We start from the raw sequence: 57,671 nt of genomic DNA on the forward strand, positions 1-57,671 counted from the left end.
ATCCCCACTTCATATTAGGATGTGCGCAGCGCCGGAGCGGCTGCCGCCGCCGCTGCGGCCATGGCCGAGCGCGCTGCGCTCTCGGCGAAGCTGGCTCTTCTCGCCGTAGAAGCGCTCCTCGTCGTCATCGTTCGCGTACTTGCGCGTCGTGAACGGGAGGCCCCACATGTCGAGCTTCGGACCGCGCTTGCTCTTTGGCGTCGGCGCTGGAACGTAGTCCGGCGAATCGCGGTTCACGTCGACCGGCTCGCGATCGCGCTCGTGGCGCGGCGGCATTCCTGCATCGCTGCCAAAGCCGATCAGCTCCTCGCTTGCCAGCCCCGCGCCGCGTCGTTGCGGCTGCGGCAGTTGCACAGCCGATTGCTCGAACTCGCCCAGCTCATTCAGCATCGGCGAATCGTCGCGCTCGTCGCTGGCCACGCCGGCATCGGCATCGCCTGCACCGACGCCCACGCGCCCGCCTCGACCGCGCTTGCCGCCGCCCGGCTTCGCGCCTGCGGCCACAAACGGCGGCGCCACTTGCCCAGCACCGGCGCCGCGATCCCCACGCGCGCCGCTCCGGCGTTCGCCGCCCTCACCGCGCGCCGCGCCGCCGCGGCCGCCTTCCGCCGCCGGCGCTTCCCCGCCGCCGCGGCGTTTCTTGCCCTTGCGCGCGCCCGCGAATCCACCGGCGCCGCCTTGTCCCCCATTGCCTCGCTGGCCCGCTCCGCCGCTTCTGTTCTCGCTGCGCGGCTTCATGCCGACCACTTCGAAGTCGATGTTATAATCGTCCATGTTCACCCGTCCCACTCTGATCCGCACTTCGTCTCCCAATCGGTACACCTTGCTCGTGCGCTCGCCGAGCAGCGCCATCTGACGCTCGTCGAAGTGGTAGTAGTCGTCGCTCATCTCGCCGAGACGGACCAGACCCTCCACCGTATTGTCGAGCACGATAAACATGCCGAAGCCGGTCACGCCGCTGATGATGCCGTCGTATTCCTCGCCGATCTTGTCCAGCATGAATTCGGCCTTCTTCAGCTTGTTCGTGTCGCGCTCCGCATCGACGGCCACGCGCTCCCTCTCGGACGACTGCTGTGCGATGTCCGGCATGCGCACGGCCCATTGCTCGAGGCGTTCCTCCGGCAGCGTCCCTCCGTTTTCCAGCACCTCGCGCATGACGCGATGAATGACCAGGTCCGGATAACGCCGAATCGGGGAGGTGAAGTGCGTGTAAAATTCGGCCGCGAGCCCGAAGTGTCCAAGGCTCTGCGAATCGTATTTGGCTTGCTTCATCGAACGCAGCATCATCGTGCTGATGACGTTCTCTTCCTTCGTGTCGCGAATCTGCTCCAGCAGATCCTGCAGCGCGCGCGGATGCACGGAGTTGCCCTTGCCGCGCACCGTATAGCCGAGGTTCGAAGCGAACTGCACGAACGTCAGCAGCTTCTCGCTGTCCGGATCCTCGTGAATCCGGTACACGAACGGCACCTTCAGCCAGTGGAAATGCTCCGCCACCGTCTCGTTCGCCGCCAGCATGAACTCCTCGATAATCTGCTCGGCAATCGAACGCTCGCGCTTGACGATGTCCACCGGCTTGCCTTCCTCGTCTACGATCACCTTCGACTCCTCGAAGTCGAAATCGATCGCGCCGCGGCGCATCCGGCTGTCCCGCAGTGCCAGCGCCAACTCGCGCATCGTGCGGAACGTCTCGACGAGCGGCGCGTACCGCTCCATCTGCTCCGGATCCTCGTCGACGAGAATCTTGCGGACGTTGGTGTAGGTCATGCGCTCCGTCGTCTTGATGACGCTGGTGAAAACGTCGTGGCGGACCCGCTTCATCGTGCCGGCCTCGAACTCCATCTCGCAGGACATCGTCAGGCGGTCCACCTTCGGATTCAGCGAGCAGATGCCGTTCGACAGCCGGTGCGGCAGCATCGGAATGACACGGTCGACGAGGTATACGCTGCAGCCGCGGTTGTAGGCTTCCTCGTCGAGCCGGGACTTGTCCTTCACGTAGTAGCTGACGTCCGCGATATGTACGCCGAGCACATAGTTGCCGTTCGGCAACCGCTCTACGTTTACCGCGTCGTCCAGATCCTTGGCGTCTTCGCCGTCGATCGTCACGATCGTCTTGCCCCGCAGATCGCGCCGGCCCTGGGCGACGATCTCTTCCTCGGAGATGGCGTCCGGCGCGGCTTCCGCCTCGGCGTTCACTTCGTCAGGGAACTTCTCCGGCAGCCCGTGCTTGCGGATAATGCTGAGGATGTCGACTCCGGGATCGTCCTTGTGGCCGAGCACCTCGATAATCTCGCCTTCGGCAGCCGCTTTGCCTTCCGGATAGTGCACGATGTCGGCCACGACCTTCTGCCCGGTTACCGCACCTTTGAAATTCGCCGGACGGACGTAGATCTCCTTGTTGATCCGCTTGTCGTCCGGAATGACGAGGCCGTAGCTCTCGTGATGTTCGAACACGCCGACGATCTGCGTGACGGCGCGGCTGACGATCTTCACGACTTCGCCTTCCATGCGGCTGCCGTCGTGGTTCTTGGACGTGATGCGGGCGAGTACGATATCCCCGTTCATCGCGCCCTTCAGGTCGTTGGCATTAATATAGAGATCGGGATGCCCCTCCTGCTCGGGCAGCAGAAAGGCGAAGCCCTTCGCGTGCACCTGCAATCGGCCCCGCAGCAGATTCATCTGTTCGGGCAGACCGTAGCGCTGCGCGCGGGAACGCATGATTTTCCCCGCTTCTTCCATCTCCGTCAACAGACGCAGGAATGCCTTAAATTCCGCGGCGTCCGTAATCTCGAAGCGCGCTTCGAGCTCTTTGTAAGTGAGCGGCTTGTAGTCTGGATTCTTCATCATCTCGAGCAGCTCCTGCTCGCTCCACGATGGCACTGGCATCACCTCATCTTCCAATAGTATACACGATTTAGCGGTGAGCCAATCGGAGCGCAGCAAGATGTCCCGAACCAAATATCGTTAAGGTACCGGGACGCTTCAGGACGGAAAAGTCGGCGTTGGTAAATCTCGCCAGTCGGATTCACGATACAAAAAAAGCGGGAAGCCCTCGCTTCCCGCTTGAACGACGTTGCAATTACACACTCACGACGTAAGCAACGACCAAGGACAGAACGAAAAATCCGACTGCCAGAACGATCGTGAGGCGTTGAAGGAACAGATCCAATCCCCGTGCCTTTTGCTTGCCGAACAAGTGCTCCGCACCGCCGGAGATGGCGCCCGACAGGCCCGCGCTCTTGCCGCGCTGCAACAATACGGTGCCGATCAGACCGAGCGAGAAAATGACCAGTACGATTTTCAAAGCGATTTCCACTGCTTCCACCCCCCGTGATGCCGGAACACTGAGAATCGGTTCAATAGGCATAAAACGTTAGCTTAATAATAGCACAAGCCTGCGATACGTGGCAACCGTCGTACCTTCTTATTTCTCGATAATCATCCTGATCAGGAAGTTGATCAAACACTTACTTTTTCAATCACCATCTGAGCGCTCACGCTCGGAGCAAGCGTCAGTGTCAGCGCTACAGCCGAGTTGTTGCGTAGTGTAATGACATCGCCTGCAGTAAGTTTCAGGTAGGCTACGCCGCTAATGTTGCCGACCGCATTGAGGAAGGTTATATTCGTGCTCGGATCTACCGCGCCGTTAACCGCTATAGCTGCCGCGGATCCGATCCCCGCTGTGATGCTTAGACTATAGTTAATTTTGTATATACCCGAAGTCTCAACGCTGAAGGTGGTCGAGCCTTGGGTGTGGGTGTGGGTGTCGGACATCCCGCCGAAATTCGGCCCGTTATTGGAAAAGGGGACATCAGCGCCGCCAACAACCGTGGCATTCGCTAAGGTAGAGAGTTGATAGGCGTAAATACCGCTGATGAGGCCTGCCGGAGCGCTTCCCGGGTCACCCTTGTCGCCTTTCGGACCTTGTGGCCCGGTGGCGCCAGTTGCGCCTGCCGGTCCGGTTGCGCCTGTATCCCCCTTTTCTCCCTGCGGACCCTGAGGCCCCGTCGCGCCGACAGGGCCTGCCGGTCCCGTTGCGCCTGTATCGCCCTTATCTCCCTGCGGACCTTGAGGCCCGGTCGCGCCCGCAGGGCCTGCCGGTCCCGCTGCGCCTGTATCCCCTTTGTCACCCTTCTCGCCCGTCTGTCCCGCAGGTCCCGTTGCGCCGGCAGGTCCGGTGGCGCCTGTATCGCCCTTGTCTCCCTTATCACCCTTCGCGCCCGCCGGTCCCGTTGCACCGGCAGGTCCGATGGCACCCGTATCTCCAGTATCGACTTTATCACCCTTGTCGCCTTTCGCACCCGTCGGTCCTGCAAGTCCCGTGGCGCCAGCAGGTCCAATAGCGCCTGTATCGCCCTTGTCTCCCTTATCCCCTTTGTCACCCTTCGCGCCCGTCGGCCCCGCTGGCCCCGTTGCGCCCGCAGGTCCAGTGGCACCCGTATCGCCTTTCTCACCTTTCTCACCTTTCTCGCCCTTATCGCCCTTCTCGCCCTTAGCACCTTGCGCGGTTGAAGAAGTGTCAGCGGTCGTGATGACGACTGTCTGGTTCGCCTTGTCCCAAGTAACCGCTGCGCCGAAATGATCGACCAGGAAACGGACGGGTACCATCACCCGGTTTTTAATGAGCAAACCCGGTTGATTCAGCGTAATTCGCGTCACTTCCAAGCCCTTTTTCACAGTGGCCACCGACTCGCCAATTTTAAGCGTTACGACCGTGTCGCCTTTGACCGCTGTTACGGTTTGAGAAGGTCCGTCCCATTGCAACTTTGCCCCAAGCGGATCCAGCGTCCCCTTCAGCGGAACCAGAACGGTGTTGTTCACCATAACCGGGTCGACATCCTGTTTTTGAACGTTTCCGTTAATGGATAATGACAGCGCAGCGGCTTGACTAACCGGCAACGTGAGCAATGACATCAAAAGCGCGATGGACACAAACGGTGTTCGCCAGTTTCTTTTCATTTACATGCCCCTCCCAGTAAATTTCATTCAATGGTATAAGTCATATCTCGACTCAATTTACCATAATACGGCAAAAATTTATAGGTTTTTTCTCATTTCACAACGTCGATAACCTTCTGGCGCAAAAAAAAGCGGATCGCTCGGCAATCGAACGATCCGCTTCTATCAGTTCACAATCGGCTGGGCAAATGAAGATCGCCGGCTACTGCGCCAACTCTTCATTGAGCCCTCTCTGCTCCATCTTCTCAATACCCGTCCGTCTCTCCGCCCAGCTTCTTCGCTTCCTCGACGCCCGCATCCGACGCGGCCGAACCCGTCGCCGGATTGCCGTGCTGCAGCCCGTTCGCCTCCAGCCCCTCGCGCACGCGGCGGCCGTAGTCCGGATCGGCCTGCGTGAAGTAGCCGATCATCCGCTCGCGAATGTCCGCTTTGCAGATGCTCAGGTTCGCGACCAGATTCGAGATCAGCTCTTCGCGCTCCCAGTCCTCGAAGGCGCGATACGTTTCCCCCGCCTGCTTGAAGTCGTTCGGCCGGTCGATCTTCTGCCGCACAAGCTTCGCGTTGTACGCCGGCTCGTGATCCTTGCCTGCCTTGGGCGCTTCCTTCAGTCCGCCGAGCGAGGAAGGCTCGTAGTTGACATGCGGGCTCTGGCCGGGCGCCGCATCGACGTTGTATGCCATCTGGCCGTCGCGCTGATTCGTCGCGACATGCGACTTGGGCGCGTTGATCGGCAGCTGCAAATAGTTTGTGCCGACGCGGTGCCGCTGCGTGTCCGAATAGGAGAACGTGCGCCCCTGCAGCAGCTTGTCGTCCGAAAAATCGAGGCCGTCCACCAGCACGCCCGTGCCGAACGCAGCCTGCTCCACTTCCGCGAAGTAGTTGGCCGGATTGCGGTCGAGCACCAGCTTGCCGACGGGCAGCATCGGCGCCACGTCCTCCGGCCACAGCTTGGTGGGGTCGAGCGGGTCGAAGTCGAGCTCGGGATGCTCGTCGTCGCTTAAGATCTGCACGCGCAGCTCCCACTCCGGATACTCGCCTTTTTCGATCGCTTCATATAAATCCTGCGTCGCGTGGCTGTAGTTCTGGCTGATGATCTTGTCGGCGTCTGCCTGCGTCAGGTTGCGGATCGGTAGCTTGAGCGGCTCGAAGTGGTACTTGACGAGCACGCCGACGCCGTCCTTGTTGACCCATTTGTATGTGTTGACGCCAGAGCCCTGCATCTGCCGGTAGTTCGCCGGAATCCCCCAGGGTGAAAAAAGGAACGTGACCATATGCGTAGCTTCCGGCGAAAGCGAGAGGAAGTCGAACATGCGCTCCATATTGTTGACATTCGTGACCGGGTCCGGCTTGAACGCGTGCACCATGTCGGGGAACTTCAGCGGATCTCGGATGAAGAAGATCTTGAGGTTGTTGCCGACGAGATCCCAGTTGCCGTCCTCCGTGTAGAACTTGACCGCGAAGCCGCGCGGATCGCGCAGCGTCTCCGGGGAGTGCCCGCCGTGCACGACGGTCGAAAAGCGTACGAACACCGGCGTCCGCTTGCCCGCCTCCTGGAACAGCTTCGCGCGCGTATACTTCGATACGGGCTCGTCTCCCGCTTTGCCGTACGACTCGAAGTAGCCGTGCGCGCCGGCGCCCCGCGCGTGAACGACGCGCTCGGGAATGCGCTCGCGGTCGAAGTGCGTGATCTTTTCGAGAAAATGATAATTCTCCAGCGTCGTCGGTCCTCTGTTGCCCACGGTCCGCACATTCTGGTTGTCCGCGATCGGATGTCCCTGGCGATTGGTCAGCGTCATGTCCGATTCCGCGCCCTGTCGTTGTCCGCCGTTCTGATTCGTCTCGTTCGCCATCTCCATGGTCACCTCTATTAAGTAAGAATGAATCGCTATTCTTACTCTATCCCTGGACTGGCAGGATATGCATGAAGATGGCATGAATTCCGGATGAAGACGAGGTGAAAAACGACGCGCACGGCAAAAAGCCCGGCCGTCGGCCGGGCTTCATTCAGCGAATCGCGAGGCGGTCTCTTAGATCCAGCCGCGCTCCTTGAACCAAGCGTAGTTCAGCTTCGCGCTCTCGAGCGAGTTCACGTCGTACTGCTCCTGCTCGATGATGACGTACTCGACGCCGGCCTTCTCGGCGGCCGCAAGCGCGGAGTCCCAATCGACCGAGCCCTTGCCGATCTCGGTGTCCTTGCCGTCGTCCTTGAAGTCCTTGGCATGCACGAGCGGCAGTCGACCTGCATACTTCTCGATGAACGCGGCGGGATCCTGGCCTGCGACCTTCACCCAGCCGAGGTCGAATTCGAAGGTCAGCTCTTCAGCCGACAGCTGTTCGGCGAGGTGATCGATGACCAGCTTGCCGTCCTGTGCCGGCTTGAATTCGAACGCATGGTTGTGGTAACCGAATTCCAGGCCGGCCGCGCGTACGATCGCGGAAGCGCGCTTCAACGTGTCGGCGAACTTGTTCACGTCCTCGACGGACGGATTTTCCGGCAGCGGGTAGTAAGGCACGACGAAGCGCTTAATGCCGAGCTCCTTGTAATAAGCGACTTTCTCGTTCAGGTCGGATTCGAACTTGTCCGGCTCCTGCACGTTCAGGCCGACATGCACCGAGTTGACGTTCAGGCCCGCATCGGCCAGCGCCTTCTTCAGGTCGGCGGCGGAAACGCCGTAGTTGCCCGCCAATTCAACGTTCTTGTATCCGATCCCGGCGATCTCGCGGATCGTGCCGAGGAAGTCCTTCTCGCTGCGGTCGCGTACGGAGTAAAGCTGGATGCCCACTTGCGGCTTGCTCATGATTCATTCCTCCATATTCGGATTATTCGATTTTGACGCATGACGCGCCGTTTGCCTTCTCGTCCTCCTCCATTATAGGCGCTTGGCGGGAGCGCTTACGAGACCGTTATTTGCTCATTTTATATGGCATTTGGACCCTGCCATATGCAGGTGGCCGCCTTATACGCAAAAAGGAATGAAACAGTCGCGCTGCTTCATTCCTTTTGTTCCTTATTCTGATCGTCATTGACTTGCTGCCACAGTGACGCCTACGGAGACTGCTTGCGCCGCTCTGTCCAGCCTTCCTACCGAGGTGGTTCCAGTTGAGACTACTTCGCGAACCGCGGTCGGTTGGCACGATAAAGTAGTTCTGACGGAGACTACTTGCGCCGCTCTGACCATCCTGCCTATCGAGGTGGTCCCAGTTGAGACTACTTCGCGAACCGTGATCGGTTGGCACGATAAAGTAGTTCTGACGGAGACTACTTGTGCCGCTCTGACCAGCTTGGCTGCCGAGGTGGTCCCAGTCGAGACTACTTCACGCTTCTCGCCTCTGCGCCCCGGATGCCCAGCGTAAAAATCTTGCAGGCGCCCAGCTTGCGAACAAGCGCTTGGCCCTCAGCCTCCGCCGCCGGCGCAACCTCCGCCCCGCGCCGCTCAAGCACGTCGCTCTCGTAGAACGCCTCGGCAGTCGCCGCTACGCGCAGCTCGGACGCTTCCGGCCGCATGTTGAACCAGCGGACCATGAGGTCTCCGCTCTCCTCGCCGATCGCGGCGGAGGAGAAGGCCACGCCCTCGCCTTCCCAGTTCAGCAGCTGCCCGGTGACGGCCAGCGCGCCGCCGTGCACGCCGGTCTGCGCCAGCGTCCAAGGCGCCTGGAACTGATACGCCTCGGCGTACGCGCCATCCGTCGCGCCGTCGCCGCCGTGCGGCACGAGCAGCAGCTCGGCCGTATGCACGCCCAGGCACTGCGCCTCGGGCGTCGGGAAGACGCCCCAGTCGCCCAGCTCGGCGACCGACCGCAGCAACGTCACCGCGATCGTTCCGCGCCCGTCGCGGAGTACCTCGTACTCGTTCAGGCCGAGATTCGCGACCGTCAGGCCAAAGGCCTTGCCGTCCGCGACGTCCACGAACGCCTGCTGATGCTGGGCGTTGCTCGGATTGCGCCACTCGGCCGCAGGCTCGGTATCCCGGCGCGCGATCTCGAAGATTGCGTCTGCCAGATGAGTTTTCGCCTGAATATCCGAAGGGAACAATGCCCGTACCCGATGGTCCTTGGCGCGGTTGTCGATCGTCGTCCGGATGCCGACGCCGCGGCCCGAGCGCTCCAGGCTGACGACGGTCCGGATTTCCATCGGCACCGTCTCCGCCACGCGCTGCGCCTTGCGCTCGGGGAAGTAGACGGCTTCCCGCTTCTCTTCCTCGAACAGCGCGTCCGCCGAGGCCGGCACGGCCCAGCGGTGCACGATCTCGATCGCGCCGCGATGCGCTTCGTCTTCCACGATCCGAATGTCGGCGGCAAGGCCGCGGGTCGTCAGCGCCTGCTCCCCGTCCGGCTGGCGGTACATATATTCGTTGCCGATGTCGCCGGTGTCCTCGTAGACGAGCAAATCCCGATAGGTGCGGCCGGTCCGCTTGTCCGTCACGGACAGCGTGCCGTCGTCCGCGATCTCGACGCGCAGGCGGTCGTTCTCCAGCGCGCGCTCGCCGCTGACAAGCGAAGCAACCGCGTTCACCGCGGCATTCGCTCCAACGCCAGCCTCGCCATCAGCGCCAATAGCAGCCGCCTTGACCCATGCATAAGCCTTCCAGCCTAGCGCCGGCACGTCCGCCGCCTCGAACGTCAGCTTCACGCGCCGCGTCCAGTACGGCTGGCGGAACTTGTCGTCCGGCAGATCGTAGCCGAACTGCAGGCCAAGGTCCTCCACCCCGCAAGCCGCGACCACGCCCTCGGCATCCACCAATACGCGTCCGCCGATGTCCAGCGCCTTCATGCGACGCTTCATCTCCTCGGGCGGCACGCCGTCGCGGTAGTAGATCCGCTCGACGTCGAGCTCGATCTCCACCGTGCCCGTGCGCGGCCAGCCGGTCGTGTTAAACGCCACGAGCGGCAGCGCATCCGCGCCGTAGCGGCCGAATGCCGACGTATCCACCGCATCCGCCGCTGCCCGCTTGCTGTCGTCGATGATCGCCTCGGCGACATGCCGGCTTTTCTCGAACCGGGTCACCATCTCGCGATGAACCTCGTCGACGCTGCAGCCGCAGATGCTGTCGTGCGGATGGTTTTGCATGAGCGTCTTCCAGGCGTACGTCAGCAGGTGATGCGGGTAGGCTTCGCCGACGCCGTGCGCGATCGCCGCCAGCGGCTCAGCCACGCGCTCCAGCAGCGCTTGCCCCCGCTGGTTCATCTGCTTCAGATACACCCGCGCGGAGGCCGTGTTGACGAGCGTCGACCAGCCGTCGGTGCGCTGGCTGCGCAGCTCGCCCTTGACGACGGACAGGTTGCCGCCGACCGACTGCCTGACCGACGCCAGATATTGTTCGAAGCTCGAATGCACGAAGTCGGTGTCCGGATACAGCTCGCGGGCGACACGAATCGCCTCCGGCAGGTCGGTCTGGATCGGCTGATGGTCGCAGCCGTTCATATAGAGCAGTTGGTCGGTCGACGCATAGCGCTCCGCATCCGCCAGCTTGCGGTCCCAGTAAGCCTTCGCTTCGGACGCGTCAACGGGCACTTCGTTGCCGTTGCTGTACCAGTTGGCGAACAGAATGCCGAGCACGCGCGATCCGTCGGACCCTTCCCAGATCAGCTCGGAGAACGACGATTCGTACTCCGAATCGGCCACCGTGTTGTTGAATCCGGTCGGCTTCACGCCGCGTCCGAACACGGCGTTGTCGATGCCCGCCTGCTTCATGATCTGCGGCGCCTGGCCAATGTTGCCGAACGTGTCGGGGAAATAGCCGACCTTCGAGATCGTCCCGTAACGCGCGGCGTCGCGGTGCCCGATGAGCAGGTTGCGCAAGTTGGCTTCGCCGCTCGTCAGGAACGCGTCCTGCAAAATGTACCAAGGCCCGATATGGATCCGGCCTTCCCGGATCAGCTTTTCCAGCCGCTCCCGGCGCTCCGGACGCACCTGAAGGTAGTCCTCCAGAATGATCGTCTGGCCGTCGAGGAAAAAGCTGCGGTACTCCTCCTTCGACTCCAGCGTGTCCATCAGCGTATCCACGAGCCGGATCAGTCGGACGTGGTGCTTTTCATAGGGTAAATACCATTCGCGGTCCCAGTGGGTGTGCGAGATGATATGGGCGGTTCTTTTTGGCTCCAAAATGTTTCTCTCCTCTCCAGGAAGCTCAGGCGCGGACATCCGTGTGAACCGTCGTATCGTCCGGGCGGTAGACGGCCGTCAGTCGTCCAGCCCCATCGACCGCGAACAGCACCGAGCGCTCGCGTTCCAGCAGGAACGAATACGTCGCTCCGCTTGCAGCATCCTTCACCCGGACCGGCGTATCGTAGGCATACTCCGAGACGAATACGAACAGCGCGCCTTCCGCAAACGATAGCTTGCGCCCGTAAACGCCCGGCAGGTCGCCGCCTTCGAGCCACTCGAGCGCGGGCGCGTAGCCTGCCGTCTCCAGCGCGTGCGCGTACAGCGCCGCGATCGGCTCGTCGCGGTCGTTCAGCTCGACCGGCAGCGGGCACCAGAGGATGCGGCCGCTGCCGCAAGGCACGTCGATCGCCGTGTCCGCATCGCGTCCGTCGCGATCCGCGGGCACTTCCTTGGCGACCTGCGCGATGCGCCGGCTGCCGTAGCTGACTGCGTAGCGCTTGCCGCCGACGGCAAGCCGCTCTTCGCGCACGACGTTGGCGGGCTTGCGCGCGCCCAGCGTCTCCGCGAGACGGTCCGTGTGCCGCCAGTATGCATCGAGGCCCGCAGGACCGGTGACGAGCAGCGTCGCGCCCGTCCGGCCGACGATGTCCAGCAGCTCGGCATAGGCCGCGTCGTCCACGTTGTGCGCCGAAGGCAGCACGATCAGCTTGGCCGGCTCGTCCAGCAGCGGCTTCAGGTCGTATTCGGACACGCCGCGGAACGGCACGTTCAGCCCGTAGGACAGCACGCGGGTCAGCTTTGTCGTGGCGTCGAAGGCCAGCTTGCGGTTGGACAGATCGTTCGAATACGGGAAGACGACCGCTACGTCCTCGAGCTCGCGGCCTTTGAACAGATCCCTTACCTGCTCCATGAATGCGCCGAAGTCATAAGAGACGTCGGCCTCCGGCTTCTCGGTGCCGTCCGCGCGAAGCGCCCCGATATGGGATTCGTTCGCGTTGTCCATATAGAAGTTCGTGTTCCAGATCCAGTGGATTGCGCCGGCGCCGCCCGCCGCGAAGGCGTAGGCGTATTTGCGCTCCAGCATCGCCTTCAGCTCCTGCTCCGAACGCTTCGCGAGCCCTTCCGGCGTTTCCACGTACATGATGCCGGTCTCCTGTACGACGTTCGGCTTGTCCGCCGTCTTGGCGAAGACGCCGTCCCACAGCAGTTGGTCGTTCAGCCACCAGGAATGCACCGTCGTGTAGTCGACCGCTTTTCCATAAAAGAACGGGGACGGCCGCTGCGCGCCTAGCGCCTCATCCTGGCCGACGGTGACGAGCTGATCCGGGCAAACGTCCTTGATCGCGGCGACGAGCTGGCTCGCCCAACGATTGTGCATGTCCATCGAAAACAGCGCGTAGTCGAGCCAGCGCGTTCCCTTTTTCCCGCTGTGCATGTCCTGCACGTCGAAGTTGATCTGCTCGGGCTCCGGCAGCTCCGCCGACGCGAAGTCCGGCAGCTCGCCCGGCGTCATGCTCCAGCGCTCGCGCAGCCGTTCGATCGTGCCGTGCCGCCGCTCCAGCCACTCGGCGAATGCCGCCTGCTCGAACGGGTCGCGGCAGGAGCGCGGACCGTCCGAAAAGATCCGCGCCGGATCGAACATCGACGGCTCGTTGATCAGGTCCCAGTCGACATGCGTCGTCTCCCGGTGGCGGCTGACGATCGTGCGGATGAACCGTTTCTGCGCCTCCACGCTGCGCAGATCCAGGTACGGATTGACGCCCTCCCACGTTTCCGGCGTGAACGAGAAGAACGTGAACGTCACCTGCAGCCCATGCTTCTTGGCAGTCAGCAGAAACGCGTCGATCGCCCGCAGCGCATCCTCAGAAACATGGCCGTCGACCTGCATGATGTTGCGGTAGGCCGTCCAGATGCCCGTACGGATCCAGTTGATGCCCGCGCGGCGCATCTGCGCCATGTCGCGGTCCCATACGGAGACGTTCGGGAGAAAGAGGAACTTGCGCGCGACGTCGCTCGTCATGTACGTCATGCCGACGATCGGCAGCGGGCGTCCGTCCCGCTCGAAGTAGTCGCGTCCCGCCCGAATAGGCGCGCCTTCGGCCAGCAGGGCCGGGTCCGCGCCCCAGAAGCCCTGGCGGAGGTAGCGGACCTCACCGTCCTCCGCTTCGGCCCGGCATACGACGGCGTAGTAGCCGCTCTGCACGTCCGCCTTCACCGGGATGCGCCAGATGTCCAGCTCCGGGCGCGCCTCCGCTTCGAGCGCGTGCCGATAGGCTTCGACCGTGCCGTCGTCCTGCGCGTGGCCCGTGCCAGCCGGCGCTGGGGACCCGTCCTCAGCTTCCCGCTCGATCCGGATGTCGAACGTCCATCTCCGCCCGCCGCGCTCCGCGGCGACGCGGCGGCCGAGCGCCTGCGCCTGCAGCGTGAGCAACGGACGCTCATGCGCCTCATAAACCGCGTAGCTCGTCTTAAGCCAGAGCTCGGTGACGCCGGCTGCGCAGAACCTGGCCCACGCCGCCAACGCCACGAACCCGCCGCGCGCCACGAACGAGACGCCCAGCGGTTGATTGACGAACAGCCAGCGGGCCCCGGCGAATTCGCCCTTGGTGTTCTCCCACAGGACGACCGGCGCCGAGCGCTCGCGGCCGTCTGCCGATACGCCTTTCAGCAATGCGTATATATGCGCGTCCATCGGCCCTGCCGAGCCCATCTGATGCGGCAGGTCGCTCGACTTCGTCACATGCGGCACGAGATTCCACGTATCCGCGACCTCAAGCAGCGCCTCCTTGCCGGCCAGCAGCGGGATGTCCGCATGGGCTTCGTGCCGCGTCACGCGATCGGCCGACACCCGCAGCATCTCGTGAATGCGCAGTTGGCGGTGATAAGCCGTCTGCTCCGGCTCGGCATGCCAGACGCCGCCCTCGCGGCGAACGGGCCTGCGGAACGGCGCGCCTCCCGCGCTCAGCAGCCCGCCTCCCTTTTTCAGATAAGCTAGGATGTCCTCCCAGGCGTCGATCGGAAAGTAAGGCGCATGCAGCGATACGAAACAGCCGACGTCGGGCCGGCGCAGCCGTTCGCCCAGCTCCTCCGCGTTCACCAGTTCGCCGACCAGCCGCGCCTCCTCCAGCATCAGCGCCGGCGCCCCCGGAAAGGCAGGGTCGTAAAAGACGACGATTTTCATCGGACCGGCCGTCGAATCCATGTTCATCGCATCCCCCTTCAACGCCTCGTTACGCATCGAGCAATCCATCCTTCATCGCGCGGTAGACGAGCTGCGAGAACAGACTGTTGGACCAGGCGAACCATTTGCGCGTGAAAACGGCCGGATCGTCGGCGTGGAAGCCCTCATGCATGAATCCCGTGTCCCCGTCCGTCGCCTCAAGCATCGCGATCATCTCGAGCTTCTCCTCGGCGGTCGACGCCGTGATGCCCTGCATGGACAGTGCCATATGCCAGATGTAGTCCGGCGGCGTATGCGGGCTGCCGATGCCGCGCGCGACTTTGCCTTCGTAGTAGAACGGATTTTCCTTGCTCAGCGCGAAGCGGCGCGTGTTCTGATAGATCGGATCGTCCGCCGACACGTAGCCGAGGTACGGAATGGACATGAGACCCGGCGTGCCCGCGTCGTCCATCAGGCAGTAGTTGCCGTAGCCGTCCGTCTCGTAGGCGTAGATCGGTCCGAACTCGGGGTGGCGGTAGATGCCGTACAGCTGAATGCCGTGATCGATGTCGGCTTCGAGCGCTTTGAGCTCGGCCAGCAGCGCCATGTCGCGGAATACCCATTCGGCGAACTCCTGCATATGGCGCAGCGCGACGACCGCGAACATGTTGCCCGGGATATTGTAGTGGAAATCGCAGGCGTCGTCGCTCGAGCGGAAGCCCGACCACACCATGCCCGTGTAGTTGACCGGCATGCCCAGCCCGTTGTTGCGCAGGGAGTCCGTCGGGATGCCGTTGTTGCGCGTGAAGCGGTACGGGGACAGCTCGAAGTGGCGTTGCTCGGTCTTGAACAGGTCGACGATGATGCGCATCGCTTGCTTGAAGCCGGCGTCGAACACGTCCGCGCGGCCGGTTTCTTTCCAGTACAGGTAGGCCAGCCGCATCGAGAAGCACAGCGAGTCGATCTCGAACTTGCGCTCCCACACCCACGGCGACATTTCGGTCTCGTCGGTCGTGTTCCAGTGCCAGTCGTTGGCGGATTCGTTAAACGCGTTCGCGTACGGATCGATCTGGATGTACGCGATGTGACGGCGGATGAGGCCCGCGATGATGCGTTGCAGGTCGGCGTCGTCCTTGGCGAGCGGCACGTAGTGGACGACCTGCTCGACGGAGTCGCGCAGCCAGGAGGCCGGGATGTCGCCGGTAATGACGAACGTCGTGCCGTCGTCGAGCAGTTTGGTCGTCGTCTCGAGCGTGTTCGGGAAGCAGTTTTTGAAAAGCTGCAGCAGCTTCGGACGGTGCGCGAGCCGCTGCTCGGCTTCCGCCAGCACGTCCCGCACGGCCGCCGGCAGCGTCAGCTTCGGCATCGCGATCTGTGGCAATCTGAATTGTTCCATGGCAGGCAGGCCCCCGCTTCTGTTTGATTTAACGAGCTAAAATTACTTGATCGAGCAAATGTGTGCGTGGGACGTTGGGTGTGCCGCAGATCCCGCCGCGGCTGGTGGCTTATGTTAGCGGCATTGCGTGCCGCTATCGGCTCTTGGTCGAACCCCGATTCCCGCGATATGATACTGGCATGCCGCTGTCCCGTTGCTTGCCGACTAACTAAAGTTAGTGTGGCCGGGGGGCGTATATTAGCAGCATTTAATGCCGCTAAGGGCCCAAGGCAGCGTGTGTGTTTCTGCGTGTGTGTTTCTGTTAGCGGCATTGCGTGCCGTTAACGGGGCTGGAGACGATGTGGAGGCGCGAGTTAACGTTCTTTCATGCCGCTAACGAGACTGGAGGCGACATGACAGCGTGTGTTAGCGGCATTCCGTGCCGCTATCAGCTCTTTGGCATATCGCCTTCCCGCCACCGTAGAACGCTGGCGAATGGCTGATCCGCTGCATACCGTCGATTTTAAGATCGCCAACTCAACCTCTTTAGCGATCTAAAAGCTTAACGGTCTTAATCTCAAACGGCGCAAACGCCAGCTCGATCCGACCATCCTCGGCCTCAAGCGCGTCGCCGTTCGCTTCGAGCGCGTCGGAGAGCACGGCGCGCGCGAACGGCCGAGGCCAGTTCAGCGCGGCGCAGCCGCGGCCGCCGGACGACTCGTACAGGCGCAGCACGATGCCGTCGCCGTCCTCGGCGGGCTTGACCGAGTCGAGCACGACATGCTCGCTCACGAACGGCAGCAGCGCCCCGGTCGCCGGGAGCGAGCCGCTCTGACGATCGGCCAATACGACGACGTCCTCTGCGTTCAGCTCCGCGGCGCGGCGCAGCGTGTGCGCGGTCCGCCAGTCGCCTTCGTGCGGATAGAGCGAGTAGGTGAATTCATGCTCGCCGAGATCCGCGGTGATGTCCGGCCACTTGGGCGCGCGTAGCAGCGATAGACGGATCGTCGTGCCCTGGACGTCATAGCCGTATTTGCAATCGTTCAGCAGGCTGACGCCGTAGCCATGCTCCGATACGTCGACGAACCGGTGGCCGCACACTTCGTATTGGGCCTGCTCCCAGCTCGTGTTGCGATGCGTCGGGCGCTCGAGCGCCCCGTACGGAATCTCGTACGTAGCCTTGCTCGCCACGACGTCGATCGGAAAACCGACCTTCAGCAGCTTGTGCGATTCGTTCCAGACGACGCGAGTACGGAAGTCGATGCGCCGGTCGCCGTGGTAAAACACGACGTCCTGGCTGATCTCAGACTGATGAAGACGCCAGCGGAAGCGCAGCACATCCATCGTCTCGCCCTGCAGGGCGACGCTCTTCTCCAGCAGCTCGGCTTCGCCGGCCGGTTGCAGCTCGTAGCGCTCGTCGATGTCCCAGGCGTCCCACAACGTCGGGCGATCATGGTAGAAGCCGAAGCGGTTAGCCGCTTCGCCCGCCTTGACGATCTCCCGTCCTGCCGCTTTGTCAAACAGGCTAACGATCTCGCCTCGCGCGTTGAACCGGACGCGGTAGGCCGCCGTTTCCCAGCCGTCTCCAAGCCTATACCCGGCGGCGCCCGCCGCAGCCGTACTTGCATCCATCTCCTCGCGCAGCCAAACCGTCTTGTAGCCAAATGCCGGTACCGCCGGCACACACACGGTCAGACGATCTTCGCCGAAGACATCGGCGGTCAACCGGCGTCCTTCCGAATCGTACGCGGCCAGCGCGCTAGCGGACGATCCCGCCACCGCCAATGCCGCCTGCACGTCCCGTGCCCAACCGAGCCCGTTAAACACAACATACGGCACGCCTTCACCGGCCGTCGTATCGATGCCGCCCGCGAGCGCCGGCACAATCGCGCCGAGGCTCTCGCGTCCTTTTTCGAAGATCGTCCCGTACTCCTTCTCCGAAGTCACGTAGGCTTCGGTGATCGCCGATCCCGGAATAATGTCGTGGAACTGGTTGAGCAGAATCAGCTTCCAGCCTTCATGCAGCTCGCGGCGCAGCCGTGCGTCGAGGCCGGCATCCAGCTTCGGCAGCGCGAGCGCATGCCACAGCTCGGCCTCGCGATACAGCACCTCGGACTTGCGGTTGCTGCGCTTGTTGCGTCCATGGGTCGTGTACGTGCCGCGATGCAGCTCCAGATACAGATCGCCGTGCCATTCCGGCACCTCTCCGTGCTTCTGCTCCGCGCCTGCGAAAAAGTCCGCGGCCGTGCTGTGCTTGCTGGCGGGCTGGCCGATCATCAGATCCGCGCGATCGATGTATTCGAGCATTTCGCGCGTCACGCCTCCGCCTCCGTCGCCGTGTCCGTACAGCAGCATCTGCTCGGGATACACAACCTTTTGCCGGTAAGACTGCCAGTGCTCGTGAATGTCCTTGGGCGTCGTATGCTCGTTGATGCCGTGGTTCAGATACGACAGCATCGGCGTGCCGTCGATGCCGACCCAGCGGAACAGGTCGTACGGGAACACGTTCGTATCGTTCCAGTTGAGCTTGGTCGTCATGAAGTAGCGGACGCCGCCATGCTTCAGAATCTGCGGCAGCGACGCGCAGTAGCCGAACGTATCCGGCAGCCACTCGATGTCCGACACCCGTCCGAACTCTTCCCTGTAAAAACGCTGGCCGTACAGCATCTGCCGCATGAGCGACTCGCCGCTCGGGATGTTCAGGTCGGGCTCGACGTACATGCCGCCGACCAGCTCCCAGCGGCCCTCGGCGATCCGCTCCTTCACGCGTGCGTACAGCTCGGGATCGTTGTTCTTCAGAAATTCGAACAGCAGCGGCTGACTCTGCGCATACCGGAATTCCGGATACTCGCGCATGAGCGCGTCCACCGTCGAGAACGTCCGGCTCGTCTTGCGCACCGTCTCCCGCACCGGCCACAGCCAGGCGATGTCGATATGCGACTGCCCGACCATGTGCTGGACGCCTTCGGCGTTGCCGCCGACTGCGCGGACCTCGTCCCCCAGCTTCGTCTCAATCTCCGCGATCGACGCGCCCGCACGAATATCCCCTTCGCTCAGGGACACATAAGCGTCCATCGCGCGGAGCAGCGCTTCCAACAGCCGCGCCTTACGAAAGTCCGTGTCGGGCAGCAGCACGGCCGCGTCGCGCACGACCGTCGCCGCGTACAGCAGACGCTGCACGGGTGCATTCGCCAGCACCAGCTCGCTGCGGATGGACGTGATCGGCGGATGAATGGTGGCCTGCCGGTTGAGCGGATCGACCGGCTCGGGGATCGGGTCGTACAGCTCGATCTCAAGCTCGGGCGTCGTGCCGATTCGGGCGGCGTCCAGCGTCACGAACGTGTGGTTGCGGTCCAGCCCTTGGTACGAGGCGCCGTTAACGCGCAGCAGCCCCTCGCCGCCGGACTCGAACACGAGCCCGATTTTGGCGCCCGAGGCGATCCAATTCTCCGGAAGTTCAAGCTCTTTGCGGAAAAAGTACGTCGTCCCCTGCTTGCTGGGAAAAGCGGCAAGCTCCTCCGACTCGTACGGCCCGATCGCTTCGTACCGCCCCGGGAGCACATAAGTCGCCCGGTCGATCGCCCAGTCGCGCACTTCCGCCCGCTCAAGCCATTGCGCTTCGGACAGCTCGCGCAGGAAGCGTCGCAGGCGCTCCAACAGATCGTTTGCGTTCATCGGTCATCGTCCTCCTTCACGAGCAGATCGGCTGCCAGCGTATCGTCCGAATGCCGCCCGACCAGCACCTTGAAGCAGCCGGGCTCGACGACCCGCTCGTAAGCCGGGCCTACGTATTCAAGCTGTTCCCTGCCGACCTTAAACTGTACGGTGCGCGTCTCTCCGGGCGCCAGCGTTATCTTCTTGAAGCCCTTCAGCTCCAGCGCCGGCCGCGTGACCTGACTCGCGACGTCGGAGATATACAGCTGCACGACTTCTGCGCCCGCCATGCTGCCCGCGTTCGTCACGTCGACGGAGACGGTCGCTTCCTCGTCCGGCCCGATCGCGCTTGGCGTCACCGACAGGTTGGCGTATTCATAATTCGTATAGCTGAGTCCGTAGCCGAACGGATACTGGGGCTTCGAATCGCTCTCCAGGTACCGCTTGCCCCGCGAGCGCTTGCCGTTATAGTAGACGGGCAACTGCCCGACATCCTTCGGAATCGATATCGTCAGTCGTCCCGACGGATTCACGTCGCCGAACAAAATGTCCGCGATCGCGTGTCCGCCCTCCTGCCCAGGATACCACGCCTCGAGGATCGCGTCCGCATGCGCGTCGATCCACGGTTCGGCGATCGGACGGCCGTTGATGTAGACGACCACGAGCCGCTTGCCGAGCTTGTGGACTTCCTGGACCAGCTCGAGCTGCACGCCGGATAGCCGAAGCGACATCCGGTCGATGCCTTCGCCGCAGTCCATGTCGTTCCAGACATCCTCGGTCACCTTGGACGCGCCCGTCTTCAGGTCGATCGTGCCGTCGCCGAAGTCGCGCGCGCTGGAGCCGCCGACGACCATGACGACGGTGTCCGCCCGTCGCGCCATCTCGAGCGCCAGCGGAAAGCCGTCCCGGTCCTCGCCGCGAATCCGGCAGCCCGGCGCGTACAGCACACGCTCGGCACCGAGCTTGGCGCGGATGCCCGCGAGCACCGTGGCGACCTTGTCCGCAGGCTGAGGCGAGGTGTAGTCGCCCAGCTGGTTGTAGCCGAGGTCGGCGTTCGGGCCAATGACGGCGACCGTGCCGCCGAGGCCCGGATCGAGCGGCAGCGCGCCGCCCTCGTTTTTCAGCAGCACGACGCCTTCGGCCGCGAGCTGCCGCGCCAGCGCGACATGCGCGTCCGCGCCGATTGCCTCTCCGGCAAGCTGTGCATCCACATAAGGCCGCTCGAACAGACCGAGCTTGAACTTGAGCGTGAGGACGCGTACGACCGCGCGGTCGAGCGCCGCCTCATTCAGCTTGCCCTCGCTCAGCGCTTGCAGCAGATAACGCCCGAACATTTCGCCCGACATCTCCATATCGATGCCGGCTTCAAGCGCGCGCACAGCTGCTTCCATGCCGTCCTCGGCCGTGTCGTGCCCCGCTGCCAGCATGTCGATCGCGCCGCAGTCGGTGATGACCATGCCGTCGAAGCCCCAATCCCGGACGAGCACCTCGTCCAGCAGCTTCGCGTTCGTCGTGCATGGGACGCCGTCGATCTCGTTGTAGGCCGGCATGATCGACGCCGCGCCCGCCTCGACCGCCTTGCGGAACGGATGCAGGTCGACCTCGAGCAGCTCGCGCCAGCCCATATGGACGGGCCCGGCATTGCGCCCGCCCTCCGAGCTGCCGTAGCCGACGAAGTGCTTCAGCGTTACTGCCACGCTGTCTGGCGCATCAAGGCGCTCGCCCTGCATGCCCTCGACCGCGGAGACCGCGAGCCGGCCGACGAGATACGGATCCTCGCCGAAGCATTCCTCCGTCCGGCCCCAGCGGGGATCGCGAACGATGTCCAGCACCGGCGAATACGTGACCGCGCCGCCCTGGGCACGCGTCTCCTTCGCCACCGCGCGGCACATCTCGCGATACAGGTCGACGTTCCAGGCGCTGCCGATCGACAGCGGCACGGGAAATACCGTCGCGCCGATCGCCATATGGCCGTGCGAGCACTCCTCGCCGATCAGCAGGGGGATGCCGAGCCGCGAGTTCTCGATCGCATAGCGCTGAATCTCGTTCACCGCCTCCGCGCCCTGAACGGGCGACAGTCCCGTCTCCAGCGTGACGCCGGTCCAAGGGTCCGCGCGCAACGTGCCGTACAGCGAGCCGATGCCGCCCCGCGCGACCTGTGCCTTGAAGTTCTCCTTCAGGACGACGTTCCCGTCTTTATGTTCATAGGCCTGCCAGCCGAACGGCTGCACGAGCTGACCGACCTTTTCTTCCGCCGTCATCTGCCGCAGCAGCAGCTCCGCGCGCACGCGGGGCGGCTTCGACGGGTCCTTATAGTCCATCCTTTTCACATCCCGCTCATTCTTTGCATGCCGCTTAGGCTTATTCCTTAACCGACCCAACGGTCAGTCCCTGCACGAAGTAACGCTGGAAAATCGGATAGGCGAAGATGATCGGCAGCGACGCCAGCACGACCATCGCCATGCGCGCCGTATCCTGCGGCATGTTCTGCAGAATCTCGAGGCTGATGGAGCTGTTGGCCGAGTTCTGCTGGATGAACTGCATGCTCGATTCGATCTGCATGAGCATCGACTGGAGCGGCACCTTGTTCGGGTCGTCGATGTACAGCAGCGCGTTAAACCAGTCGTTCCAGTAGCCGAGCGTGCTGAACAGGCCGATTGTGGCGAGGCCCGGCAGCGACAGCGGCAGCACGAGCGTGGTGAAGATGCGGAACTCGCCCGCGCCGTCGATCTTGCCGGACTCGATGATGGCGTCGGGAATGCCGGTGATGTAGAACGTCCGCAGAATCATGATATAAAAAGCGTTGACTGCGAGCGGCAGGATAAGCGCCCAGACGCTGTCCTTCAGGCCGAGCAGCTGCGTCACGACGATATACGTCGGGATCATGCCGCCGCTGAACAGCATCGTGAAGATCGCGAACAGCGAGAAAAAGCGGCGGTACGCGAAGCTGCGGCGCGATACGGCGTAGGCGTACAGCGAGATGAGCAGCAGGCTGACGATCGTGCCGACGACGGTCACGAGGATCGTGACGCCGTAGGAGCGAAGCAGCGTATCGCCCGTTTTGAAAATATACTGGTAAGCTTCCAGACTCCAAGCCTTCGGAATGATGCGGTAGCCGTCCGTCGCCAGCGTCTTCTCCTCGGTGAAGGAGATGATGACGACGAACAGAAACGGAAATACGCACAGGATCGCGAAAATGCCGGCGATCAGGTTGAAAACGACGTTCCAAGCCGGCGATACCTGGTGGAAGTCGCGTTTTCTTTTCATCACGTTGAGCACCGGGTGACGCCTCCTTTCGGATCGGAAAATTAGAACAGCGCGCTGTCCTTGTCAAGTCTGCGCACGACGTAGTTCGACACCATGACGAGCACGAAGCCCACGACGGATTGATACAGGCCCGCGGCCGTGCTCATGCCGATCTCGCCGGTCGTCTTCAGGCCCCGGTATACGTACGTATCGATGACGTTGGTCACCGAGTAGAGCGTGCCCGAGTCGCGCGGCACTTGATAGAACAAGCCGAAGTCGGCGTAGAAAATTTTGCCCACGGCCAGCAGCGTCATAATGATGATGATCGGCTTGAGCAGCGGCAGCGTGATGTTGCGCACCTGCTGCAGCTTGCTGGCGCCGTCGATCATCGCAGCTTCGTACAGCGACTTGTCGATCCCGAGGATCGAGGCGAGATAGACGACGCTGCTGTAACCGATCGATTTCCACAAATAAACCAGCACCAGAATGTAAGGCCACACCTTGGGATCGTTGTACCATTGCATCTTGTCCATGCCCAAGTATTCGAGCGTATGATTCAGCAAGCCGCGGTCCATGCTCAGGAAGCTGAACGCGAAGTAGCCGACGATGACCCACGACAGGAAGTACGGGAGGAACATGCCGGTCTGATACAGCTTGGCCAGCTTCTTGTTCGCCAGCTCCGACAGCAGAATGGCCAGAGCGACGGAGAAGACGAGACCGAGTACGATAAACGCGATATTGTAAAGCAGCGTGTTGCGGGTGATCGACCACGCGGCGTCCGTGCTGAAGAGAAATTTGAAATTATCCCATCCGACGTTTTTGCTGTGGACGAGACTGTACCAGAAGCCGTGGCGGCTGAAGCGGTATTGCTTGAACGCGGCGATCGTGCCGACGAGGGGCAGGTAGGAAAAGAAAAGGAACCAGATGGCGCCCGGAAGCACCATGAGCAGCATAACCTTGTTGCGGTTGAACGAACGGAAAAACGATCCGACCATGTTCGCCAATCCCTCCTATGGCCTTTTGTGAATACGACAAAAAAGAACGAAAGATCGGGCGAATTGCGCACCCGCCCGATCTCGCGATTTTTATCCGGTTATTAAGCTTTGTTGGCGGCGACCCAAGCGTCCAGCTGGGTTTGCGCTTCGGCGATGACCTTGTCGAGGCCGGCAGCCTTGAACTGCTCGATCGCCTTCGGCAGATACGTGGCGGGGTCGACCGTACCGGTCATCAGCGACGCCCAGAATTGCTCCTTGACGTTCTGGATGGCGGTCATCTCGGTGGACACCTTCGTGCTGTCGAAGTTGAAGCCCAGAATCGGCGATGGCTTGCCTTCCGCGTTGAACTTCTTGAACTGCTCCCACTTGTCGTCCGGGTCGTTCTCGTTCAGGTACAGCAGCATATTGTTGCCCAGCGAGTACGACGGCATGTTGTAGTTTTGGGAAGCGTCGAGGTTTTTCATGTGCTTGTCGTCGATCTTCTCGTAATGCGTGCCTTCGATGCCGGAGTCGACCATGTTGCGGAGGACCGGATCGGTGTTGAGCAGGTTCAGGAACTCCATCGCCTTCTCCGGATGCTCGGAGTTGGCCGAGATCGCCATGATCGAGCCTTGTACCGACGTGTTCGTGATGACGGCATCGCTGGCAGGCGTCGAAGTGATGGGGTAGCCGTTGGAAGCCGACCAGGAGGTCTCCGCGAGCGGCTGCGTTTGCGCGCGGTCGAGCAGCCATTTGCCGGAGGTCATCAGATCCTGCGTCGAGCCGGTCGTCGCGGCTTCAGGCGCGACATAGCCCGCCTGGTAGTACTTGTGCATCGTGTTCAGCGCTTGCTTCATCTCGTCCGTCTCGAGGATGTCGACGACCTTCAGGTCGGCGCCGTCAAGCTTGACGGCCATCGGCATGTTGGTCACGAGATAGTCGTACGGCACATAAGGCACGTAGTTTTTGTCCATCGCGAACGGCGTGATCGATGGGTCTTGGGCCTTGATCGTCTTCAGCAGCGGCTCGAGGCTGTCCAGCGAGCGGACGGCAGTCGTGTCCAGCTTGTACTTGTCCACGAGGTTCTGGTTGAAGCGCCATACTTCGAGCTGCGGAAGCTCCTTGTTGGCCGGGATGCCGTAGTTGTGGCCGTCGACCTTGGAGCCGCTCAGAAAGCCTGGATCAATCGTATCCTTGATGCCCTGGCCGTACTTGTCCAGCAGCTCGTCGAGCTCGAGGAACGCGCCCTTGCGCGCGTTCTGCACGTAGTCGAAGCCGCCTGCCGAGGTGAACATGATGTCCATCGGTTCGCCCGAAGCGACCAGCACCTGCATCTTCTGCGTATAGTCGCCCCAGTCGATCATTTTCATCTTGATCGTGGCGTTGATCTTCTCTTGGGTGTACTTGCTCACTTCCGCCATGACGGTGTCGACGTCCTTCTGCGGCGTGCCGATCGTGTACCAGATCAGCTCGACCGGCTTGTCCGATGCACCGTCGGACTTGGCGTCATTGCCGCCGCAAGCGCTCAGCGCGAGCGACAGCGCGGTTACGGTTGCCGCTGCCGTCAGGCCGGTTTTTTTCGTCATTTTACTCATGTTTCTTGTGCCCTCCCTTATTTCTGATTCCCTTAGCAACAATTCAACTTTAATTCATGAAAGCAGTTTCAAATAGAACACAAACCTAATAAATCATGTTCAAAATAAAGAAAGGACTGCGCGGCTGGCAGTCCGGAGGCTTCTATAGGCTCGTCCCGCGTCAATGCAGGCCTTTGAACTCGGTCGGGGAGATGCCGACGTACTTCTTGAATTGCTTGTAAAAGTATCCCGTCTCCCAATAGCCGGCCTGGCGCGCAATGTCGTGCACCTTCAGCGTGGAGGACTTCAGCAGCCGTTTCGCCTGCTCGATCCGATACTTGTTGATGTACTCCGTGAAGCTCTCGCCCGTCTCCTTCTGGAACAGCTGCCCCAAGTATACGGGGTGGATGTGATACTGAGCGCCCAGCTGCTTAAGCGACAGCTCGTCCGCGTAGTGGCTGCGAATCTCCTCGAGCACCTGCAAAATGACAGGGCTGCGGCTGTCCTGGACCAAGGACTCGACGCAGCGCTCCGCGACCGAACGCAGCGCTTTGGCGAGCTCCGCATAATCCGAAGCCGCATTCACCTGGGCGAAGCTCTGCGAGAACATCTCCGTCTCGTCCGAATGCTTGATCGCCTTCAGCTCCATCTTGAAGCGGACGATCAGCTCTACCGCCACCTCGTGCAGGTAGGACGGCGCGACGCCTTCCCGGCGCCTGAGCCGCTCCAGATCGGCTTCGACCGCCGCTGCGAGGCCCTCCTTGTCTCTGGCGACCAGCAGTTTGCGGCAAACCTCCCAGTCGATCGGAAAATCCGACGGCTCGGCTTCCTTGAACGGCTCCGTCTCCGCATAGTCTATCCATTCGCGCTCCGGATAGATCATAAAATACTCCTGCGCCTTCTTCGCCTCGCGATAGCTGGCCGCGATGTCCGTCCGAAGCGGATGCACGCCGCCGAGCGAAAGCCTCGCCGCTTCGCCCGGGCTGCCTTTCTCGAGCAGCGGCAGTACGCGACGCGCCAGCTCCTGCTTGCCCGCCTCCTCTTCGGAAGAGAGACCGGCCACGATGACGAAGTCTCCGTCCATATCGCGAAACGGATACGCGGAGTCGCTCCCCTCGAACGCGCGGACGACGCGCTCGAACGTCTCCTCCTGCGCCTCGGGTTCAGCGGACGGGAGCCTCGCCAGGGCTATGACCCCGTACGGCTCGGTCAGCGCGATGCCGAGCAGGGCGGCGCGCTCGTTGAACTCGGCCTCCGAGATCCGGCCGCCGATCCACCGGTACAGCGTGTTGTCCTTCATGATCTGAACGTCGTACGGCGACAGCAGTGCGTTCGCGCCTGTGCTGTTCAGCTTCTCGACGGCGTTGTTCAGCGTATCGTGCAGCTCCTTGACGTTGATCGGCTTGAGCAGATAATTTTCGATGCCGAGGCGCATGCCTTCCTTCAGGTAATCGAATTCGTTGAAGCCGCTCAGGATGATCGCCTTCAGGTCCGGGCGGCTCTCGCGGGCGGCGCGGATTAGGTCCAGGCCGTTCATCCGGGGCATCGAAATGTCTGTAATGAGCAGATCGACGGGCGTCTGCCCGATGCGGCGGAGCGCTTCCTCTCCGTTCTCCGCGCTGCCGACCACCTCCAGACCGAAGGCCGGCCAGTCGATCGAATCGATGAGGCCTTCGATGATGAACGGTTCGTCGTCCACGATAAATACGTTGTACATTGTCGCGTCGTCCTCCTTCGATCCTTCGGTCCTTCGGTCTTAACCGCTTAATCCGCCAGCGGAATCCCGATGGCGACCTGGGTCTCCTTGCCGGGCTCGCTCTCGATCTCGATGCCGTATTCCGGCCCGTACATAAGCTTCAGCCGCTCGTGCACGCTCCGCAGCCCGAACGAGCTCTCGCGCTGCTCCGGATAGTCGAGCTCGGCCCGGATCTGCCGGAGCCGGTCGGGGTCGATCGACTTGCCGTTGTTGGTCACCGTGATCTGCAGCATCCCCTCCGCCGCGCCGACCTCGATCGCGATGCGGTTGTCGGTGCGGTCGTTTTCCATGCCGTGCACGATATAGTTTTCGACGATCGGCTGCAGCAGCATCTTCGGAATCACGACCGAAGCGTACGCAGGCGAACAGTCGATCGAATACGAGATGCGGTCCTTGAACCGGATGCGGAAAAGCTCGAGGTACAGCCGGCACGTCTCCAGCTCCTCGCCGAGCGTGCAGTCAGGGCCCGTCCGGACCGAGTTGCGGAACAGCGCGGCCAAGCTGTAGATCATCTCGCCGACGTCGCCCGCCCCCTGGGACATCGCCCGCATCCGGATCACTTCCAGCGTGTTGTACAGGAAATGCGGATTGATCCGCGCCTGAAGCGCGGCCAGCTCGGTCTGCTTGAGCTTGATCTCGGACTTGTATTCCCGGTCGATCGTCCGGTTCAGTTCCTCCACCATCTCGTTAAAGCTCCGGGAGATCTGCCCCAGCTCGTCCTCGCGCGCATCCTGCAGACGGACGCTGAGGTCGCCGCTCTCGACCTTCTTCATGAAGCGGACGATCTTGTTGGTTCGCTTCGCGATATTGACGATGAGCAGGGACGGGATCAGAACCGCGAACGCGATGCAGACGGCGCCGATGAGCACGATCGCCCGCTTGAGCCCGGCGTAGGCCTCCGCGATCTCTCTTTTCGGCGCGATGCCGACGACCGTGTAGCCCGCGGCGTTTTGCGTCAGACGCGAGATATAGGCCGGCTCCCCCACGTTGCCCGTGTCCTCGGAGTCGTTGATCTGCTCCATATACGGATACGTTTGCCCGTAATAGTCGCCCGACGAGTCGAACATGACGTCTCCGTTGGGGGTCAGGACGAGGATCGTTCCTTTAAAGGGAGACGACGCCCGCAGCAGCGCCTGGCGGATCATCTCGGAGTCGAAGTACACGAGGAGCTGACCGACATTCTTCAGCGTCGTCCGGTCGTTGATCTGCGCCCGCATCGAGTACAGCCGCGTATCCCACTGATCGATCGCCTTCCGGATCCACACGTTCGGCGTTCCGGCGTTCGGCCCTTCCAGCGACATAATATCCGGGATGTAAGAGCGGGATGCGTTCGTCCGGTACAGCTTCGGGTTGCCCGCGTATTTGTAGGCGTACATCAGCTGCTCGTCCGCGCTGTAGAGGATCAGGTTGCGGATGTCGGCATCGGTGCCGAGCTTGTTGCCGAAGTATTCGAGCGCATTGGCCGCGCTGGCGCTGCCGTTGGCGTAATTTTCGCCGAGCGTATATTGAATGTACTCCTGGTACGAATGCCGCAGCAGGTACGAGACATTGTCCGCCAGCAGGTTGTTGCGGTACATATCCTGTACGACGTTCTGCACCCATTCGTACTTCGTCTCCATGTACAGATTGACGCGGTCCATCGCGTCGCGCTGGTCGTTCAGCTGGCTTCGCACGATGGAGGCCGAGCTGGAATGGAACAAAAAATAAGAAAACGCAATGATCGTCAGATTGACGATCACGGCGAAGACGAGGATGACTTTTACGAACAGATTGTTTTGAAAATAGTTCCTGTAAACCTTTTTGACTCCCACTTCGAACGATCCCCCGCAGTCTGGATGAACGGCTTTCATTATAGCATGAAACGAACGATTCCCGAGAAAACAAAAGATCCCCGAGAAACGGCCGTAAAGGCAGCGTTCCCCGGGGATCGTCCGGTCATGCTATGCGATGGGCCGCGGCGGGCGGCGCCGGGCTTACTTGAACTTTTTCAGGTTGTAGAACGCCTTCTTGCCCGCGTATACGGCGGAGCCTGCCAGGCGGTCTTCGATGCGGAGCAGTTGGTTGTACTTCGCAACGCGGTCCGTACGGGACGGCGCGCCCGTCTTGATCTGGCCGGCGTTGGTCGCAACCGCGATGTCGGCGATCGTGCTGTCCTCGGACTCGCCGGAACGGTGCGAGATGACGGCCGTGTAGCCGGCAGTCTTCGCCATTTCGATCGCTTCGAACGTCTCGGTCAGGGAGCCGATTTGGTTGACCTTGACGAGGATCGAGTTGCCGACACCTTGGTCGATGCCGGAGGACAGGCGCTCGGTGTTGGTGACGAACAGATCGTCGCCGACGAGCTGGATCTTGTCGCCGAGCTTCTCGGTCAGCAGCTTCCAGCCTTCCCAGTCGTCTTCGGAGCAGCCGTCTTCGATCGTGATGAGCGGATACTTGTCAACCCAGCTGGCGAGCAGGTCGACGAACTCGGCGGACGTGTAGGATTTGCCCTCGCCCTCGAGGTGGTACTTGCCGTCCTTGTAGAACTCGGTGGAAGCGACGTCCATGCCCAGGAATACGTCTTCGCCCGGCTTGTAGCCTGCCTTCTCGATGGCTTCGATGATCGTGGACAGCGCTTCTTCGTTGGAGCCGAAGTTCGGAGCGAAGCCGCCTTCGTCGCCGACTGCGGTGTTCAGGCCCTTGGCCTTGAGCACGCTCTTCAGCGCGTGGAAGATCTCGGCGCCCGTGCGGAGCGCTTCCTTGAACGTCGGCGCGCCGACCGGCAGCACCATGAACTCTTGTACGTCGACGTTGTTGTCGGCGTGCGCGCCGCCGTTGACGATGTTCATCATCGGCACGGGCAGCGTCTTGGCATTGAAGCCGCCGAGGTATGCGTAGATCGGCAGGTCCAGCGCGTCTGCGGCAGCGCGCGCGACGGCGATGGAGACGGCCAGGATCGCGTTGGCGCCCAGCTTCGCCTTGTTCGGCGTGCCGTCGAGCTCGATCATCTTGCGGTCGATCGCAACTTGATCGAGCGCGTCGTAGCCGATGATCTCGGGTGCGATGATGGAGTTGACGTTGTCGACGGCCTTCTCGACACCCTTGCCGAGGTAGCGGTCCTTGTCGCCGTCGCGAAGCTCGACAGCTTCGTAAGCGCCGGTGGATGCGCCGGACGGTACGATGGCGCTGCCGAACGCGCCGGATTCGAGGCGGACTTCAACTTCAACCGTCGGGTTGCCGCGGGAGTCCAGTACTTCGCGTGCATAGACGTCAGAGATAATCGTCATTGTGAGGGAACACTCCTTAAATGGTTTAGTTGTAGGTTGTTGCGCAGCCGGTTTGAGTTCGTCTGCGCGCTGGAGCTCGGTTACGAGCCGAAGCTCGGGCGAGAGCCAGAGCCCGGGCGAGTGCGAAGCTAGGGCGGGAGCGAAGCTAGGGCGAGTGCGAAACTCGGGCGAGTGCGAAACTCGGGCGAGTGCGAAGCTCGGGCGAGTGCGAAGCTCGGGCGAGTGCGAAGCTCGGCTTCAGGCGAACAATGGCTAACCGCGCGAGCGGGGCGCTTCTGCTGGCGAAATAGTTGTCAATAGGCAGTTAATTGCGCCTTAGTATGCCGAATGGAGACAAATAGTTGCCAAAAGGCAGCTATTTCCGTTGTTTCTGGACGATTGCCTCGGTTTGACGCAAATTAAATGCTTTTTAACCGTTAATTCGCACGAATACGCCCGACAGGAGCGATTAGCTGCCGAAACGCAGCTATTTTCAGCGGACTGGAGACCAGTCGCAGCCAATACGCCTCTCCGCCCTCAAGCTTCGCCGCGCGGCGCCGGAATTCCTGCCGACGCCCGACATCGATCTTGAACCGGGAGAACGGCGTGCGCTCGGATGCGGCGAATTCCCGCTATCCGCCCGCCGCCGTTCATCGAGCCTGCGCGGTCGGCGCGGACATGGAGCGGCGGCCTGAAGCCGCCGCCTCCCGCAAGCTTACTCGCCCAGCGGCGCGAGCAGCGTGCGGCCGGTCATCTCGGCCGGCTGCGGCAGCTCGAGCAGCGTCAGCAGCGTCGGCGCTACGTCGGCGAGCATGCCGCCGTCGCGCACGGTCACGCCGTGCTTCGTCACGATGCACGGAACCGGGTTGGTCGTGTGCGCCGTGAACGGGCGGCCCGCATCGTCGATAACCATGTCGGCGTTGCCGTGGTCCGCGATGATGACGGCGACGCCGCCCTTCGCGAGGATCGCGTCGACGACGCGGCCGAGGCACGCGTCCGTCGCTTCGACGGCTTTGATCGTCGGCTCCAGCATGCCGGAGTGGCCGACCATGTCCGGGTTCGCGAAGTTCAGGATGATCGCGTCATGCTTCTCCGACTCGATCTCCTTCACCGCCGCGTCCGCAACCTCATAGGCGCTCATCTCCGGCTGCAGGTCGTAGGTCGCGACCTTCGGCGAGTTGATCAGCACGCGCGTCTCGCCCGGCAGTTGTAGATCGCGTCCGCCGCTGAAGAAAAACGTGACGTGCGGGTACTTCTCGGTCTCGGCGATGCGCAGCTGCGTCTTGCCCTGCTGCACGAGCACCTCGCCAAGCGTGTTGTCGAGCTCCTTGGGCTTGTACGCGACGAACCCGCCGACCGTTTCGCTGAACAGCGTCAAGCAGACGAAGTACAGGCCGACCGGACGTCCTTCGCCGCGCTCGAAGCCGCGGAAGTCCTCGTTCGTGAATACGTTGGACAGCTGAATCGCGCGGTCCGGGCGGAAGTTGAAGAACACGACCGCGTCGTTCGACTCGACCAGGCCGACAGGCTTGCCGTCGGCGCCGACGATGACGGTCGGCAGTACGAACTCGTCGTACACCGACGCTTCGTACGAAGCCTTGACCGCCGCGATCGGGTCGACCGCCGTCGGACCGTCGCCGTACACCATCGCGCGGTAGGACTTCTCGACGCGATCCCACCGCTTGTCGCGGTCCATCGCGTAGTAACGCCCTTGCACGGTGGCGATCTTGCCGACGCCGAGCTCTTCGATCTTGGCCTGCAGTTGGGTCAGGTAGCCGACCGCGCTGTCCGGCGCCACGTCGCGCCCGTCCAGGAACGCATGAATATATACGTCGTTCAGGCCTTCGCGCTTCGCCAGTTCAAGCAGCGCGAACAAATGCGCAATATGGCTGTGCACGCCGCCGTCCGACAGAAGGCCGTACAGATGCAGCTTTTTGCCGTTCGTCTTGGCATGGTTCACCGCGCCGAGCAGCGTCTCGTTGGCGAAAAAGTCGCCTTCGCGGATCGACTTGGTAATCCGGGTCAGGTCCTGATACACGATGCGGCCCGCGCCGATGTTCAGGTGACCGACCTCGGAATTGCCCATTTGACCCTCGGGTAGGCCGACGGCCTCGCCTTGGGCGGTTAATTGCGTATGCGGGTAGGTCGCCCACAGACGGTCGAAGTTCGGCTTGTTCGCTTGGGCCACGGCGTTGCCGTGCGTCTCCTCGCGAAGGCCGAAGCCGTCCAGAATGATAAGCGCGACCGGCTTCGGTGCAGCCATCTTACTTCGCCCCCTCGACCAGGGCGATGAAGGAAGCCGGCTCCAGGCTGGCGCCGCCGACGAGCGCACCGTCGATATCGGATTCGCCCATGTACTCGGCGACATTGTTCGGCTTCACGCTGCCGCCGTATTGAATGCGGACCTTGCCGGCTACTTCAGCGCCGAAAAGTCCTTCAACGACGCCGCGGATCGCCTTGATCGCGTCGTTCGCATCCGTCGCCGTCGAAGACTTGCCCGTGCCGATCGCCCAGATCGGCTCGTAAGCGATGACGACCTGCGCCGCTTGCTCGGCGGTCAGGCCGGCCAGCGCCGCCGTCGTCTGTACGCGGTTGACTTCGTCGGTCTTGCCGGCTTCGCGCTCTTCGAGCTTCTCGCCGACGCAGACGATCGGAGTCAAGCCGTGCTTGAACGCCGCATGCGTCTTCTTGTTGACCGTCTCGTCGGTCTCTGCGAAGTACTGCCGGCGCTCGGAGTGACCGATGATGACGTAGTCGACGCCGAGGTCCTTCAGGAAGACGCCGCTGATTTCGCCGGTGAAGGCGCCGTTGTCTTCGAAGTGCATGTTTTGCGCGCCGACCTTGATCGACGTGCCTTTAACCGCCTCGACGAGCGCCGGCAGTGCCGTGAACGGCGCACAGACGACGGTCTCGACGCCTGCGACTTCCGCCTTGCCTTTTACTTCGGACACGAACGCGGTCGCTTCGGAGACGGTCTTGAACATTTTCCAGTTGCCTGCAATGATCGGAGTTCTGCTCATGGGTTCACCCTCACTTGTCGTTCAGGGCTACGACACCCGGAAGCGCCTTGCCCTCCATGAATTCGAGCGACGCGCCGCCGCCCGTGGAGATATGGTCCATCTTGTCTGCCAGCTTGAACTTCTCGGCTGCCGCAGCCGAGTCGCCGCCGCCGATGACGGTGTAAGCGGAAGTGTCCGCGCAAGCTTGCGCGACCGCGCGCGTGCCGTTCGAGAAGCCTTCTACTTCGAAGACGCCCATCGGCCCGTTCCACACGACCAGCTTGGAGTTCTTGATGACGTCCGCGTAGATCTCGCGGGTCTTCGGACCGATGTCGACGCCTTCCCAGTCGGGACGGATGCCGTCGATGTTCACGATCTCGATGTTCTTGTCGGACTTGAAGTCGTCGGAGATGACGAGGTCGACCGGCAGGTACAGCTTCTTGCCGAGCTGCTTCGCCTTTTCGACGAATTCCTTGACCTTCTCCAGCTTGGACTCGTCGAGCAGCGATTGGCCGATCTCGTAGCCCTGGGACTTGAAGAACGTGTAGGAGATGCCGCCGCCGATGATGATGTTGTCGGCGATCTCGATCATCTTGTCGATGACGTCGATCTTGTCCTTGACCTTGGAGCCGCCGACGATCGCCGTGAACGGGCGGTCCGGATCGTTAAGCGCCTTGCCCAGCACGTCAAGTTCCTTCTCCATCAGGAGACCGGATACGGCCGGCAGGTGGTGCGCGATGCCTTCGGTAGACGCATGCGCGCGGTGAGCGGCGCCGAATGCGTCGTTGACGAACAGATCGGCCAGCGCCGCGAATTGCTTCGCGAGCTCGGGATCGTTCTTTTCCTCGCCCGGGTAGAAGCGGACGTTTTCAAGCAGCAGCACATCGCCGTTTTGCAGCGCGTCGACCTTGGCTTGAACGGCAGCGCCTACGGCTTCGTCGGCCTTGGCGACCGGCTTGCCGAGCAGCTCGGACAGGCGTGCGGCGACCGGCGTCAGGCGCAGTTCTTCTACGACTTCGCCCTTCGGACGGCCCAGGTGGCTCGCCAGGATAACCTTCGCGCCGTTCTCGATCAGGTATTTGACGGTAGGCAGCGTTTCGCGGATGCGCGTGTCGTCGGTGATCGCACCGTTCTCGAGCGGGACGTTGAAGTCGACACGGACGAATACTTTCAGTCCGGATACATTCACGTCGCGGACACTCTTCTTGTTCATAAGGCTGACTCTCCCTCCGAATTCTGGTAAGGCCCGTACGGACGGAAAGAGGAGCGCTCGCGTCTCCTCTTTGCCGTGTTCATGCATCTATGGAGTAATTCTTACAGACCCTTGGAAGCGACGAACGCAGCCAGATCCACGACGCGGTTGGAGTAGCCCCACTCGTTGTCGTACCAGGAAACGACCTTGACCATGTTGCCTTCGACGACCATCGTGGACAGCGCGTCGATCGTGGAGGAAGCCGGGTCGCCGTTGTAGTCGCTCGATACGAGCGGCTCGTCGGAGTAGTTCAGAATGCCCTTCAGCGGACCTTCTGCAGCAGCCTTGAGGGCAGCGTTGACTTCGTCGACCGTAACGTTGCTCTTCACTTCAGCGACAAGGTCGGTAACGGATACGTTAGGCGTAGGTACGCGGAACGACATGCCGTTCAGCTTGCCCTTCAGTTCAGGCAGTACGAGGGAAACAGCCTTGGCAGCACCCGTCGTGGAAGGAATGATGTTCTCTGCAGCGGCGCGAGCGCGGCGCAGGTCTTTGTGCGGCAGGTCGAGTACGCTTTGGTCGTTCGTATAGGAGTGGATCGTCGTCATCATGCCCTTGACGATGCCGAATTGGTCGTTGATAACCTTCGCGAAAGGCGCGAGGCAGTTCGTCGTGCAAGAAGCGTTGGAGAGGATCGTGTGCGCGGACGGATCGTACTTGTCTTCGTTGACGCCCATAACGATCGTGATGTCTTCGTTCGTAGCCGGTGCGGAGATGATGACCTTCTTCGCGCCGCCCTTCAGGTGAAGCTCGGCTTTTTCCTTCGCCGTGAAGATACCCGTGGATTCAACGACGATCTCGGCGCCTACGGAAGCCCACGGCAGGTTGCCCGGGTCGCGCTCAGCGAATACCTTGATGGTCTTGCCGTTTACGATCAGCGCGCCTTCGCCCGCTTCGACCGTCGCGTTCAGCTTGCCGTGCGTCGTGTCGTATTTGAGCAGGTGCTTCAGCGTGTTAACGTCCGTCAGGTCGTTGATGGCGACCACTTCTACCTCAGGGTTGTTGAGCGAAGCGCGGAATACGTTGCGACCGATGCGACCGAAGCCGTTGATACCGATTTTGACCGTCATTGATAGTTCCTCCTTGGGTTTTGAAAATAAGATTTGATCTATGTCAGGCGCACGGAGCGCCGAGACCACTTGTTCTGCCGGACCGGGAGCTGCGTCCCGGTCCTTGGGGTGCCGGCGTCAGCGTCAGCCGCCGGCATGCTTCAGCGCTTCTTCGGCGGCCGCCTCGTCGGTGACGAGCACGTCGTCGTGTCCGAAGCGCATGACCGCGGCGATCGCCTCGCCCTTGCTGCGTCCGCCGGCGATGCCGATGACCGATTCGGCCGCCTCGATGTCCTCGAGGCGGAGACCGGCGGTCGCCATGCGGTGCACGACGGCGCCCTCCCGGTCGAAGTAATAGCCGAACGCCTCCGCGAGCGCGCCGTCGCGCAGAATCTCCTGCACGGTGCCCGCGTCCAGCTTGCGCCGGCGGGCCATGGCGCTAGCGTCCCCGATGCCGTGGACCACGATACGCGCGCTGCGGATCATGTCTACGACTTCCCGCACGTTCGGCTCCTGCATGATCGTCTGATAGGCGTCCTCGCTCAGATGATCCGGCACGTGCAGCATCCGGTACCGCGCGCCCGTCCGCTTGGCAAGCTCCGAGGCGATCGTGTTGGCCTGGTAGTCCACGCTCTCGCCGAGACCGCCGCGCGCCGGCACGAACCAGTTGTCGCGCAGCGGCGACGGCACCGAGAACTGCGAGGCCATGCGCGCCATCGTCGTGCCGCCCATGACGGCGACGACGTCGCCGGGACCGATGATGCGGCGCAGCACCTTGCTGCCCGCGCGGCCCAGTTCGCGCTTGGCCTCTTCGGAGACGTCGGAGTCGCCGGGGACGACGACCGCCTGCTTCAGGCCGAACCGCTTGCGAAGCGCCGCCTCCAGCTCGGACAGCCCGAACAGCTCCCGTACCATCGGCTCCATCTCGTCCAGCAGGCGGCGCCCCCGGTCGGTCAGACTGACGCCCGTCGTCCCCGCTTCGATGAGGCCTTGCGAGCGGAGCAAGTCGAGCTCCGCTCGCAGCGTGCGCTCCGTCAGCTCGAGGCTGGCCGCCAGCGTTCGCCTGCCGCCGGTCCCCGTGACCCCGATGCGGCGCAGAATGTCGTAGCGCTTTTGCAGCACCTGCATGATGTCGGGTACGAGCTTTTTTTGCATTTCAAGAATGTTCCGCATCCTCTACCGTCTCTCCCTTGAATGCCGGATGAATATGGCCGGAATGCGACGGGGAATCACGGTGTGGGACCAATTACGTCCCACTGTGACATTTTAAGTCCCACTTCCTGTTTTTATTCTATCGGATTCGCCCGCGGGTTGCAAGCCCAAGATCAACGCGATCGAAGCGCGCTTAGCGACGTGCGAACATGCCTCGCAGTCAATAGACATGCGAATAGCTCATACCCTTCTTACCCTGGTTTAAACCTTTTTAAAGCCCTTGCTTTTCCCCATCCGATCGCCTATAATGAATCTTGCTGTTATCGACATGCGCCCGTGGACCAACGGATATGTCGCCGGCCTCCGGGGCCTGAGATCGGGGTTCGATTCCCTACGGGCGCGCCATATTCGTCTTTATAGGCAGTTTTGCCGACACTTATGATGCAGCAGACGCGTCCGTCCCATACGGACGCTTTTTTTGACCTTTGTTTGACTTTCTTTGACTTTTGGTTAGCGATCCATTAGAATGAATTCACGGTCAACCCGCGCCTTTCCGGGAGACGTCGGGGCCGGGACCGCACAACACTACTTACAACCCCGAGGAGGGATCACGCAATGAGCTTTGTCCCTATGGTCGTCGAACAGACTAATCGAGGAGAGCGGGCCTACGATATTTATTCCCGTCTGCTCAAGGATCGCATCATCTTCCTGGGCACCCAGGTCAACGATGTGGTCGCCAACTCCATCATCGCGCAGATGCTTTTCCTCGCGGCCGAAGATCCGGAGAAAGACATCCACTTATACATCAACAGCCCGGGCGGCTCCATCACGGCCGGCATGGCGATCTTCGATACGATGCAGTACATCAAGCCCGACGTTTCCACGATCTGCGTGGGCATGGCCGCTTCCATGGGCGCGTTCCTGCTCGCCGCAGGCGCCAAGGGCAAGCGCTTCGCGCTGCCGAACGCCGAAGTGATGATCCACCAGCCGCTCGGCGGCGCCGAAGGACAGGCCAGCGACATCGAGATTCGCGCCCGCCGCATCCTGAAGCTTCGCGACAAGCTGAACCGCATCCTCTCCGAACGCACGGGCCAGCCGCTCGAGCGCATCGAGAAGGACACCGACCGCGACAACTTCATGGAAGCCGAGACGGCCAGAGAGTACGGCCTCGTCGACAAGGTCATCGAGAAGATCTAAAGGGAACCCGCACAACGCGTTCCAACGGCAACAAGCCCTCAATAACCGCCGCTTTCCGGTGGTTCTTGAGGGCTTTTGCTTTGGCCGACGGCCGTCCGCTGGACATACAGCTTTATCCTGATCCTGTAACCGCGCTTTTCTCGCTTACAGCACGCTCCGCTTCCCTAATCGCGCCTGTAACGTTGCTTTCCTCGCTTGCAGGGGCGACTCTCTCCTGCAACCGCACTTTTCTCGCTTACAGCACGCTCCGGCTCCCTAGCCGCTCCTGTAACGTTGCTTTCCTCGCTTGCAGCGGCGACTCTCTCCTGCAACCGCAGTTTCCCGCCTCGCTCCACCGCAGGAGCCGCCACCAGCTAAGTCAATATCGGCTGGTTCCGTCAATAATCATGGGCGGCTATTCGCGTATTTTAACCTTTTTTTGTACGAAGCCGCCGTTCGGCGTAAGCAGTTGCGCAGATCGAGCCATAGTGGGGTAATCAAGGATAAGGCCATTTCTCCGTTCATTCGAGAGGCGTATGCCCATTTATCTGTAGACTATTAACACAAGTCTTCATTTCCGTCAATGAAAATTTAACAACTCGAGTGCCCCCTCTTCGGATAACGTTTCGCATGTTATTCTATAATCAGAAATCGTGCCATTTCCCCCCATATATTGCTATGGAATAGGAATTGGACAGCAAGCCGGAAAGGAGAACTACGATGAACCAATCTTATCACTCCTTGCACTTGGTGCCGCGTCATATGCCTGAGAGCCCGATTCCACCGTCACACTCCTTCAACGATGATTCAAGCCATATGATCGCACGCACGCTTAAGGATAAAGCCTCGCTGCTCCGCCCGCTGAAGGACGAGCATCTGCTCGAAGTTTATCGCGAAGCGAAGAAAATGAATTTGTCCAACGAATTCATCGAGCTGCTAGAGGACGCCATTGAGCTGCGCAATCTCGAGCACCGTCTCAAAGCTTAACACAATCATCGTAAAAAACCTCCCCTACCGTCGATCCATCGGCGGTGGAGGAGGTTTTTTTCATGGCGTTCGACGACCGGCTTCGGCATACGACTCGGCGACAAGGCACAGATAATAGGACAGCCCGGTCTGCATCGACTCCAGCATTCCTCTATGGAAGGCATCGCCCAGGAAAAAACGGCACTGTCCCGCGAATTCCTCCGGACTGGCGGGCTGACCTTCCGCCGCGCGCGCCGCCAGGTGACGTTCAATTCGGGTGTGTGCTTCCTCGTCGTCATGCGCCCGGCCCTCGCGAAGCGACCGCGCCATCTCCTCCATAAATCGCGCAGCCTCTGCCGCTTGGCGGTTCATTCGCTCAGGATCGATCGCATCCGCGCCGGGCAGCTCGAAGTCGTATGTTTCCTTCAGATGCCTGCTCTGCTCCGCCAGCGCAGCTTCCCATTCTTCCGCCGTACCGAATCCGACGAACAATGACGCCGCAGGCATAGCAGCGCCCTCCCGCTCCGATTCGATCGAAGAATCCAGCGTGACGGACAGACGCTCCAGCCGACGCTTCCTCTCGCGGATGAGCTCGCGTTGACCTTCAAGGATGCGTAGACGGTCAGTCTCCCCCTCCAACAACCGCTTGATTTCTTCTAACGGAAAATCAAGCTCCTTATAGAACAAAATCTCCTGCAGCCGCTCGAGTTCCTTCTGACCGTACAACCGGTACCCGGCTTCGCTAATTTCCACCGGCACAAGCAAGCCGAGCTTGTGGTAATGGTGAAGCGTCTTGATCGTCACCTTCGACAATGCCGACATTTCTTTGACCGTGAATTTCATGCGGACACCTCCTCATCGATATCTCGATCTTAAATCCTCCTCCAAGAGGAGAGTCAACCCTGCTCGAAAACATTCGCACCGCGCAATCGTTAACCGATTTTCCCGCTATCTCGGCTCCGATCCAAGCAACCGCGCAGCTGTTAGCCGGTTTTTCCGGCTAACTCGGTCCAGATCCATGCAATCGCGCTCCGTTAACCGATTTTTCCGGCTATCTCGCCCCCTCTCCTCTTTCGGACCCTCTCCCCCTTCGGCATCCTCTCCCTCGTCAACCACAACCTCCCCCGCCTCCTCCATATGCCAAGAAGCCGCCCTCCATCCGGAGAGCGGCTCCTCTTCAGTCGCGCGCGACGCCTGTTACTTCAATTGGTACTGCACCGTCACGCTCGCCGAAATCTCGATCTGTCCGCTTTGCACGGAGGACGAGAAACCAGCGGCAGATTCAGCGGCCTTCGCCTGATCGAATGTTGCCGTCACGATCGGCACGTTCGCCGCATTCCCCTGCACGATGTTGATGACCGGGCCCAGCGTGCGGCTAGCCGACGTCGCGAGTACCGACGCTTTTGCGCCCGCATTGGTCATCGCTTTTTTCAGCGCCTCAAGCTCGTATTGATCCTGCTTCTCTGTGCCGAACTGCACGCCGTCCACCCTGTTCGCGCCCGCTGCGGATACCGCGTCCAGCAGCTTACCGATGCCCGCGAGATCGCGATACGCCACCCGCACCGAATGAGTCGCGAGGTAGCCCTTCAGCACCTGGCCTTCTTTTTCCGTGTAGTTGTACTCCGGCTGCACGCCGAAGTTAGTCGTCTGCACGTCCTTTTTATCGATCTTGTACGTGTCGTACAGCGTCTTCTCGACCGCCGCGAACTTCGTCGCCGAAGCCTGCTGCGCTTCCTGGGCCGTCTTGCCTCGCGCGTCCACGCCGAAGCTCAGGTAAGCCACGTCCGGATCCACCTTAATCGAGCCTTCCGCCCCTACCGTTACCGCGTTTTGAATGCTTGCCGCCTGCACGGCCCCTGTCGTCTCCGCCATTGCCTGATCCGCTCCCAGCTTCGTCGCTCCGAACCATCCTGCCGCCACCATCGTCACGGCCAGCAATGCGACTTGCACGGTCCTTTTACCCATTATAGACGCCTCCATATTCAGGTTTGTCTACTCAACGGCTATTATAGGCAAAAGGTTGCAGGTCAACCATAAAACAGTTCAAAAAAAAGCAAAAAGCCCCCGTCCGGGAGCTCGCGCATCTGCTTGTTCGCGGTTTATTGGTTCTCCAGCTCTTCCTTGCTGACCAGTTGGACTAAAGCGGTTACAGCTTGCTCTGCGTCCGAACCTTCGGCACTGATGGATACTTCGGTGCCCGAGCTGATCGCCAGACTCATGATACCCATGATGCTCTTCGCGTTCACGCGCTTGTCTTCCTTCTCCACGAACACGTCCGAGGAGAATTTATTGGCTTCTTGCACAAATAAGGCCGCCGGTCTGGCGTGAAGCCCCGTCTTAAGCCGAACAACAACCGGCTGTCTCGTCATGGAACGAATCCCCCTGTCTTTGTTCTCATCCCGGTACACGGGACCCACCGCACATGGTTTGTTATCTATTATAGCATTAGAGCGCTTGGTTGTGCCACAGGCTTATAAAGCGCCGCCCCGTATTTTTTCCGCCCACTCGTCGATCTTGCGAAGCCGGTGATTGACGCCTGACTTGCTGACCTGTCCCTTGAGCATGTCCCCGACTTCCTTCAGGTTCATATCGGGATGCATAAGCCGGATCTCCGCGACCTCGCGCAGCTTGTCGGGCATGTTCTCGAGTCCGACTTCCTTTTGCAGCAGCTTGATATTGTCGATCTGACGGACGGCAGCGCCGATCGTCTTGTTCAGGTTCGCGGTCTCGCAATTCACGATCCGGTTGACCGAATTACGCATATCCCGCATGATGCGCACGTCCTCGAACTTGAACAGCGCCTGGTGCGCGCCGATGATGCTAAGGAACTCGATGATCTTTTCGCCTTCCTTGATGTACAGGATGAAGCCTTTTTTGCGTTCGATAAACCTGGCGTTCAGATGAAACTTGTTCGCGAGGTCGACGAGCGCTTTGCAATGCTCTTCGTACATCGAGGCGATCTCCAGATGGTAAGACGAGCCTTCCGGGTTGTTTACGGATCCGCCGGCGAGGAAGGCGCCTCGCAGGTACGCTTTTTTACAGCAAGGCTTGCGCACGAGTTCCTTGTCGATGTCCGAGTTGAACTGGAAGCCCGCGCTCGCGATCTTCAGCTCTCCGAGCAGCTGCTCGACGCCCGCGGGCACGCGAACGATGTAGACGTTGTTTTTTTTGAGCCGCATCTTTTTGCGGACGAGCAACTCGGTCGGTACGGGATAGTGCCGCTTCATCAAAGTATAAATGCGCCTGGCGATGGCCGCGTTTTCCGTCGAGATGTCGAGCACGATCCGCTTGTTCGTCAGCGACACCGCGCCGTTCATCCGGATCAGCGCCGACAGCTCGGCGATATCGCAGCAGCCTTCGGACTCCACGAGCGTCAATTCTTTTTTGGTCTGAGCCGCGAACGACACGTCGCCTTCACTCCTTCCTCAGCATCCAGTCTTCCACCAGCTGGTAAATGTGCTCGCTCAGCTTGGCGGCGTCATGGCGCAGATACGTTCGGAACAGCACCAGCCGGTCCGCGATCACCTTGTAGCCGCGCCGCTCCACCTCGTCCAGGTCCAGATGGACGGCAGCCGAACCCTGCTCCGCGTACATGCTATGCACCTGCGGGGGAATCTCCCCGTTGTTCACGATGACATAATCGAATAAATGATGGCCGATGTGCGCATGGATCGCGTCCAGATGGTCGCCCACTGAATAATTATCGGTCTCTCCGGGCTGAGTCATAACGTTGCATACGAAAATCTTAACGGCCTGCGCGTTCAGGATCGCCTCCGCCAGCTTGGGCACGAGCAGGTTGGGCATGATGCTCGTATACAGGCTGCCCGGGCCGATCAGAATGGCGTCCGCTTCCGCAATCGCCTGAACAGCCTCCTCGAGCGGCTCTACGTCGGCCGGCTCGATGAAGACGCGGCGGATCGCCAGCCCCGACTTCGGAATCTGCGATTCGCCTTCGACAATGCTGCCGTCCTCCATCTCGGCCTTGAGGAGGATCGCCTGGTTGGCAGCCGGCAGCACGCGGCCCCGTACGGCGAGCACCCGGCTCAGCTCCCTCACTCCGGCGACGAAGTCGCCCGAGATGTCGGTCATCGCCGCCAATATCAGATTGCCCAGGCTGTGACCGGCCAATCCCGCGCCGCCCATAAAGCGATAGGACAGCATGTCGGCCAGGAGCGGCTCGGTATCCGCCAGCGCGGTGAGCACGTTGCGGATGTCGCCCGGCGGCGGCATCTGCAGCTCCGAACGGAGGATGCCGGAGCTCCCGCCGTCGTCTGCGACCGTGACGATCGCGGTGATATCGAGCGGCTTTTGCTTGAGCCCGCGCAGCATGACGGACAATCCCGTCCCCCCGCCGATGACGACGATGCGGGGCTTCCTGGCGCCCTGCCCCGGCTTAGCCATGACGGTCTCTCTCTGCGTCGCGGTGGCTGACGCGGACCGCCTCGGTCTCGCCGGCGCTCAGCATGCGGCCGAGATATTCGGCGAGCGCGACCGAGCGGTGCTTGCCGCCGGTGCAGCCGATGCCGATGACGACCTGGCTCTTGCCTTCCTTGTGGTACAGCGGGATGAGGTACTGCAGCATGTCGAGCAGCTTCGCCAGGAAGGTCTGCGTCTCCGGCCACTTCATCACGTAGTCGTATACTTCGGGATCCTGCCCCGTCTTGGGACGCAGATTTTCCACGTAATGCGGATTCGGCAAAAAGCGGACGTCGAAGATCAGATCGGCGTCGATCGGCACGCCGTACTTGAACCCGAACGAAGTGACGTTGACGGCGAGCGAATTGCGCCCTTCCTCGGTGAACCGGGAGATAATCTTGTCTTTGAGCTGGGCAGGCTTGATGCTGCTCGTGTCGATGACCTGCGTCGCCCAGCCCTTCAGATCCTCGAGCAGCTTGCGCTCGGCATGGATGCCTTCGAGCGGCATGCCTTCGGGCGCGAGCGGATGCCGCCGGCGAGTCTCCTTGTAGCGCTGAACGAGCACGGAGTCGGTCGCGTCGAGGAATAGGATCTCATAGTGCAGCGTGTAATGCTCGCGTATATAGTTCAGCGACTCGGACAGCGCCGTGAAAAACTCCCGGCCGCGAAGGTCGATGACGAGCGCAACCTTGCCGATCCGGCCCTGGGATTGATCGATCAGCTCGGCAAACTTCGGGATCAGCACCGGCGGCAGATTGTCGACGCAAAAAAAGCCGAGGTCTTCCATGCTCTGCACCGCGATCGTCTTGCCTGCGCCCGACATGCCCGTGATGATGACGAGCGTCGGTCTTGATACCGTCGTGTTCATAGTGTCCACGTGCATCCCCCCTGCCACATGCGAAGCGCCTGACCGCCGTTGACCGGACAAGCAGGCGCCTCTCAAGCGAATTAAGCGTATAAGAAAAGTCCGGCCGCGCCGACGACGCCGGCATTGTTGCCCAGTTCGGCGGGCACGATGTCCACGCCTTCCTTCGCCGTATCCGTCGAGAACTTCTCGAACGTCTCGCGGATTTGCTCGAACAAATATTCGCCGGCCTTGCTCACGCCGCCGCCGATGATGAAGCGCTGCGGGTTGACGATGACCGCGAGCGCCGCCATCGACTTGCCCAGATAGAAGGCCGCCCGCGCGACGATGCGCTGGGACACTTCGTCCCCTGCCTTGGCGGCGTCGAATACATCCTTCGCCATGATCTTGTCGACCAGGGACAGCGACGTGCGGTCGCCGCGCGCGACGGCGTCGTTCGCCATCCGGATGATGCCGGTCGCCGAGGATACCGTCTCGAGGCATCCCATCTGGCCGCAGCCGCACTGGATCGCTTCAAGGTCCGGGACGATGGAGATATGGCCCAGCTCGCCCGCCATGCCGTTGAAGCCCTCGATCAACCGGCCGTTCACGATGATGCCGCCGCCGACGCCCGTGCCGAGCGTATAGCATACGCAGTTGTGCACCCCGCGGCCGGCGCCGCCCCATACTTCGCCCAACGCGGCTACGTTGGCGTCGTTGTTGATCTTGACCGGCTTGCCGAGCTTCTCCTCCATGATATGCCGGACCGGCACTTGCCGGAAAGGCAGGTTGGCGGAGAACTTGATGATGCCGCCCGGAATGTCGAGGAAACCCGCGATCCCGATGCCGATCCCGTGGACCTGCTCCCACTCGGGCGTGCCGGGAGGCACGAGCGAATGCACGTAAGCCGCGATATTGTCCAAAATGCGGTCCGTGCCGAGCTCGGTCTCGGTCGGTCCCTCGTAGGTCCGCAGAAGCTCGCCGAGATGGTTGCACAGACCGATCTTGATCGTCGTGCCGCCCAGGTCGACGCCAACGTATAGCGATTGAGACATAGTGTTAGACACCTCTTGAAAGTAATGGATAAGTCATCAAGCGAGAAGCGCCGGCTTCCAGGCCGGCGCGCCTCATCCTGCCGATCAGCCTAGCGACTGGCTCCAGTCGTGAACCATATGGCCCTCGAGATACTTCTCGCAATCGAGCGCCGCCATGCAGCCGCTGCCCGCTGCGGTGATCGCCTGACGGTACTTCGTGTCCTGCACGTCTCCGCAAGCGAATACGCCGGGGATGTTCGTCTCGGAGGAGCCCGGCTTCGTCACGATATAGCCGTTTTCGTCGGTCACGACCTGGCCGCCCAGGAACTTCGTGTTCGGCGTATGGCCGATGGCGACGAAGACACCGTCCGTCGGCAGCACTTCTTCTTCGCCCGTCTTATTGTCGCGGACCTTCAGCCCGGTGACGCCAAGCGGGCCGGCGACGACCTCGAGCGGCGTCTTGTCGAGTCCCCATGCGATCTTCGGATTCTCTCGCGCGCGGTCCTGCATGATCTTCGAAGCGCGCAGCTCTTCGCGGCGGTGGACCAGCGTCAACTCCGAGGCGAAGCGCGTCAGGAAGTTCGCTTCCTCCATCGCGGAGTCGCCGCCGCCGATGACGATGATCTTCTTGTTGCGGAAGAAAAACCCGTCGCAGGTCGCGCAGGTGCTGACGCCACGTCCGACGTTGTCCTTCTCGCCGGCGATGCCCAGATACTTGGCCGATGCGCCTGTCGAGATGATGAGGCTCTCTCCCTTCAGCGTCTCGCCGCCTTCAAGGTTGAGCGTGAACGGCCGCTCTCCGAGCTCGACCGAGTTGATCCAGCCCGTGCGGAACTGCGCGCCGAAGCGCTCCGCCTGCTTGCGCATGTTCGCCATTAGATCGGGTCCCATGATGCCTTCGGGGAAGCCCGGGAAGTTCTCGACCTCCGTCGTCGTGGTCAGTTGTCCGCCCGGCTCCGGGCCTTCGATGACGAGCGGGTTCATGTTGGCGCGCGCCAGATAGATGGCAGCCGTGAGGCCCGCCGGTCCTGTTCCGATTACGATGCTCTTATAGATAGTCATGCGTCCTGGTCCTCCTCGGCCTGATCTTGAGATTGTAGGAATCGATTCGGTTTAAGATCGATCCTGAAATGCGCGGTTCGTCAGCTTCAGCTTCTCGCGAATGCCGCAAGCCTCGTCGATCCGTCCCGCGTAGCGGCTGATGCTCCCCTGCGAAGCGCCGTATACGTCCATCAGCTCGGCGTATGTAATGCTCCTGCGGTGCATTTTCGCCGTCCAGTATTCGAGCGCCGCGGCCCATCCCGCCGCATTGCGAAGCTTCGGCACATCGGGATAGACGCGCGAGAGATAGTCGACCCACAGCGTCATCATGTCATGCTGCTGCACGACGTCGTACCGTCCGGCCATCCGCTCCATCGCCTGCTCCAGCACGCCCTGCCAGTCGCTGTCCCAGACGGGCAGCCTGGCGGATCTGCGCCTCGCGTCGAGCATCAGCGGCCGGCCGTCGAAGACGACCGCGAGCGCGTCCTCGACGCCGATCGAGCGCAGCACCAGCACGGCGACGCGCTTGAGATCGTCCTCTTCCTCCGCGTCGACGAGAAACGCCTTCAGCGCTTCGATGACCTCCTCGTCGGCAACCAGGCCCAGCGCCTGGATAACCTGCATCTTCGTCCGGCGGTCGCCGTGTCGCAACGCCCAGAAGAACGAAGAGCGCACGAGCGGATCCTTCTTGAGCGTCTCGGAGATCCGTTCGGGGTGCTTTTCCCACTCGCGGAACTGCTCGTCGAACGGCATATGGTAGTGGTACTGGGTCGGCGGACTCGCTTCTCCCTGTCTTACCTTAGCCAATTTGCCCAAATAGAAATCAGCGACGGCCGGCGACGCGTCGAGCCGCCTCGCCTGCAGCCAGTGGCGCTCGGCCTCGTCGAACCGCCCGATGTTCGCCGATGCGACGGCCGCGAAGTGATGCAGGCTCGGCTCGGCCGACAGCTCGCCTTTGCGGAGGAGCCGGGTGAAGTGAACGTAGGCTTCGCGATGTTCGCCGACAATCCCCATCGTCGTGCCCAGCTTGAATACGTGCTCCGGATGAATCGGAATCGTCTTCTTCAGCAGGCTGAGCAACGATGCGAGATCCTCTCGCCGGTTGACGTGCTGGTAGAAGATCGCCAGGTTGCAAAGCGCGTGCAAATTGCCCGGCTCCGCCTTCAGCACTTCGCCGATCGTCTGCACGGACTTGTCGAACAGGCCCATATAATAGTAGGCGAGCCCCAGGTTGTTGCGCGCGGCGAGGAAGTCCGGCTTCTGGACCAGAATGTCCTCCAGCAGCCGCACCGCCTCGGAAAACCGTCCCGCCTCCAACAGCTCCCGGGCCTTGTCGTGTTCGTAGAGACTCTCCTTGGCCTTGATCGTGGACAGCTTGGTCGGACGCTTCAGCTCGTAGACGAGCAGGTCGAGCAATTCGTCCGCCTCGTCGAGGAACTGGCCGTCAGGATCGTTCTCAAGGTAGGTGACGAGCGACTCCTCGGCCGCTTCGAAAAGCTCCATGTTGGCATAGTTGTTCGCCAGATAATAATGGCACTCCGTCATGCCCGGATCGATGCGCTCCAGCACCGACCGCAGGATGTCGTTGGACTCCTCGTAGCGCCCCATCTCGGACAGGATGCCCGCCATGTTGCAGTGGTTCACCGGATTCTCCGGCTCGTATTCGACGGCACGGCGGAAATACTTCAGCGCCTTGTCGTAATGATAGCGGTCCAGCGACTGTACGGCGCGCTCAAAGAAAAACGTCGCGTCCAGCGACAACGGAATGACTTTGGTGCGGCGGCCGGCGACCACTCGCTTGCGCGGATTCATCGTCAAGGCACCTCCCCCCGGTCGTATAGTAGTTTGTTCGTCTTGCGCCTGACAATCCCGATTCGTTGGCTGCCTCTCGCGGCGAGCCGCCGGTCCTCGGCCGGACCGGAACATGTTAAACCGATTATAACACAGCAATGCCATCCATCAAATGAAAAAGGACCGTCCGGGCGTGTCGCGGCCTGTCGTTCCGCGCGTATAGGAAGCGCAGTATTCACCGCGCCCTACGGAACTGCGGAGCAAATAAAAACGCGGCTCCCGCGCGAATCGCGCAGGTTGCCGCGCCTAGCATGCTTTGCTTAGGGTTATACGCCGGCCGTCTTGAACAGCGTGCTGATCGAGCCGCCTTCGGTGATGATCCGGGTCGCTTCGGCCAGCATCGGCGCTACGGACAGCACCTTGAAGCGGTCGGAGCGGTCGTTCGGCAGCAGGATCGAATCCGTCACGACGACCTCGCGGATGCTCGGATGATCGAGCTTCTGCAGGGCGTTGGCGGAGAAGAGCGGATGCGTCGCGCAGACGTACACGTCCTCCGAGCCGCGCTCCTTGAGACCTTCGACGACGTTCACGATCGTCGTCCCGGTGTCGATCATGTCCTCGATAATGATCGGGGTGTAGCCCTCGACCTCGCCGATGACGTGCGTGATGACCGATTCGTTGTGCGCGGGACGCTTCTTGATCATGATCGCGAATGGAGAATCGAGCTGGTTGGCCAGCTTCTCCGCCGTGGAAGCTCGTCCGGCGTCCGGCGAGACGATGACCGGATTGCGGATGTTCTTCGCCCGCAGGTAGTCGCTGATCAGGTCCAGCGCGGTCAAATGGTCGACCGGGATGTTGAAGAAGCCTTGAATCGCCGGCGCGTGCAGGTCGATCGTGACGATGCGGGTCGCGCCGACCGTCGTCAGCACGTCCGCGACCATCTTCGCCGAGATCGGCTCGCGCGGCGCGGCCTTGCGCTCTTGGCGGGCATATCCATAGTAAGGGAGCACAATGTTGATCGTACGCGCCGATGCCCGCTTGGCCGCGTCGATCATGATCAGCAGCTCTACGAAGAAGTCATTGATCGGATGTGACAAAGATTGCACGAGGAACACGTCGCAGTTGCGGATGGTCTCCTCGTAGTGCACGTACACTTCGCCGCTCTTGAAGCGAGACAGCGTAATCTTGCCTAGCGGCAGCCCGAGCTGCTCGGCGATCTTCTCCGCCAGCACGGGATTCGACGATCCGGAAAAAATACGAAGCTTGCTGCTGTACATTGTGCGCCTCCAAGATTTTTCACTAGCGGCTTTGCCGCATTTATCCCCTCTATTATACATGACGCCGGTAGGATAGCCAAAGGGTTCTGTGTCATATCCCGACTGGTAATTCACTTTAATTGGCACATTTTCGTCACTTTTCGAGCCGCGCGCGTCGAATCTTGGCCGTTAACCGCGGCACGACAAGCCGCCGGCCCCCGCGTCCTTTGCGGGACGGGAAACCGGCGGCTGCGCGGTCAATTCTTTTTAGTCGGCTTGCGGTGGCGGAACTCAAGCTCGCTCAGCACATCGTCCAGCGGAATATTCTCCTGGCGCAGCAGCACCATCAAATGGAAAATGAGATCGGCCGCTTCCGCGCGCGTCTCCGCCTTGTCGTGGTTTTTCGCGCCGATGATGACCTCCGCGGTCTCCTCGCCGATCTTTTTCAGAATCTTGTCCAGACCCTTGTCGAAAAGATACGTCGTGTAGGAGCCCTCGGGCCGCTCGGCATGGCGCTTCGCGATCGTCGATTCCAGCTCGGTGAGCGGCGCGAAGCGATCGGCTGCAGGCAGCGCTTCCTGCTGCAGCTCGCCGGACGCGTCGCGATAGAAGCAGCTGTAGCTGCCGGTGTGGCAGGCCGGGCCATTCGGGACAACCTGCACCAGCAGCGTGTCGCCGTCGCAATCGTAGCGCAGGGACACGACCTTCTGGGTATTGCCGCTCGTCGCGCCTTTGTGCCACAGTTCCTGCCGGGACCGGCTCCAAAATACCGTCTCCCCTTTTCCCAGCGTCAGGGCAAGAGACTCCTTGTTCATATAGGCCATCATCAGAACTTCCTTGCTGACCGCGTCCTGCACGATCGCGGGCACGAGTCCGTCCGCGTCCCATTTGATCAAATCCGCCAGCGTCTCGCTCATCTCACATTCACTCCTTGGCTCCGCAGGGCGTCCTTCACCTCGCGGATCGTCACTTCTTTATAGTGGAAAATGCTCGCGGCAAGCGCCGCGTCCGCGTGTCCCTGCGAGAAGGCGTCCGCGAAATGCGAGGCGTTGCCCGCGCCGCCCGAAGCGATGACGGGAATGCCGACGCTGTCGGATACGGCGCGCGTCAGCGCGTTGTCGAACCCGTCCTTCGTGCCGTCGGCGTCCATGCTCGTGAGCAGCAGTTCGCCTGCGCCGCGGCGCTCCGCTTCCTGTGCCCAGGCGACCGCCCGGATGCCCGTCGGATTGCGTCCGCCGTGCGTGAAGATCTCCCATTCGCCCCACTCGGCGTTGTACTTTGCGTCGATGGCGACGACGATGCACTGCGCCCCGAACACGCGCGAGCCGTCCGAGATCAGATCCGGATTGCGAATCGCCGCCGTGTTGATCCCGATCTTGTCGGCGCCGGCGCGCAACAGCCGCTTCATGTCCTCGACCGCGGAGATGCCGCCGCCCACCGTGAACGGAATCGTGATCTCGCCGGCCGTCCTCCGTACGACGTCGACCATCGTGGCGCGGCCTTCGACCGAAGCCGATATATCGAGGAACACCAGCTCGTCGGCGCCTTCGCGATCGTAGATCTCGGCCAGCTCGACCGGGTCCCCCGCGTCGCGCAGGTTGACGAAGTTGACGCCCTTGACGACCCGCCCGTCCTTCACGTCGAGGCAGGGAATGATCCGTTTTGCCAACATAAGCTTGCCTCCTTTGCCTGCTTGGATTGCTGAGGCAGCATTCCCTATGCCGCGATTCGCTGCCGTTGTGCGATACGATCGCACATCTCCCAACTATTACTTGTAAGCCGCGACCGCCTCGGACAGCGAGATGCTGCCGGTATAGAGCGCTTTGCCGACGATCGCGCCGCCGACGCCGTCCGCCGCGTGCTTCGACAGGTTCGCCAGATCCTCCGGCTTGCTGACGCCGCCCGACGCGATGACCGTACGGCCCGATACTTGCGCCAGGCGCACGATTGCCTCGACGTTCGGTCCGCCCATCATGCCGTCGCGGGAGATATCCGTGAAAATGAACGTCTCCGCGCCCTCGGCCGCCAGTTCCTTCGCCAGATCCTCCGCGCGCACCTGCGACGTCTCGAGCCAGCCTCGCGTTGCCACGAAGCCGTCCCGGGCGTCGATACCGATCGCCACTTTGCCGCCGTGCTTGGCCAGCACCTTCGAGACGAAGGCGCGGTCTTCGATCGCCGCCGTGCCCAGAATGACGCGGGACACGCCAAGCGACAGCAGCCGCTCCACGTCCGCCTCGGTCCGAAGGCCGCCGCCCACCTGTACGGGCACCTGCACGGCACGCGCGATCCGACCGATCAGCTCGTCATTGACCGGATGGCCTGCCTTGGCGCCGTCCAGATCGACGAGATGCACCCACTCGCCGCCCTGCGCTTCCCAATCCCTGGCCGCGGACACCGGATCGTCGTTGTACACCGTCTCGCGGTTATAGTCGCCCTGAACCAGACGGACGGCTTTGCCGCCGCGGATGTCAATGGCCGGGTAGATAATAAAATTGGACAAAGGGATGACCTCCAACTTGTTGACGTTCCTCAGTTCCTCACACTCGCAGGCCTCGCAAGTGCGCTGCCCGGATGCGGTAGAGTAACTTTTCGCCCTTACAGCGCCATTTCGAGCGTCCGCGGATACTGTAGAGTAACTTTTTGCCCTTACTGCACCATCACGAACACCCTCAGGTACTGTAAAGTAACTTTTTGCCCTTACAACGTCAATTCGAGCGCCGTTGTAAAGTAACATTCCACTCTTACTACGCCATGTCGAGCACCCTAAGATGCTGTAGAGTAACTTTTTGCCCTTACAGCCTCCGCACCAGCACTAGCACCCGCACCTACCTAAGCTGTCCCGCCTTCGGCCAACTCCACGAACCTCCGCAGCAGCGCCACGCCCAGTTCGCCGCTTTTCTCCGGGTGAAACTGCATGCCGCTCACGTTGTCCCGCCCGACGATCGCCGTCACCGGCTGATGGTAATCGGCCGTCGCCAGCAGGTCCTCGCGCCGCTCGGGCAGCGCATGGTACGAGTGCACGAAGTACACATGTCCCGGCGCCAGCCCCTCGAACAGCGGATGCGACGGCTGCTCGAAGCTCAGCTCGTTCCAGCCCATATGCGGGACCTTGTAGTCGCCCCGAAACCGCACGACCCGGCCCGGCAGCAAGCCCAGCCCTTCGTGCGTTCCGTGCTCCTCGCTCTCCGCGAACAGCAGCTGCATGCCCAGGCAGATGCCCAGCAGCGGCTGTCCCGCGGCCGCCGACTCGCGGACGACCGCGTCCAGCCCGGTCTCCCGCAGATTGCGCATCGCGTCGCCGAAAGCGCCAACGCCCGGCAGAATGACGCCGTCCGCCGCGAGAATCTCCTCGCGAGAAGATGTGACCCGCGCCTCTCGCCCGAGCCGCTCGACCGCCTTGCTCACGCTATGCAGGTTGCCCATGCCGTAGTCGACGATCGCGATCATCCTACAGCACTCCCTTCGTCGACGGCACGCCCTTCACGCGCGGGTCGATCTGCGTCGCTTCGTCCAGCGCGCGTCCCACCGCCTTGAACACCGCCTCGATCATATGGTGCGTATTTTTGCCGTAGTGGACGATGACATGCAGCGTGATCCGCGACTCGAGCGCCAGCTTCCACAGAAACTCGTGCACGAGCTCCGTGCTGAAGCTGCCCACCGTCTGCGACGGATACTCCGCGCGATACTCGAAGTGCGGACGGTTGCTCACGTCGACGACGACCTGCGCGAGCGCCTCGTCCATCGGCACGAACACGCTGGCGTAGCGCTTGATGCCGGCTTTGTCGCCGAGCGCTTCCCGCAGCGTCTGCCCGAGGCAGATGCCGATGTCTTCCACCGTGTGATGATCGTCGATGTCGACGTCCCCGCGCGCCTCCACCTTCAGGTCAAACTGGCCGTGCTTGGCGAACAGATCGAGCATATGGTTGAGAAAAGGAACGTCCGTCTCTAAGTTCACGTCGCCCGTGCCGTCAACGGCAAAAGCCAGTTTGATATCCGTTTCGTTCGTCTTGCGCGCGACTTCGGAGCTTCTAACCCCGGCCGAGATGTTGTTGTCCTGTGCCATCTTATTGATCTCCGCCTTCCTTGAAGCGAATTTCTACCGCTCTCGCATGTGCTTCCAAGCCTTCGTGCCGCGCAAGCGTCGCGATGCCCGCTGCATCCCGGCGCAGCGCCTCCCGGCTGTACCGGATCAGGCTCGACTTCTTGACGAAGTCGTCCACGTTCAGCGGCGAGGAGAACCTGGCCGTGCCGTTCGTCGGCAAAATATGGTTCGGTCCCGCGAAATAATCGCCGACCGGCTCCGAGCTGAACGGGCCGAGGAAAATCGCGCCCGCGTTCTCGATCCGCCCGAGCAGCTCGAGCGGGTCCTCGGTCATGATCTCCAGGTGCTCCGGCGCCAACTTGTTCACGACGTCGATCCCCTCCGCGAGATCGGCGACCGTCAGGATCGCGCCGTACTGCTCAAGCGACTTCTCGGCGATCTCGCGCCGCGGCAGCGTCGCCACCTGCCGCGCGAGCTCCGCCTCGACCTCGCGCGCGAGCCGCTCGGACGGCGTCACGAGCATGGCCGACGCCATCTCGTCGTGCTCCGCCTGCGACAGCAGGTCGGCGGCGACGAAGCGCGCATCCGCGCTCTCGTCCGCCAGCACGACGATCTCGCTCGGCCCGGCGATGCTGTCGATGTCGACGGCGCCGAACACGGCGCGCTTCGCCAGCGCCACATAGATGTTCCCCGGGCCGCAGATCTTGTCCACAGCCGGGATGCTCTCCGTACCGTACGCCAGCGCGGCTACGGCTTGGGCGCCGCCGACCCGGTACATCTCCGTGACGCCCGCCTCGGCGGCCGCCACGAGAATGTACGGGTCGATGCCTTCGCGGCCGCCGGTCGCCGGCGGCGTCACCATCGCGATCTGCGGCACGCCCGCGACCTTGGCGGGCAGCACGTTCATGAGCACCGACGACGGGTACGCCGCCTTGCCTCCGGGCACGTACAAGCCGACGCGGGCGAGCGGGCGCAGCGACATGCCCAGCATCGTGCCGTCCGGCTGTACGTCGATCCACGATTGGCGCTTCTGCTTTTCATGGAAGGCCGTCACGTTCGCCGCCGCGCGGCGCAGCGCGTCCAGAAATTCAGGCTCCACGCGCTCGTACGCGGACTGGATCTCCGCCTCCGTCACGCGCAATTGCGACGCGTCCAGCCGCACGCGGTCGAATGCCTCGGTGTACCGCAGCAGCGCGGCATCGCCCTCGGAACGGACCGCCGATACGATCTCTGCGACCGCCGCGTTTTGCTCCGGCGAGCCGTAATCGCTCTCCCGCTCCAGCTTGAAGCCGCTCGCTGGTCCTTTGTACATGCCGACTCCTCCTGCCCTTAATGAATTCATCCTTGCCTGTTCGCCAGTCGAACTCGAGGCTTAAGCCTTCGCCGCCAACGTATCTGACAGCCTGTCGCACAGCGACTGGATGGCCGCGTTCTGCATCCGGTAGCTGACGCGGTTCGCGATCAGCCGGCTCGTCACCTGGAACAGCGTCTCCATCTCGACCAGTCCGTTCTCCTCGAGCGTTTTGCCCGTTTCGACCATATCCACGATCCGGTCGGCCAGGCCGATGAGCGGCGCCAGCTCGATCGAGCCGTTCAGCTTGATGACCTCCACCTGCTGGCCGCGTTCGCGGAAATACTGGGACGCCACCCGCGGATACTTCGTCGCCACGCGCGGATGGATGACCGGCTCCCAGTCCGGCAGCCCGATGACCGACATCCGGCATCTGGCGATGCCCAGATCGAGCAGCTCGTAGACGTCTTTGTTCTCCTCCATCAGCACGTCCTTGCCGACGATGCCGATGTCCGCGACGCCGTATTCAACGTAGGTCGGCACATCGACCGGCTTGGCCATAATAAACTCCATATTGGCTTCCGGCACCGGAATGATGAGCCGGCGGGAGTCGTCGAAGTCCTCGGGGATCGGGAGCCCCGCCTGCCGGAACAGCTTGCTCGCCTGCTTGTAGATGCGCCCTTTGGGCATCGCGACCTTCAATACCGCGCCGCCGTCCGTCATCGCGGATCCCCTCCCTTCTCGTCGAACGTGAACACCTGATCGTAAATGGCACCTTTATATTCGTAGCTTCCCGCCTTCGCTTCCGGCGAAGCGAGAGCGTCACCCGCTCCTGCGTTCAGCCCGTCGCCGATCTGCGCGATGCCTTCGGTCACGACCGCGAGCCCCTCCGCCCGCAAGCCCGCCGCCTTCTCCAGCGCTTCACGTCTGCGTCCCGGCGTGTAGCGGATCAGCGCGCGCGTAGGCTCTTCCTGGCCGACTTCGGCGACCTCGAGCATGCGCGTCGTCTTGAGCGCGAAGCCCGTAGCGGGCGCGGGCCTGCCGAACTGCGCGAGCAGGTTGTCGTACCGTCCGCCGCTGCACACCGGGAATCCGAGCTGCGACGCATAGCCCTCGAACGTCATGCCCGTATAATAGGAAATATCTCCGATCATCGTCAGGTCGATCAGCACATGATCCTGAACGCCGTAGGCGCCCAGCACGTCCCACATCTCGCACAGATGGCGGATCGCCTCGCGCGCGCCTTCGCTCACGCGAAGCTCCAACGCCCGCTCACAAATCTCCTGACCGCCGCGCAGCCGCAGCAAGCCCTCCAGCTCGCGATGCACCGATTCCTCGAGCCGCAGCTCGCCAAGCACCGTCCGGTAACCGACATAATCGCGCTGCAGCAGGCACTCCTTCAGCCGCTCCTGCGCTTCCGCGCGTCCCGGCAGCGTATCGCCGAACAGGCCGTTCAGGAAGCCGACGTGGCCGACCGCGATCTTGAACGAAGGCACGCCCGCCGCCTTCAGCGAAGCGATAGCCAGTGCGATCACCTCCGCATCGGCCTCCGGAGACGGATCGCCGATCAATTCGACGCCGGTCTGGAAAAACTCCGCTTCGCGTCCCGCTTCTTCTTCGAAGGCGCGAAAGACGTTCGCATGATAGCTGAGCCGTAGGGGAAACGGATGGTCCTTGAGCAGCGACGAGGCGACGCGCGCGATCGGCGCCGTGACATCGGAGCGGAGCACGATCGTCGTCCCCCGCTGATTGAGCAGCTTAAACAGCTTCTGATCCGACGTAGCGCTCGCTACCCCTACCGTATCGTAATATTCGATCGTAGGCGTCAGAATTTGCTCGTAGCCCCAGCCTCTCATGCACGTCAACACCTCATGCTCGATACGTCGCAGCTTTGCGACCGCATGAGGCAGATAGTCCTTCACGCCGATCGGCTTTTCGAAGCCTTTGGGTTTGGACACGGAAAACACCTCGCTATATTGAGGCGGTCAAAGCCGCCAATAATACTTCCAGTAATGCTTTACTGCGTTAAAGCGATACCATGTTACCATACTGCCAAAGTAAAGATTACTGATCACTTTATCACGAACGCCCGCCAGCGTCAAGCTGAAGGACTTACTCTGGCATCTTCCGTCGACAGAAAAAAAAGAACCGCCGGCCGGCCCGATGCCAGCCCCGGTTCATGCCGATCCAGACGCCTCCTGCCTCTGCCTCAGGACAGCCTCTCCCCACTGCCTTCGGAAGCGCCGCCGCTTCCGAGTTCGCGCAGCGGATTGCCGCCGACTCTGGCGTGAGCCGGCACGTCCCGATGCACGACCGATCCGGCCGCGATGACGGCATGATCGCCGATCGTTACGCCGGGCAGGATCGTCACGTTGGCGCCGATCATCACATGCGAGCCGATGACGATATCGCCGAGCCGATACTCTTTAATCAGGTATTCGTGCGTCAGCAGCGTAGAGTTGTAGCCGACGATGCAGTTGTCTCCGATCGTGATCCGCTCGGGAAAGAAGACGTCCACCATAACCATCAGCGCAAACGATGTCTCCTTGCCCACCTTCATGCCCAGCACGCGCCGGTAGATCCAATTTTTCACCGAGAGCTCCGGGCAGTAGCGAGCGATCTGGATAAAGACGAAGTTGCGGACCGCCTTCAGCCTGGATACCGTACGGTACACCTGCCATAACGCGTTGGGGCCTTCGACCGGGTACCGCTCGACTTTCCGCAAGGCTTATCCCTCCAACCCGCTAAGCCGCAGCAGCTCGCGCATATCGTGAATGATGCGGTGCGCGCCCGCCTCCCGCAGCGGCGCCTCTCCCTTCAGCGACCAGGAAACGCCAACGGCGAACGCGCCGGCTGCCAGCGCCGAACCGATGTCGACCGTGCTGTCGCCGACCATGATCGCCCGATCCGGCGCGACGCCGAGCGCGCGCAACGCCTTTTGCACCGGCTCCGGATGCGGCTTGGCATGCTCGACATCGTCCAGCGTCACGATCGTATCCATATATTCGTACAGCCCCAGCAGCTTGAGCGCCCGCTCCGTCGTCAGCCGCATCTTCGTCGTGACGATGCCCAGCTTGAGACCGCCTTGCTTCAGCTGCGGCACGACCTCAAGCACGCCCGGGAACAGCGACACCATATCGTCGTGATGCTTGAAGTTGTACTCTCGATAGCCTGCGATCAGATCGTCGACCTGTTCGCGCCCGGAAAACTGCTGCAGCTGCGAGAGCAGCGTCTGTCCCATGATCGGGATGATGTGCTCACGTCCGAATTCGGGCGGGACGATCCCTTGCAGGCAATATAAAAAAGACTGGATGAT

Annotated in this window: 43 protein-coding genes and 1 tRNA gene (1 of these 44 running past the window's edge); 3 read left to right on the top strand and 41 right to left on the bottom strand. The window is 61.7% G+C overall.

Annotated features, from left to right (window positions below):
- Positions 1-9 precede the first annotated feature (9 nt).
- From rnr to KVT38_RS21865, 21 genes are all read right to left on the bottom strand, one after another.
- Positions 10-2,883: a ribonuclease R gene (gene rnr, locus KVT38_RS21765; protein ID WP_217595854.1), complete on the bottom strand. Its 2,874-nt coding sequence runs from the start codon at positions 2,881-2,883 to the stop codon at positions 10-12.
- A 193-nt stretch (positions 2,884-3,076) separates the two neighbouring features.
- Entirely contained in the window at positions 3,077-3,313 is a 237-nt protein-coding gene (gene secG, locus KVT38_RS21770; RefSeq protein ID WP_090117057.1) for a preprotein translocase subunit SecG, read from the bottom strand.
- Positions 3,314-3,456: 143 nt separating this feature from the next.
- The gene (locus KVT38_RS21775; protein ID WP_217595855.1) at positions 3,457-4,956 is read right to left on the bottom strand and encodes a stalk domain-containing protein; all 1,500 of its coding nucleotides are present in this window, start codon (positions 4,954-4,956) and stop codon (positions 3,457-3,459) included.
- A 245-nt stretch (positions 4,957-5,201) separates the two neighbouring features.
- Positions 5,202-6,806, bottom strand: a complete 1,605-nt coding sequence (locus KVT38_RS21780; RefSeq protein ID WP_254639433.1) for a catalase — start codon at positions 6,804-6,806, stop codon at positions 5,202-5,204.
- A 177-nt stretch (positions 6,807-6,983) separates the two neighbouring features.
- Positions 6,984-7,754, bottom strand: a complete 771-nt coding sequence (locus tag KVT38_RS21785; protein ID WP_217595857.1) for a sugar phosphate isomerase/epimerase family protein — start codon at positions 7,752-7,754, stop codon at positions 6,984-6,986.
- A gap of 512 nt (positions 7,755-8,266) precedes the next feature.
- Positions 8,267-11,059: an alpha-mannosidase gene (locus KVT38_RS21790; protein WP_217595858.1), complete on the bottom strand. Its 2,793-nt coding sequence runs from the start codon at positions 11,057-11,059 to the stop codon at positions 8,267-8,269.
- Positions 11,060-11,084: 25 nt separating this feature from the next.
- Positions 11,085-14,264, bottom strand: a complete 3,180-nt coding sequence (locus KVT38_RS21795) for a beta-galactosidase (protein ID WP_254639438.1) — start codon at positions 14,262-14,264, stop codon at positions 11,085-11,087.
- Between the two features lie 28 nt (positions 14,265-14,292).
- The gene (locus KVT38_RS21800) at positions 14,293-15,618 is read right to left on the bottom strand and encodes a glycoside hydrolase family 125 protein (RefSeq protein WP_217595859.1); all 1,326 of its coding nucleotides are present in this window, start codon (positions 15,616-15,618) and stop codon (positions 14,293-14,295) included.
- 525 nt (positions 15,619-16,143) lie between these two features.
- Positions 16,144-19,254 (bottom strand): alpha-mannosidase, encoded by a 3,111-nt coding sequence (locus KVT38_RS21805; protein ID WP_217595900.1) that lies wholly within the window; start codon positions 19,252-19,254, stop codon positions 16,144-16,146.
- Positions 19,255-19,268: 14 nt separating this feature from the next.
- Positions 19,269-21,572 carry a glycoside hydrolase family 3 N-terminal domain-containing protein gene (locus tag KVT38_RS21810; protein WP_217595860.1) on the bottom strand — a complete coding sequence of 768 codons (2,304 nt, stop codon included), beginning with the start codon at positions 21,570-21,572 and terminating at the stop codon, positions 19,269-19,271.
- 40 nt (positions 21,573-21,612) lie between these two features.
- Entirely contained in the window at positions 21,613-22,518 is a 906-nt protein-coding gene (locus tag KVT38_RS21815) for a carbohydrate ABC transporter permease (RefSeq protein ID WP_217595901.1), read from the bottom strand.
- Positions 22,519-22,559: 41 nt separating this feature from the next.
- Complete coding sequence (locus KVT38_RS21820) at positions 22,560-23,492, bottom strand: ABC transporter permease (RefSeq protein WP_217595861.1); 933 nt, start codon at positions 23,490-23,492, stop codon at positions 22,560-22,562.
- Positions 23,493-23,593: 101 nt separating this feature from the next.
- Positions 23,594-25,066 carry an ABC transporter substrate-binding protein gene (locus KVT38_RS21825; RefSeq protein ID WP_217595862.1) on the bottom strand — a complete coding sequence of 491 codons (1,473 nt, stop codon included), beginning with the start codon at positions 25,064-25,066 and terminating at the stop codon, positions 23,594-23,596.
- Positions 25,067-25,226: 160 nt separating this feature from the next.
- Positions 25,227-26,762 carry a response regulator transcription factor gene (locus KVT38_RS21830; RefSeq protein WP_217595863.1) on the bottom strand — a complete coding sequence of 512 codons (1,536 nt, stop codon included), beginning with the start codon at positions 26,760-26,762 and terminating at the stop codon, positions 25,227-25,229.
- A gap of 47 nt (positions 26,763-26,809) precedes the next feature.
- The gene (locus KVT38_RS21835; RefSeq protein WP_217595864.1) at positions 26,810-28,612 is read right to left on the bottom strand and encodes a sensor histidine kinase; all 1,803 of its coding nucleotides are present in this window, start codon (positions 28,610-28,612) and stop codon (positions 26,810-26,812) included.
- 162 nt (positions 28,613-28,774) lie between these two features.
- Positions 28,775-30,067 carry a phosphopyruvate hydratase gene (gene eno, locus KVT38_RS21840; protein WP_217595865.1) on the bottom strand — a complete coding sequence of 431 codons (1,293 nt, stop codon included), beginning with the start codon at positions 30,065-30,067 and terminating at the stop codon, positions 28,775-28,777.
- A gap of 694 nt (positions 30,068-30,761) precedes the next feature.
- The gene (gene gpmI / locus KVT38_RS21845; protein ID WP_217595866.1) at positions 30,762-32,309 is read right to left on the bottom strand and encodes a 2,3-bisphosphoglycerate-independent phosphoglycerate mutase; all 1,548 of its coding nucleotides are present in this window, start codon (positions 32,307-32,309) and stop codon (positions 30,762-30,764) included.
- A 1-nt stretch (position 32,310) separates the two neighbouring features.
- A complete protein-coding gene (tpiA, locus tag KVT38_RS21850; protein ID WP_217595867.1) occupies positions 32,311-33,066 on the bottom strand; it encodes a triose-phosphate isomerase in 756 nt (251 codons plus the stop codon).
- A gap of 10 nt (positions 33,067-33,076) precedes the next feature.
- On the bottom strand, positions 33,077-34,258 hold the full coding sequence (locus tag KVT38_RS21855; RefSeq protein WP_217595868.1) for a phosphoglycerate kinase: 1,182 nt from the start codon (positions 34,256-34,258) through the stop codon (positions 33,077-33,079).
- A gap of 101 nt (positions 34,259-34,359) precedes the next feature.
- The gene (gap, locus tag KVT38_RS21860; protein ID WP_217595869.1) at positions 34,360-35,367 is read right to left on the bottom strand and encodes a type I glyceraldehyde-3-phosphate dehydrogenase; all 1,008 of its coding nucleotides are present in this window, start codon (positions 35,365-35,367) and stop codon (positions 34,360-34,362) included.
- Positions 35,368-35,490: 123 nt separating this feature from the next.
- Positions 35,491-36,519 (bottom strand): sugar-binding transcriptional regulator, encoded by a 1,029-nt coding sequence (locus KVT38_RS21865; RefSeq protein WP_217595870.1) that lies wholly within the window; start codon positions 36,517-36,519, stop codon positions 35,491-35,493.
- 309 nt (positions 36,520-36,828) lie between these two features.
- On the opposite strand from KVT38_RS21865, the gene KVT38_RS21870 reads away from it, so the two are divergent.
- The 3 genes from KVT38_RS21870 to sda all read left to right on the top strand — a co-directional run bounded on the left by KVT38_RS21870 (position 36,829) and on the right by sda (position 38,661).
- Positions 36,829-36,903: transfer RNA gene (locus KVT38_RS21870), tRNA-Arg, on the top strand.
- A 210-nt stretch (positions 36,904-37,113) separates the two neighbouring features.
- Complete coding sequence (clpP, locus tag KVT38_RS21875; RefSeq protein WP_217595871.1) at positions 37,114-37,695, top strand: ATP-dependent Clp endopeptidase proteolytic subunit ClpP; 582 nt, start codon at positions 37,114-37,116, stop codon at positions 37,693-37,695.
- 699 nt (positions 37,696-38,394) lie between these two features.
- Positions 38,395-38,661 carry a sporulation histidine kinase inhibitor Sda gene (sda, locus tag KVT38_RS34915; RefSeq protein WP_254639435.1) on the top strand — a complete coding sequence of 89 codons (267 nt, stop codon included), beginning with the start codon at positions 38,395-38,397 and terminating at the stop codon, positions 38,659-38,661.
- 60 nt (positions 38,662-38,721) lie between these two features.
- On the opposite strand, the gene KVT38_RS21885 is transcribed toward sda, so the two are convergent.
- From KVT38_RS21885 to ppaX, 20 genes are all read right to left on the bottom strand, one after another.
- Positions 38,722-39,483, bottom strand: a complete 762-nt coding sequence (locus tag KVT38_RS21885) for a MerR family transcriptional regulator (RefSeq protein WP_217595872.1) — start codon at positions 39,481-39,483, stop codon at positions 38,722-38,724.
- Positions 39,484-39,837: 354 nt separating this feature from the next.
- Positions 39,838-40,605, bottom strand: coding sequence for an SIMPL domain-containing protein (locus tag KVT38_RS21890; RefSeq protein WP_217595873.1), 768 nt, complete (start codon positions 40,603-40,605; stop codon positions 39,838-39,840).
- 134 nt (positions 40,606-40,739) lie between these two features.
- The gene (locus KVT38_RS21895; RefSeq protein ID WP_090117078.1) at positions 40,740-41,009 is read right to left on the bottom strand and encodes an HPr family phosphocarrier protein; all 270 of its coding nucleotides are present in this window, start codon (positions 41,007-41,009) and stop codon (positions 40,740-40,742) included.
- Between the two features lie 102 nt (positions 41,010-41,111).
- Positions 41,112-42,047: a DNA-binding protein WhiA gene (gene whiA, locus KVT38_RS21900; RefSeq protein ID WP_217595874.1), complete on the bottom strand. Its 936-nt coding sequence runs from the start codon at positions 42,045-42,047 to the stop codon at positions 41,112-41,114.
- Between the two features lie 7 nt (positions 42,048-42,054).
- Positions 42,055-43,041, bottom strand: coding sequence for a gluconeogenesis factor YvcK family protein (locus KVT38_RS21905; RefSeq protein WP_217595875.1), 987 nt, complete (start codon positions 43,039-43,041; stop codon positions 42,055-42,057).
- Positions 43,034-43,924 carry an RNase adapter RapZ gene (rapZ, locus tag KVT38_RS21910; RefSeq protein ID WP_217595902.1) on the bottom strand — a complete coding sequence of 297 codons (891 nt, stop codon included), beginning with the start codon at positions 43,922-43,924 and terminating at the stop codon, positions 43,034-43,036. Before rapZ ends, KVT38_RS21905 begins: the two co-directional genes overlap by 8 nt.
- 80 nt (positions 43,925-44,004) lie before the next feature.
- A complete protein-coding gene (locus tag KVT38_RS21915; RefSeq protein ID WP_217595876.1) occupies positions 44,005-44,955 on the bottom strand; it encodes an ROK family glucokinase in 951 nt (316 codons plus the stop codon).
- An 84-nt stretch (positions 44,956-45,039) separates the two neighbouring features.
- Positions 45,040-45,990, bottom strand: a complete 951-nt coding sequence (gene trxB / locus KVT38_RS21920) for a thioredoxin-disulfide reductase (protein WP_217595903.1) — start codon at positions 45,988-45,990, stop codon at positions 45,040-45,042.
- A 57-nt stretch (positions 45,991-46,047) separates the two neighbouring features.
- The gene (locus KVT38_RS21925) at positions 46,048-47,787 is read right to left on the bottom strand and encodes a tetratricopeptide repeat protein (RefSeq protein ID WP_217595877.1); all 1,740 of its coding nucleotides are present in this window, start codon (positions 47,785-47,787) and stop codon (positions 46,048-46,050) included.
- A 305-nt stretch (positions 47,788-48,092) separates the two neighbouring features.
- The gene (locus tag KVT38_RS21930; RefSeq protein WP_217595878.1) at positions 48,093-49,043 is read right to left on the bottom strand and encodes a ribose-phosphate diphosphokinase; all 951 of its coding nucleotides are present in this window, start codon (positions 49,041-49,043) and stop codon (positions 48,093-48,095) included.
- 236 nt (positions 49,044-49,279) lie between these two features.
- Positions 49,280-49,939 carry a bifunctional phosphoribosyl-AMP cyclohydrolase/phosphoribosyl-ATP diphosphatase HisIE gene (hisIE, locus tag KVT38_RS21935; protein ID WP_217595879.1) on the bottom strand — a complete coding sequence of 220 codons (660 nt, stop codon included), beginning with the start codon at positions 49,937-49,939 and terminating at the stop codon, positions 49,280-49,282.
- A complete protein-coding gene (gene hisF, locus KVT38_RS21940; protein ID WP_090117086.1) occupies positions 49,936-50,694 on the bottom strand; it encodes an imidazole glycerol phosphate synthase subunit HisF in 759 nt (252 codons plus the stop codon). Before hisF ends, hisIE begins: the two co-directional genes overlap by 4 nt.
- A 96-nt stretch (positions 50,695-50,790) precedes the next feature.
- Positions 50,791-51,522 carry a 1-(5-phosphoribosyl)-5-[(5-phosphoribosylamino)methylideneamino]imidazole-4-carboxamide isomerase gene (gene hisA, locus KVT38_RS21945; protein ID WP_217595880.1) on the bottom strand — a complete coding sequence of 244 codons (732 nt, stop codon included), beginning with the start codon at positions 51,520-51,522 and terminating at the stop codon, positions 50,791-50,793.
- A 329-nt stretch (positions 51,523-51,851) separates the two neighbouring features.
- On the bottom strand, positions 51,852-52,469 hold the full coding sequence (hisH, locus tag KVT38_RS21950; RefSeq protein WP_217595881.1) for an imidazole glycerol phosphate synthase subunit HisH: 618 nt from the start codon (positions 52,467-52,469) through the stop codon (positions 51,852-51,854).
- 1 nt (position 52,470) lies between these two features.
- Positions 52,471-53,085: an imidazoleglycerol-phosphate dehydratase HisB gene (gene hisB / locus KVT38_RS21955; protein WP_217595882.1), complete on the bottom strand. Its 615-nt coding sequence runs from the start codon at positions 53,083-53,085 to the stop codon at positions 52,471-52,473.
- Position 53,086: 1 nt separating this feature from the next.
- The gene (gene hisD, locus KVT38_RS21960; RefSeq protein ID WP_217595883.1) at positions 53,087-54,376 is read right to left on the bottom strand and encodes a histidinol dehydrogenase; all 1,290 of its coding nucleotides are present in this window, start codon (positions 54,374-54,376) and stop codon (positions 53,087-53,089) included.
- A 60-nt stretch (positions 54,377-54,436) separates the two neighbouring features.
- Positions 54,437-55,078: an ATP phosphoribosyltransferase gene (gene hisG, locus KVT38_RS21965; protein ID WP_217595884.1), complete on the bottom strand. Its 642-nt coding sequence runs from the start codon at positions 55,076-55,078 to the stop codon at positions 54,437-54,439.
- A complete protein-coding gene (locus KVT38_RS21970; RefSeq protein ID WP_217595885.1) occupies positions 55,075-56,313 on the bottom strand; it encodes an ATP phosphoribosyltransferase regulatory subunit in 1,239 nt (412 codons plus the stop codon). The genes hisG and KVT38_RS21970 overlap by 4 nt, the downstream gene beginning before the upstream one ends.
- A gap of 251 nt (positions 56,314-56,564) precedes the next feature.
- The gene (locus KVT38_RS21975; RefSeq protein WP_217595886.1) at positions 56,565-57,080 is read right to left on the bottom strand and encodes an acyltransferase; all 516 of its coding nucleotides are present in this window, start codon (positions 57,078-57,080) and stop codon (positions 56,565-56,567) included.
- 3 nt (positions 57,081-57,083) lie between these two features.
- Positions 57,084-57,671, bottom strand: partial view of a pyrophosphatase PpaX gene (gene ppaX / locus KVT38_RS21980; protein ID WP_217595887.1) — the 3' portion only. It continues 93 nt past the right edge of the window; only the last 588 of its 681 coding nucleotides appear in the window; its start codon lies off the right edge, out of view; it ends in the stop codon at positions 57,084-57,086.

It is taken from the genome of Cohnella sp. GbtcB17, from assembly GCF_019091135.1.
Classification (GTDB): domain Bacteria; phylum Bacillota; class Bacilli; order Paenibacillales; family Paenibacillaceae; genus Cohnella.

Bases quoted from the DNA above. Each gene is read 5' to 3' on its own strand.
- rnr (WP_217595854.1), bottom strand. From the start codon at position 2,883: ATGCCAGTGCCATCGTGGAGCGAGCAGGAGCTGCTCGAGATGATGAAG.
- KVT38_RS21775 (WP_217595855.1), bottom strand. From the start codon at position 4,956: ATGAAAAGAAACTGGCGAACACCGTTTGTGTCCATCGCGCTTTTGATG.
- KVT38_RS21780 (WP_254639433.1), bottom strand. From the start codon at position 6,806: ATGGCGAACGAGACGAATCAGAACGGCGGACAACGACAGGGCGCGGAA.
- KVT38_RS21785 (WP_217595857.1), bottom strand. From the start codon at position 7,754: ATGAGCAAGCCGCAAGTGGGCATCCAGCTTTACTCCGTACGCGACCGC.
- KVT38_RS21795 (WP_254639438.1), bottom strand. From the start codon at position 14,264: ATGGATTCGACGGCCGGTCCGATGAAAATCGTCGTCTTTTACGACCCT.
- KVT38_RS21800 (WP_217595859.1), bottom strand. From the start codon at position 15,618: ATGGAACAATTCAGATTGCCACAGATCGCGATGCCGAAGCTGACGCTG.
- KVT38_RS21810 (WP_217595860.1), bottom strand. From the start codon at position 21,572: ATGGACTATAAGGACCCGTCGAAGCCGCCCCGCGTGCGCGCGGAGCTG.
- KVT38_RS21815 (WP_217595901.1), bottom strand. From the start codon at position 22,518: ATGAAAAGAAAACGCGACTTCCACCAGGTATCGCCGGCTTGGAACGTC.
- KVT38_RS21820 (WP_217595861.1), bottom strand. From the start codon at position 23,492: ATGGTCGGATCGTTTTTCCGTTCGTTCAACCGCAACAAGGTTATGCTG.
- KVT38_RS21825 (WP_217595862.1), bottom strand. From the start codon at position 25,066: ATGAGTAAAATGACGAAAAAAACCGGCCTGACGGCAGCGGCAACCGTA.
- KVT38_RS21830 (WP_217595863.1), bottom strand. From the start codon at position 26,762: ATGTACAACGTATTTATCGTGGACGACGAACCGTTCATCATCGAAGGC.
- eno (WP_217595865.1), bottom strand. From the start codon at position 30,067: ATGACGATTATCTCTGACGTCTATGCACGCGAAGTACTGGACTCCCGC.
- gpmI (WP_217595866.1), bottom strand. From the start codon at position 32,309: ATGGCTGCACCGAAGCCGGTCGCGCTTATCATTCTGGACGGCTTCGGC.
- tpiA (WP_217595867.1), bottom strand. From the start codon at position 33,066: ATGAGCAGAACTCCGATCATTGCAGGCAACTGGAAAATGTTCAAGACC.
- KVT38_RS21855 (WP_217595868.1), bottom strand. From the start codon at position 34,258: ATGAACAAGAAGAGTGTCCGCGACGTGAATGTATCCGGACTGAAAGTA.
- gap (WP_217595869.1), bottom strand. From the start codon at position 35,367: ATGACGGTCAAAATCGGTATCAACGGCTTCGGTCGCATCGGTCGCAAC.
- KVT38_RS21865 (WP_217595870.1), bottom strand. From the start codon at position 36,519: ATGCGGAACATTCTTGAAATGCAAAAAAAGCTCGTACCCGACATCATG.
- clpP (WP_217595871.1), top strand. From the start codon at position 37,114: ATGAGCTTTGTCCCTATGGTCGTCGAACAGACTAATCGAGGAGAGCGG.
- sda (WP_254639435.1), top strand. From the start codon at position 38,395: ATGAACCAATCTTATCACTCCTTGCACTTGGTGCCGCGTCATATGCCT.
- KVT38_RS21885 (WP_217595872.1), bottom strand. From the start codon at position 39,483: ATGAAATTCACGGTCAAAGAAATGTCGGCATTGTCGAAGGTGACGATC.
- KVT38_RS21890 (WP_217595873.1), bottom strand. From the start codon at position 40,605: ATGGGTAAAAGGACCGTGCAAGTCGCATTGCTGGCCGTGACGATGGTG.
- KVT38_RS21895 (WP_090117078.1), bottom strand. From the start codon at position 41,009: ATGACGAGACAGCCGGTTGTTGTTCGGCTTAAGACGGGGCTTCACGCC.
- KVT38_RS21905 (WP_217595875.1), bottom strand. From the start codon at position 43,041: ATGGCTAAGCCGGGGCAGGGCGCCAGGAAGCCCCGCATCGTCGTCATC.
- rapZ (WP_217595902.1), bottom strand. From the start codon at position 43,924: ATGAACACGACGGTATCAAGACCGACGCTCGTCATCATCACGGGCATG.
- KVT38_RS21915 (WP_217595876.1), bottom strand. From the start codon at position 44,955: ATGTCTCAATCGCTATACGTTGGCGTCGACCTGGGCGGCACGACGATC.
- KVT38_RS21925 (WP_217595877.1), bottom strand. From the start codon at position 47,787: ATGAATCCGCGCAAGCGAGTGGTCGCCGGCCGCCGCACCAAAGTCATT.
- KVT38_RS21930 (WP_217595878.1), bottom strand. From the start codon at position 49,043: ATGTACAGCAGCAAGCTTCGTATTTTTTCCGGATCGTCGAATCCCGTG.
- hisIE (WP_217595879.1), bottom strand. From the start codon at position 49,939: ATGAGCGAGACGCTGGCGGATTTGATCAAATGGGACGCGGACGGACTC.
- hisF (WP_090117086.1), bottom strand. From the start codon at position 50,694: ATGTTGGCAAAACGGATCATTCCCTGCCTCGACGTGAAGGACGGGCGG.
- hisH (WP_217595881.1), bottom strand. From the start codon at position 52,469: ATGATCGCGATCGTCGACTACGGCATGGGCAACCTGCATAGCGTGAGC.
- hisB (WP_217595882.1), bottom strand. From the start codon at position 53,085: ATGGCACAGGACAACAACATCTCGGCCGGGGTTAGAAGCTCCGAAGTC.
- hisD (WP_217595883.1), bottom strand. From the start codon at position 54,376: ATGTACAAAGGACCAGCGAGCGGCTTCAAGCTGGAGCGGGAGAGCGAT.
- hisG (WP_217595884.1), bottom strand. From the start codon at position 55,078: ATGACGGACGGCGGCGCGGTATTGAAGGTCGCGATGCCCAAAGGGCGC.